Genomic DNA, 57,671 nt, shown 5'->3' on the forward strand with positions numbered 1-57,671 from the left:
CGTTGACGCATCCAAAACAAAAGATGTAGTAACAGAGCCAATGGATTACAACGGCAAAACAGCCTACGTAGTGGACAGAGCTGGTTCTTTCGTAGGAAAATGGTGCACAAAAGACAACAAGTGCATAAAACTTGTCCCTGAAGATATTCTCGGAGAGAGCAATAGAATCGGCGGAGTAATGACATCCGAAGTTGCCAAAAATACTCCTCCCAATACTTTATACAATATAAATGCTCTATACTTGAGTTCATGGGGTCCAGACCCATCAGATTACGCAGTATTCGATAAGAATCTTCCAAATACTTCAATCATGCGTAATCATCTTATTTCCGGCGATACAGGAACTGTTGAATTATATGCTGGCCGAGAATCGCTTCGTTGCGACGGACACGCTATTTATAATTTTGGTGATCCTTCTCTGTGTGTAAACGGTAAATATCTTGGTGCTGCTGACATGGCAGATAACAAAATTGATCGCGAAGCAGCCTTGGAAGATCCAGGTATAAACGTAGGTCTTTATTACGTAATGCAAGATTTTATGGTGGTTGTGCCTGTTGGTGCGAAGTTCGATAAGCTTGTAAATAGCGGATATTTCGCTGGAAAAGTTGAAAATAAGCCTGATTTGACACGACCATTTATTTTGCGCAGGAATCCTAAGCTATACAAAGAAACGCGCAAGAATTTGGCCCCTGGAGAAGTCAATTGGATTGATCCTTTTGTACCTACGGAGCGTAGTCGCGCAGTTCCGTTCGCGCCTGCCCCGGACGATTCAAACGCGTACTATCTTGTGGAAGAACCTTTCGACTGGAGTGCAATTCCTGGCGAATCACTGTGATTTGGCCGCGTTTGACCACATTTGCCGTGAATATTCACGGCGTTTGTTATCGCATTAAAAAATTGCGCAAGTAGCTGTAGTATAGAAAGCAAATTTCTCTGTAGATGAGATTGCTGCGCGTATGAGAGAAGGTTGCGATGTTTTGCATAAATTGCGGAAATAAGATTGACGAAAGTACCAAGTTTTGCGGTTTTTGCGGAGCTGTTGTTGAAAATGAAGCTCAGTCGGACTACCAGCAGTCTCAGCCGCAGCAGCCGCAATATGATTCGCAATACCAGCAGCAGCCGCAACAACCGTACTATAATCAACAGCAAACCCAATATCAGCCGCAATATAATCCGCAGACGCAATACCAGCAGCAGTCGCAATATAATTCGCAATACTTTCAACCAAATCCCGCAAAAGCAACAAGCCCAAGCAAAACCAATTTTCTCAAAAATCGCAAACTAATTATCATCAGCGCATGTGTTATAGCAGCGGTTGCAATTATTGCGGCGGCAGTCTTCTTCTTTACTTCTCCGCATTTTCGTAAAGCAGCGCCATCTGAACGCATAGTCGTACCTAAAGCAAAAACTTCACAATCTGCGCAAGATGTTGTACGCGAACTGCAAGAAAAAGGTGTTGAAACTCACTTAGTAAAAGATTTCGGAGGAAGTAAACCAGGTAATTTTGCTCGGTATCAAAACGTAAAACCTGGGCAAGTTATTCACGGAAATCACGTTGTAACGGTCGTTGAATCCAAAGGTCCTGGAATGCCGGAAAAGGGAGTGATTGGAAAAACTGTTGAAGAAGCAGCGCCTCTATTAAAATCAATGGGAGTTCCAGTAAAAGTTTACAAAGTAGCCTCACTTCATCCTGGAAAAATCGCCGCAACTAACCCAATGCCAGGCGAGCCTTTAGATGAAAATAAAGAAATCTTCATAGGTGTTGGAGAAGAAGATAAATATCCTGATAGCGGCAGGTCTGTTCCTGTTGAATTATTCGATAAAGATAAAGACGAAGCGTACAAAATGATGTCTGATGAAGGATTCAAAGTTAGACTTGTACCAAAATATTCATCCCGAAAACACTTAGGCAAAATTGTTGGGTCTAATCTTGGATTAGGGCAATCACATAGGGGAGATACCGACATAACGCTTTATTATGGCGCTGATGCTTCTGAAACTAAGAAAATGTTTACTAGCAAGCGTGGATATGGTGAAAGTAATCAAGCAACTGTAGTTTCTACATTAGTTCCATTTGTTGGAAAATGGTGCACTAAATCTGGAGATTGCTTAGAGTTTGAACCTACAAATTATGATACAGAAATAGGCGAGAATACTAGAGTGCTTCTTCGTGGCGCCCATGCTATGGATGATTTAGTAGATGATGAAAATAATAAAGATTATGCACACAGTTTCGCAATGTGGCAGTATACACAGCAATTATTGGGTGATGCAATTGATACTGATGATAGTGATGAAGATAAGAATTCTCTTCCTTTGCGCAATACATTGATTTTTGGTGATTCTGGCATGACTGAAATATTTCGCGATGGTGGAGATCCTTATTGTGGCAATAAGGTATACAATGTGCATTCGGGGTTGTGTGTTAACGGACAATTCCAAGATTACCAAGATTTAGATAGCAATTATCCAGATTATTCTAGCAATAACTTTATTGATGTGCCGGGAGTAAATAAGGGTATAACGTATAAGATGCGCGCGTATTTTGTGCTTGTTCCTGTTAATGCAAAGCTCGACGAACTAGAAGCAAGCGGATTCTTTAAGGGCGCAGGTAGCACGAAACCTGATATGAATCGTCCATTTATTTTGCGTAGAGATCCTAAATATTACAGTAAATCAGAGCGAACAGTTGCTTCAAAAGATGGTGATATGCGAGACAATCCTTTTGTTCCAACTTCTAAACATAAAGCAATACCTTTTGCTCCGGCTCCAGACGATTCAAACGCTTACTATTTAGTTGAGAAGCCGTTTGATTGGTCTTGGTTCTTTAAAGATAGGGAATTGTAAGCGCAAGTAAAAGAACGAATCTGTATAAAGTTTGCTGGTTAACGCAAGTGTTGCACGTAAGTTCTGTACGTAAGTGATTTACGCAAGTGACATATGCAACTTGTACGCAAGTGATACGTTTTTAGCGCTCTTTACAACGATTCGCTAGGATTTGCACTCCAGTAGAAATGCTCTTCCACAAGATAGTACGCGTGCGAATCGTCCGGGGCAGGTGCGAATGGAACCGCGCGTCATTGATAACACGGCAAATGTGGTCAGCTGAGACTGAAGCGACAACAAATGCTGGGAAAATAATACGGCAAATGTGGTTAGCTGAGACTGAAGCGACAACAAATGCCGGAAAATATACGGCAAATGTTTCCACATACCGCCAATACCACTCGCCGCCGGTTTGCGATAAGCTAGATACCATGGTTGGAATGATCGCAAAAGAAGATATTGAGCGCGTGCGCGCTGTGGCAGATTTGTATGATATTGTATCTGCAACGGTTACGCTTAAGCCTTCGGGAACTGGCACTTTTGTAGGTCTTTGCCCATTCCACGATGAAAAAACACCGAGTTTTAGCGTGCGTCCAAGTTTGGGCGTGTGGCACTGCTTCGGATGCGGTGCAGGCGGCGACGTTTTTAAGTATGTTGAGCAGAAAGAAAACATTGATTTTCGCGAAGCTGTTGAGTTTTTGGCAGATCATTACCACATTGAAATGCACTACCAGCAGGCAGAAAAAGGCGACTCTCAATCGCACGGTTCTAAGCGAGCCAGGCTTTTAGAAGCAAATGAAGAAGCTCAAAAGTTTTTCGCTTCAAATCTTAATACTGAGGAAGCTGCTGCCGCGCGCGAATTGCTTGCCGGACGAAACTTTACGCCTCAGCAAAGTGCGCGTTTTTCTTGTGGCTACGCTCCTAAAGGCTGGGATAATTTAGTCAGATACTTAGCTAATAAAGGTTTTACGCGTCAAGAGCTGCTTGACGCTGGCTTAGCTCGACTCGGTCAGCGAGGAATATACGACTACTTCCGCGGTCGCTTAACTTGGCCTATTCGCGACTCGACTGGTAGAACTCTTGGCTTTGGTGCAAGAAAGCTTTACGACGACGATTCTATTAGCGCGAAATATATTAACACTCCCGACACTGCACTGTATCGAAAAACGCAGGTTTTGTATGGAATTGACTTAGCTAAAGCAAATATTGTTAAAAAGCGTCAAGTTGTAATTGTTGAAGGCTACACGGATGTTATGGCATGCCATTTAGCTGGTGTTGATACTGCTGTTGCTACTTGCGGAACTGCTTTCGGCGTTGAGCATGCGAAGATTGTGCGTCGTCTTATTGCTGATGATTCTTTGGGTGCAATTCAGCTTGTGGGGCCTTTGAAGGTGGATGGTCAGTCTGTAAGTTCGCGCATCGTTTTTACTTTTGACGGTGATGCTGCCGGTCAGAAGGCTGCGCTTCACGCTTTTGGCTTAGACTCTGCATTTTTAACGCAAACTTTTGTTGCTGTAGCAGACAATAATCTTGATCCTTGCGATTTGCGTATTCAGCGCGGTGACGACGCAGTGCGCTCGCTGGTTTCGCACGCAAGTCCGCTTTATGACTTTGTTATTAATACTGTTATCAATCGTTTTGATACTTCGTTTACGACTGGTCAAATGGGTGCGGTGAAAGCCGTTGCACCTCTTATTGCGCAAATTCGCGACCGTTCGCTTCTTGACTTGTATGCTCGCAAAGCTGTGCGCGCAATTGGTGTTGATTTAGCTGTTATGCGTCGTGAAGTTGAGGCTTCTCGCCGCCGTTTGCAAGTTCGCGACGACGACGCTTACGCATCTAGGTATAACGCTACTCCTGCTGGATTGCCGCAGGCTGTTGCTGAGCGTGATGCAGATTCTAAAGCTTCTAGAATGGCGATTGTTCGAAATGCTGCGCAAAATCAGCGTTATTATCGCGTTGATGATGCTGTATTCATGTGCGAGCAGCAGTTTATGGCTTTGTTGCTGCAAGTTCCGCTTGCGTTTAATGAACAATTATTTGCGCAGCTTACGTTAAATAATTTTATTACACCAGTATTTCGAACGCTGTTCCAGGCGTTTGTTGCTGCGGGAGGATTGCCGACTGGCAACGTTACGCAAGGATTATGGTTGCATATGATGACTAAAGCAGCTGGTCCTTTGCTGGAGTCTGTTATTACTGAGCTTTCGGTAATGCCATTGCCGCTTCCTTCTACTGCAGATGCATTGGAAGATGCAGGCAATCAACAGAATCAGCAATCTTCAAACGGATCTCCTTCGGATGTTTTGCGAAAAGCTACTGTTGCAGAAAGCAAGTATGCGAACGAGCTGCTTATTCGACTTTTAGACGTTGGTTTCATGCGTAGAATCGGTGCAGCTCGAGCGCGTATGGCGAAACTCAAGGATGGCAAGGAAAAGCTTGAGCTTCTAGGAAAAATTACTTCAATGGAAGCTGCTCGCAAAAATTTGCAGTCGCAAATCGTGTAGTGTTTTGTTTGGCTAATCTCTCCAAACGCGAAACAATTTGCGCGTTTGGAGAGCTGTGTCAGTTACTAAAGTCAATATCGCCGAGCTTTTCAATAAGCTTCATATTTTCGCTGTAATCAACTGGGCAGGAAATCACGTCCACTCCGCTTTCTTGCTCCAAAGCTGCGCGAAGCATATTGTACAAATCTTCCGGCTTTTTAACAGCGTGACCGCGCGCGCCAAAGCTTTCAGCCAATTTTGGCACGTCCGGATTATGGAAATCAACGTATTCGTGCTCGCCTGCGTGAAGCTCCATCTTCCACTTGATTAAGCCGTACGCGTTATCTTCCCAAACAAGAACAACCATGCGGCTTCCAACGCGCACAGCTGTTTCAATTTCTTGCACGTTCATCATAAAGCTTCCGTCGCCCATCACAGCCAAAACTGGTTTCGTGTTAATTTTGCCGGAATTATCGCGAATAAACGAGGCTCCAACAGCGCCTGGAAGCGTCCAAGCCATAGTTGAAAGACTGTTGTCGATTATGCAAGTATTAGGGTGCATAGTTGGGTACAAGCGTGCCATCCACATTTTCAAAGCGCCCGTATCTACAAGCACCTTCGTGCCTTCAGGCACAGCGCGGCGAATATCGTAAACTACGCGCTGTGGTTTCATTGGCATGCTTTCGTCGTTTTCGCAAGAATGTAATTCTTCCGTAAGTAGTTGTCTAATACGAGGGTGACTTACGTCGAAAGTTACGTTGCGTGTTTTTAATACTTCTGTAAGAGTTTTAAGTGTCTGCCCAATATTTGCCATAATATTCAACGCAGTAGGGTAGTGCGCGTCGGTATCTTCCACAAAAGTATTGATGTGAATAATAGTTTTATCAATATTCGGGTTGATTTTCTTAGGATCAAACTGTTGAATTGAAAAACCTACGGCAATAATCAAATCAGCTGTGTCAAAAGCAAAGTTTTCGTAGTCGCGATGCATAAATCCAACGACTCCAAGCGCATTCGGATGATTATCTGGAAAAACGCCTTTTCCTTCAAAAGTAGTTGCAACCGGCACATTAAGCTGCTCGGCAAAAGCAAGAAGCTGCTCCTCAGCGTGCGAGCGCGCAACGCCGTTTCCGGCTAAAATAATAGGCTGTTTTGCTTTACTAATAATTTGAGCAGCTTCTTCAATAGTGTCCGGAGCTGGCATAATGTGAAGCGGATGTGGTAGCGGAAGCGGCTTCGCGTCGTTAGGCGCCGGCATTTCGCTAATATCTTCCGGAATAACAAGGCACGTTGCTCCAGGCCTGTTACGACCGGCAATTGAGAAAGCTTTTCGAACCATTTCCGGCGCAGACTCTGGAGCAAGCATCATAGAAGACCATTGCGTAATCGGCTGGAAGAGCGCAACCAAATCAATAATCTGATGAGATTCCTTATAAAGCCTAGAAACATTACCTTGTGCGCAAATCGCCACAAGCGGCGTAGTGCTTGCGTTTGCTTGAGCTACAGGAAGCGTAAGATTTAGTGCGCCAGGGCCTAAAGTTGCCAAGCATACGCCTGGTTTTCCAGTAATATGAGCGTATGTTGCTGCCATAAAACCAGCGCCCTGCTCGTGGCGAGTAAGCACAAAACGAATGCGACCGTCGCGCTCAATTGCTTCAAGAAGCGGAATATTTTCCTCACCTGGAATGCCGAAAACTACTTCAACGCCTTCGTTTACTAAGCATTCAACAATTAAATCTGCAGTGTTGCGCTGATGGTTTTCGCGAAGATGTTTTTGGCGTGCAAGCTTTTGTTCAATCTTCTTACTTTCGGTTTCTTTTATGTCTGCCATATTTCGCTTCTTATGTAGTAAACAATTATTTGTTTAGTGCCAACAAATTCTTTTCTAAATAATATACGTATTCCTGTCTTTTGCGACATTCTTTGCTGATGCGCGTGTCACAAAAAAGGGCGGAATTTTGTGTTAGCTATTTTAGGCTAAATCATGCTATTAATAGTTGTTAATTTATTGCTATTGCAACGATTTTGTCGGGAGTTTAACCTGTTTGTGGGATTGGGTTTCTAGTACAATGGAAGCATTGTGTTTATTGCTTTACGGAGGAATGATGAAGCGCTGGCTGTTAAATTTGGTCAAGTGTGAAACCATTCTTATTGTTGCGGCAATTTTGGCAATTATTTCATGTTTTTTCGTTCCTCCTGATTGGCAGTATCTTAGCTATATTCACGTAAACACAATTTCTCAGCTTGTTTGCCTAATGATGGTTGTGTGCGGATTTCAGCGCATTGGTGTATTTCGTGCGATTGGTGCGCGTCTTTTAAGGCATGTTAGGACTGAGCGTGGGCTTGTGATTGTGCTCATGTCGCTAACGTTTTTCTCTGCAATGTTTATTACGAACGATGTTGCTCTCGTAACTTTTGTGCCTTTTGCGCTTTCTGTGCTTGTTATGGCGAATGCTGAAAAACGTTCGATTCTTGTAATCACGCTTATGACTATTGGCGCGAATGTTGGCAGCATGCTTACGCCTATTGGCAATGCACATAACTTGTACTTAAAAGCGTTAACGCATATGTCTACTAAAGACTTTTTGAAGATTATGTCACCGTATACGGTTACGGCTGCGGTTCTTATGATTGCGTTTGCTTTTGTGTTCTTTAAGTCTCGTAAGGTTGATCAGTTTGCTGGCTTGCACGGTGATGATATTGAGCAGAGTGTACTTGCTCCTTCGCATGGTCGTCCGCAGCCGGATGAGATTCGCGTTATGGGCTACGGCATGAGCTTTACTCGTTGGCGCGTTATTGTTTACAGCCTGCTTTTTGTGGTTTGCTTGTGTGGTGTTAGTGGTTGGATTCCGGATTGGATTATGGTTGTGATTATGGTGGTGGCTTTCCTTCTTTGCGACCGTCATGTGTTCCGTGTTCTTGATTGGGCTTTGCCGCTTACCTTTATTATGTTCTTTATTTTTATTGGCAATATGCGAAGAGTTCCGGGCTTTAGTGATTTTGCACAAATGTGGGTTGGTACGCATCCTATGGAAGTTTCTATTGCTTCAAGCCAGTTTATTAGTAATGTTCCGACGACGATTTTGCTTTCTGGATTCTGTGATCAGTGGAAGATGCTGATTATTGGTACGAATCTTGGTGGAATGGGTACGCTTATTGCTTCTATGGCTTCGCTTATTTCTTACAAGGGAATTACACATCAGTATCCTGAGCATAGGGGACGTTATTTGCTTACGTACACGATTGTGAACGTTTTCTTCCTTGCTGTGTTAATGTCACTTGCATGGATTATTGAGTAGTGTTTTTGTAAGTTTTAGCAGTGACGTTTTGTAAATAGGATTTTTGCAAGTTTCATATGTGACTTTTATATGTGACTTTTATAGGCGACTTTTTAGGTGACTTTTATAGGCTATTTCTGTTATTTTCTGTTTTTAAGGCGCGTTGATAGTGCCGTTTTGGTATAATAGCCATTTGTTTGCCTCTGTAGCTCAAAGGATAGAGCAACGGCCTTCTAATCCGTTGGTTGCGCGTTCGAGTCGCGTCGGGGGCACTTTTACCAAGCCCGAAATTATTGGAATTTCGGGCTTTTTAAAAGTGCCGAGCTTGCTCAAGGTTGAAAGCACGGTGTGCTTTCAACGCAAGCGAGGTCTGTGCGCGTCTTTGTGACGCGTGCAGCGTGTTCTTGTTGGGTTTGTTTTTGTTTTTGGTTTCTGGTGTGGATATTGTTTAAGTGAAAATCGTCTTAGAAAAAATTTTAGATTAGATTGATTTTGATGTATCAGGAAGTGGGAAAGTATATAAGCGAGAAAAGTAAAGAAGCAGCTTATGGATCAAATTTTGTGGAAAATGTTGCTGATTTTTTCTCTGAAAATTATCCTGATTTAAAAGGATTTACCCGTAGGGGACTTTATAGAATGAAGCAATTCTATGAGATATATAAGGATGATGAAAAAGTGTCAACGTTGTTGACACAATTGAGCTGGTCTAATCATTTGAAAATAATATCCGGATCTAAAAGTAAAGAAGAAAGAGAATTCTACATTAACTTAGCGATTCATGAGAATCTAACTCACCGAGAGTTGGTAAGGCAGATTGACAGTGGCTATTATGAGCGTTATATGCTTTCAAATAGTAATAATTTGCCTGCCATACAAAGTGTAAAACAAGAGACGCATAATTTATTTATGGACAGTTATGTTTTAGAATTTCTTGATGCTCCAAAGATTGGGAATGAAAGAGAATTTCAGAAGTCAATTCTCGAGAATTTGAAGAACTTTATTTTAGAGATTGGGAAAGATTTTTCCTTTATAGGTAATGAGTATAGGGTACAGGTTGGCAATCATGATTACTATATAGATTTGCTGTTCTATCATAGGGGACTATCTTGTTTAGTTGCATTTGAATTAAAAATTGGAGAGTTTAAACCGGAATATATCGGGAAAATGAACCTCTATTTAGAAGCACTGGATAGAGAAGTAAAGAAACAAACTGAAAATCCAAGCGTAGGAGTAATTCTTTGTGCTTCAAAAGATGATGAGGTAGTAGAATTTGCATTAAGTAGAAGTCTTTCACCTACGATGGTATCGGAGTATACATTAAAACTGATAGATAAGAATTTGTTGCAACAAAAATTAAAAGAATATATAGATATTACGGAAGAAACAAACGAATAAAATTTAATAATTATAATGTGTAAAAGGTGATTAGAATAAAATCTAACCGCCTTTTTGTATTCTGAAACTGTTTGTTTTTTTTGTTTTTGGTTTCTGGTGTGGATGTGTGAGATAGGAATTACTTATCTCGCAGCACGAGTTTTGCGGATTCTTTTTTACCGTGTCGCGAGTTTTGGGGATTTCTCTCCTCGCACGTCCCGTCCTTCGGGCGCTCTGGTTGCTAAAAGAGTTTATTGTGTTCGCCTTTCTTAAAGAATGTAGCTTCTCAGTCCTCTTTTAGTGCTCGTAGAGAAATCCCCCAAACTCTGCGTATTAATCGTTAATAACCGTGCCTTATCGCAGAGATTTTTCGATTTTTCTTCTTCGCTTGGCGAATCAGCAGCCTGCGGCTCTACGCGCGACGATCTGCTTTCGCGCTGCGATTTATTAGTTGTCTGATTGATTTAAATTGCTAAAAGTATTGGTGTAACTTGAAAAATCTATGGGGGGGGGGGTATAGTATTTAAGGCTCAATACGGAGGGAAGGAGATGTGCCAATGAGTGATTTACATCGCGGTAGCCGTTTTCTTCGATTTTTGCGTTCGATTGGCGCTAAAACAGCGTGTGCTCGCCGTGCAATTGTGGCGTTTTTTGTTGCCGCTGCTACGATTCTTGCCACTTTTATGATTATGCCATCCGCCTCTATGGGCGCTAGTTCGCAAGGCGAGCCTAATCAGGTGCAAGCTCAGTCGCAAACTAATAGCGGAAATGCTGAGCCTAAGACTGCATCAAGTACTGGAGCTGGCGTAAAAGACGGTGCTAAAGAAGCTAATGTCGCTGAGACTAGAAATCCGCAAACTTCTTCAAGACCAGCCGGCTCGGATGCAGGCAGCGCACAAAACGTTGACTCAACGAAGCAGCAGCAAAACAATGCTGTAGAAGGTGCAAACAAGAGCCTTAAAGACACTGCCGCTGACAAAGATGCTGCTAAAGACGCTGAAAAATCCGCTAAAAAAGACGAATCTGCAAATAAATTGCTTCGCAAAAGGCGTGAACTGGATCGCGCTGCCACTGACAAAGTTGATCTTCCGCCAGAGTGCAAAGTACTTAACAAAAAATCTTTCAAATCATGCTACGAGATTAGCTACGATTTTGGTACTGCTGCTACTGTCGATAATGGTAAGACTATTTTAATAAAGCGTGGTAGCACTATAACTATTAATCCAAAATTCAAAATTAAACTTAAGGGTACTAATAGGAAAGACGCCACTATGCCGAGTGGCTTGTGGTTTAAATTAGAAAAGAGTGGTAGAAATCCTGTACCAAGTTGGGTGAATTTTGAAAAAACAGAAAATGGTAGAATTATTAAAGTTAAGGATACTGAAAATGAAACAGGCTTTGATGATGGTTCTATAACTTTGCGTCCAAATGGTAAATGGGATTACGGCAGTTATGAATTCAAAGTTTTTGCATATTACAAAAATAAAAAAGAAGAAATACACGCTAAAATAAGTGTAAAAGTTGATCTATCTGACGAGCAGAAGAGTAATTTAAACAATGATTTATCACTGAGCTTATACGATTTTGAAAATGCTCAGGATGGTACTGCGGTAACTGATAATAAAATTACTATAAAGCCAAAGTCTAATGCTTCAGCTACTGGTGGAAGTGCTGCTGGCAGTGCTGATAATAAAGACACTTACGATCCTATTAACAAGCTTTTTATTGGTTCTAAGTCAACTAAAAAGCCTGGTGTTATTTATCACCATATGATTTGCCATGAAAATGGTAGTAATGATGATGCCAGTTACACGGTAGACACTGTTAATGGTTTGAGCCTTAAAGATAAAAAGGATAGTCCTTCTACAAATAAGCAGACTCAGTTCAAGCATATGGAAAATCAGACTCGACCTAGTGAAAATGCAGATCCGTACACTGTATATGAAGAAAATGACGATACTGAGCGCTCGCAAAGCTGGATTAGTGGGACGCCAGAAAAGGCTGGAACTTTTGAGTGCAAAGTGTTTGCTATTAAGGATGTTCAATATAGTTATACAGGTAACATTAAAATTCATCCAAAAACAATAGACCATTTCAAGGATCAGATAAGTTATGCTGATAAAAAAAAGAATTTATTTGAGAATCCAGATAGTTTAATTTCATTTACCTATGTGAATGTTAAATATTTTGTTGGTGAAGATATCGACGTGGCTTATAAGTCAGTTACGATTGAAGTGAAGTCGAATAAAAAGAAGCTTGAGGTTAAAGATGGCGATCTTAAGCTGAATGTGTATCCGTTTAAGAGTGCTGATGCTGGGGCTAGCGGGTCTTCTAGCGGTGCGTCTTCTGCGTCTGCTGCGTTGGGTGATGGCGACACTGTGTCTGTTATGAAGGGAATGGAGCTTAAGCCGTTTATTGAAGCCACGTCTGAGGCGGATTCAACAAAACAAATTACGCTTAGAATGTTGTGTGCAAAGGGCGAGAAGCCGCAAGGAAGTAGTGCAGGCGCAAGCTCTGTAGTTGACGCAGGTAGTGCAGTCGGTGCAGGCACTACTGGAAGCGAAAGCAACGCAGGCGCTACAGATAAAAATGGTCTTGCGTACAGTAACTGGCAATCGCCAGAACAGCTTGGCTTTAATTTCCCAGAAGGTAATGCTCAAAGTACATGTAATTCAAAAGAAGGTGAGCAGTCTTGCTCGCTTGTTGGGTCTGCCACTAAGTTTGCGGCTACTGCCAACGCCAGCGCTACATTTAAGCCAACAGAAACGGGCGATTACCAGTGCTATGTGTACGCGCTGAAGCAAGATGCGCTTGATAAATTCAATGCCGAAGTAGCTAAAAGCGACGTAAAGCCAAATAAAATATCCACTGCCTTTGCTGGTCTAACAGCCAACAAAGACTATGCGCAGTTGGCTATTAACATTCACGTGTCAGAAGATTTTACTTTGCCGCACACGGGTGGGCAGAGTTGGAACTTGCAGCTGGGCGCTGTAGCCGCCGTAATGGTGAGCGTGCTTGCTGCAGGATTTGTGGCAAGTCAAACTGAAGCATGCAGAAAGCTGCTTTACGAAAGGCGGCGATGCTAATGTGAAAGCTGCCTATGTAATCAAGTTGTGCGCGCGTATTGATTTACGTGCGCGTAGTCAAAATAAAACATAATTAGATTAACTAAACCAATATATTGCAGAGAAATATTCCAGGTAGTCAAAAACAAAAACAAAAACAAAAACAAGTGCCGAATGGGTACGCCAACAAGGCTCAATCGGTACGCAAACACACAAAACACAAGCTACAAAACACAAAGTAGCTTATTTCAAACAGCTCTTAGGGGCGCGATTAAAGGAGAAATGATGAATAAACTAACCAAAAAGTGCGTTGCGGCGATTGCGTCGCTCGCGATGGCTGGCACGCTGTGCGTTGCTGGCGCCGTAACCATGGCCGGCGTTGCGTGGGCTGGTGGGCCTCCAATTCGCCAAGGCTCTGTTACAGCTAATGCTCCGTGGGATAAGAAGAATACTAAAACAACTGGTACTATTACAATCGTCAATTGCGATGCAAAGGTGGTTGCTGATTCCCAAGGCCAATCTAAGTGCGAGTCTGGTCACAAGCCACTTACAGGCGCTGAATTTAAGCTTACACCAATCAAGAAGATTGGCGATACTGAGCTTAATGCTGAAGCTTTCAAGAAGGAAGAAATTTGGGCCAAAATTGCTGGAACAATCGACGCTTTGAACCGCGGCAAAGAAGGCGAAGCAAAGATTAATCTTGATAAGAATTCAAACAATATAAAGACTCAAACCGTTGGTGCCAACGGCGAAGCAAAGTTCGAAAACGTTGCTCTCGGCTTCTACAAGGTTGAAGAAACCAAGATGCCTGCTGGCAACTACGGCGCAAACGACATGACTGTGTTCTATATGACTTTGCCGCAGATTGAGCGTACGAAAAATAAGGATGATGCCAACAAAGTCGATACAAACTACAACTACAATCCTGTTGTAAAGATTAAGAACAAGGATCTTTCTAGCGCAATAACAAAGGTTTTCAGCACCGAAACAGGTAGCAACGCCGTTTCGGTTAAGGATACTTTTGACTACAAGATTAGTGCGGAAGTGAATCATCCTGCTGGAACTTTGGATGCAAAGAGCATTCAGGATTATGCTGTATTCGATGACGCTCCAACCGAGGCGTTTGAAACTATTACGGCGGACACTGCTGTTAAGTCTGTGACTGTTGATGGTGTTAATGATGCTCTTACGAAGGACACGGATTACACCGTTGAAATAAAGAAGAACGATACTGCAGCGGCTATTACAACTGATGGAGACGACAATAATCTCGCAGCCCAACACACGCGTATCTTGGTTAAGTTCACTGAAGATGGCTTGGGCAAAATTGCCGATGCTTTGAACAAGGCAAAGACTGGAACTGAGCCTAAGGTTCATGTTACAGTTTCGCTCAAGTTAAGTGATTCCTATAAGAATGATACTGACAAGAAAGAGATTAAGAACAAGTCTGGCTTCTTTAAGTCTCATCCAGATAACGCCACTAAGGATCCAGACCCAATCGTGTCTGGCGATGATGGTAAAGGTACTTCTACCGTTAAGCTTGGCTACCTTCAGGTAAATAAGCACGATAAGAAGACTCCTGCCACCAAGCTTCAAGGAGCTGAGTTTAAGATTTTCAACTCCGAAGAAAAAGCAGATGCTTGCAAGGCTGCTTTGCTTAAGCGCGCTGCTGATAGTACTGATATTCCTACTGAGTGCTCTGATAATGCTTCCAAGCAGTTCACTGGAACCACAAACGATCAAGGTAAATTTGACACTGATCAAAAGGTTTTAGCTGGTCAAATGATTTACCTTGTTGAGGTTAAGGCTCCTACTGATTACGCTTTAGCTAATGAGGTTAGAGGTGTAACTGTTGAGGAAGGAAAAACAACAACAGTTGACTTCCCTAATACCAAGATTAGTGATCTCAACATTGAATCTTGGTTCAACCTTCCTGCAACTGGTGCTGCTGGCGTGATTCTGTTTGCGCTTGCTGGCATGGGCTTGATTGCGGCTAGCGTGTTCCTGTACATGCGCAATCGCAAGGAAGAAGAGCAGCAGCAGAACGCTTGATGCGCTTTCTAAAGTTGGTCTTGTAGTCTAATGGCAAAGTGTGAGTCTAGGGTTTACTTAACTAAATCCTAGACTCATATTTGTGTGGTGAGATTTGAGATTTTTCGCACTGAGCGAGGCGAACGTCAGAGCCGTAGGCTGCTGATTCGCCGAGTGAAGAAGAAAAATCGAAAAATCTCTGCGATTAGCACGGTTATTAACGAATTAGCATGCAGAGTTTGGGGGATTTCTTTACGAGCACTAAAAGAGGACTGAGAAGCTACATTCTTTAAGAAAGGCGAACACACTAAGTGCCTTTAACAGCCAGAGCGCCCGAAGGACGGGACGTGCGAGGAAAGAAATCCCCACAAACTCGCGCAACAGCAAACACGAGCGTAGCGCTGCGAGATAAGTAATTCCTATCTCTCACAGCACTTCAGAAAACACGCCAGCCAAACACCAGTCAAAACTCATAGACGATACTCAAAAATCAGTAAATCAAAGATAAGAAAAACACGAACCGAGGAAGCATGAAATTAAACAGCGCTGTTACGAAAGTATATGCTTTCTTCAAGCGACCCACAGCAAAACTAGCAGCAAAACCAGGAGCAGAGCCTACGCCAAAAAAGCCTAAGTCGCATCTTCGCCGCATTTTAGAACCAATCGCGCTGGCTGTCGCCGCAATTCTGTGCTTCACGTACCCAGTGGCTTCTACGCTGTGGAATAATAACGCGTCTAAGCAGCTTTCTGCCGCTTACGACAAGCTTAGCCGTGAGCAGCCTAAAGATGCGCGCGCAATTAACTTAGATAAGGCGCGCGAGTATAACGCGCATCGCAGCGCGATTTTTACGGCGGACCCTTATAATGGCACGGAAGATTTTAAGAAAACGCCTGAGTATAAGGATTATGAAAAGCAGTTAGATGAGCCGATGGGGATTATGGGAATCGTAAAAATCCCGAAGATTGGCGTTAAGCTGCCTATTTATCACGGCAGTTCGCAGGATGTTTTAGCGTATGGCGCGGGTCACCTGTATGGCACGGATTTGCCAGTTGGCGGCAAAAACAGGCATGCTGTTATTACGGCGCATACGGGTTTGCCGCATGCAACTATGTTTGACGACTTAATCTACCTTAAAAAAGGCGATTTCTTCTATTTTGATGTGCAAGGTAAAACCTTAAGATATAGGGTGTTTCGCATTAGCGTTGTTGACCCGAATGATATTAGGCTTATTCAGCGCGAGAAGGGGCGCGATTTGGCTACGCTGCTTACTTGCACGCCGTACGGTGTGAACTCGCAGAGGCTGCTGGTAACGGGGTATCGTGTGCTGCCGGATCCTGTTAAGCCGCCTGACGATCATTTGCAGTGGCCGCTTTGGATGACGCTGTTTGTTATTGCGCTTGTTGGGTGTGCTGTGATTTTAACTACTATGATTGTTGCAACAATTTCCGCGCGCAAAAATAAGAGGAATATTCGCGGAAGGCATTTGCCTAATGCGTCTAATGCGTCTAATGCGGAGCGTTTGTTAGCGCGCTACTTATCTTCATTGCGGCAGTTTTCGCATAAGCCGAATACTTCTAGCGTGTGATCAACAACAGTGTATCCGTGAGATTCAGCTATTTTATGAATCCATCCTTCGTCATCGGGTGGCTCAATATCAACTGTTTTTCCGCAGCGTTCGCACACTAAATGGTGATGGTGTGTGTTTTCGTCGCAAATGCGGAATAATTGCTGACCGTTAAAGCGCACAGTGTCTACTTCGCCGCTTTGAGTTAGCGCGTTAAGCTGACGGTAGACTGTAGCCAAGCCAATAATTTCGCCGTCTTTTGCCAAAAGTCTGTGCAAATCTTGTGCAGAAACAAAATTGCGAGATTCGCGCAAATAGGAGAGTACGATTTCTTTTTGTCGAGTGTGACGACGTACAGGTTCGCTAGTCATCTCGAATCCTTTCGTTGTTCATCACAGTATTCAAGTTCGTCATCCCAGCAGCCTGTTGAATCTAATGCTGCTGCGGCTTCAACTGGGTCGTCGCTTAGTACTGTAATATGACCCATTTTGCGGTTTTTTCTAACTTCCGCTTTGCCGTAGTCGTGCACGTGCCATTCTGGGTGCTCTAAAATAAGTGAGCGCACAGGAGCCACATGCTGTCCGAGCACATTTACCATAACAGCAGGGGAAAGTAGGCAAGGCTTCTTTAAAGGCCATCCAACAATTCCTCGAATATGAGCTTCGAACTGATCCATATCGCAAGCTTCAATCGTATAATGTCCGGAATTGTGTGGACGTGGAGCAAGCTCGTTTACTACTACTTGATTATCTTTAGTAATAAAAAGCTCAATTCCTAACGTTCCTGCGAGCTCAAATCCGCGAGCTAATCTTAAAGCTAATTCGTGCGCTGCATGCTCAACTTGTGGATCAACTACTGCCGGAGCCAAGGTCATGTGCAAAATACTATTGTGATGCACGTTTTTTACAAGCGGATACGTTACAAAGTCTTTGCCGTTTCCGGAAACAAGAATAGAAGCTTCAAAAGCAAAATCAACAAAACCTTCTAGAATTGAAGGTGGGAATTTGCCGCCGCGATCTGCGCGGTGGTGAATATTTGCAACGTCTTCTTCTGTGCGCAAAACATCCTGACCGTGACCGTCGTAGCCGCCTCGACGAGTTTTCAAAATCGCCGGCAAGCCTATTTCGTCAATAGCAGTATCTAAATCGTCAAGATTATTTACTTCGCGCCATTTGGCTGTTTTGATTCCGTGGCTATTAATAAACGTTTTTTCGCTTACTCTATCTTGCGTAACTCGCAACAAGTCTGTGCCTTGAGGAATAGCAGTAAGATGACGAACTTTATCGAGTGCATCCGCATTTACGTTTTCAAACTCGTATGTTAGTACGTCGCAACGTTCTGCAAGTTCGCGCAAGCCTTCTGGGTCGTCGTAATTAGCTTCAACCTGCAAATCTGCTACTTGGAACACTGGGCAGTCAAGAGTTGGGTCAAGAACGCCAATTCTAAAGCCCATGTGGCGAGCTGCAATAGCCATCATGCGCCCTAACTGGCCGCCGCCAATAATTCCAATAGTAGAGCCTGGCATTAAGCGTTCAACAGCGCCGTTAGTTACTTCAGATAAGGTTGGCATTGGATTCCTCAACTTTCGCTTTGAGTTCTTCGCGATATGTTGCGAGCTCTTCTGCAAGACGCTCGTCGGTTGTGCTTAGAATACTTACTGCAAGCAAACCTGCGTTTGTTGCTCCAGAATTTCCAACTGCAGTTGTTGCAACAGGAATACCTCCTGGCATTTGCACAATGGAAAGCAAAGAATCCCAGCCCGAAAGTGCGTGAGATTTTACTGGCACGCCTATAACAGGAAGTGTGGTTTGTGCTGCGATCATTCCAGGCAAGTGAGCTGCTCCACCTGCTCCGGCAATAATAATATGGAATCCTTCTTTACGAGCATTGTGCGCAAAGTCTGCCATAAGTTCTGGCGTACGATGTGCAGAAATAACTTTTTTCATGTAAGGAACTTGGAATTTATCTAGGATTTCACAAGCGTTACGCATAGTTTCCCAATCGCTTGAGGATCCCATGACGACAGCAACGGTTGGCTTTATTTCTAACACGATGAACCTCCCTGACGTGCAATTGCTACTTTACGCAACACTAGGGAGAACTCGCCGAAGTTTTATGCAAAACTTAACAAATTATTTGTTAAGTTCACGTGTTTTTGGCCGTAATGATTTAGCCATTTCCAAGATTTGTTTTGCACTAGCTTCAGGTAAGTAAGCGTGTGTTACAGCCAAAGATATTTGTGCAAGTTTTGCAGAATCCAAATAGCATACGTAAACTGAGCTAGCTTCCGGCTGGAACTTCTTTTTGAAGAAGTAAAGCGATTTGAATCCGTAAGCAGGTTCCAAAATATCGGACATCATTGCCAGAGCATGGTTAATAACATTTGAAGATTGTTGAGAATCTGCTATTGTTGCGTTTTCGCTTTCTGAGCTTTCGCTTTCTGAGCTTTCGCTTTCTGCATTTTTACTGTCTGCGTTTTCGCCTATTCCTGCCAAAGGTGCTGCAGATAAGCTCATAAATTCCACGGCAGATTCAGGATTTTCTAATCCCTCGTCGCGCAAGCGTTCTGCCATTCTTGCAATCAGCAATTCCATAATTCCGTTTGGACTATCTGTGCGATGTCGCATAAAATCAAGCGTCCAGCCAATAATTTTATGATTTCTATAAGTAGGCATCCAGCTTGTTACGCCCAGTACGCGTTCATTTTCGTCGATTGCGTACAGTATTTTTACGCGCTCGTCTTGAAGCTCATCCAAACCACCCAAAGTAAATTTCATTTCCGGAAGGGATTTAAGCTCAGCCCACTCTTCCGAAATTTCAACAATCTGCTGCTGAACGTCAAAAGAAGCTTGTTTATATGTTGTTAAAATATCGCTTATTCCATCTCGTTTTGCTTTATTGATAGCGGTACGAATATCTTGCCATTTTTTTCCGCGAGTCTGCCACTTACTTGGGTCTACAAGCATATCTGTTCCAACTTTAATAGACGTAAAACCAAGCTTTTCTAACTCTTGACGCACATTCTCATGAACTGCGTAAAATGCTGGAGACCACGAATTTTTTTCGCATAAGCTAATAAATCCACGAAGATCTTGCTTATATTCTTTGGAATCTCCAAACGGCCCGGTAAGAGTAAGTGCAATATCGTAGCTTAAGCGGTATGCGATTGCGGATTTTCCGCTTGGGGAGAACCAATAATGGTTATTTGGCCAAGTGGTCATGAAGCTCATAGTGTTTCCGCCAAGTTCCACAAGTGAGCTTGCTTTTTCTCTATCTTTTTCGTTGGTTGAAATTTTGCTTCTAAACCATGTAAAGCAAACTATAAAAAGAACAGCCCAAAATATTACGCCAACAGATTGCGCTAATATGGAAGATAGTGGTGTTTCCGTGCGAAGCATTGCGTTAGAACGGTTTCCAAAGCCCATAGGCATCCATCGTCCAGGTAAATCTCGCAAAAGATGATGAATATTTGCAATAGGCTTAAAGTTGTCTGCTATCATAAGGCCAAAAGTTACGTAGCCTACAGCTGTAATCCACAGCGTTACAATAATTGCGACTAATCCTACGCGAACTTGAAAACGGCTTGTAGTAATCGAAAAATGCTTAAGATTAATAGCAAGAAGAATAGTCATAAGCAGAGGCGGAAGAGCGGTAAGCATAAACGCAACAGCAACAGCATTATGCTGGTGTATTGAAATATGCTGATTTGTTGCAATAAGCGGCAAAATTGTGAAGTACATTCCAGCATAAAGCACAGTAATTGCGTTAATAACAATGGAAGTCCATGCTGCAAGCTTACGTCCGCGTAACATTCCCCACGCAACAATCAGCATAGTTACAATTGGCAGAAGAATACGAATCCACACTCCGCCAATAGTCGCGTGATGCAATCCAGAATGAAGCAAGCAACTATTTGCACTGTAATTGCTAATGCAGCGAGTAATCCACGGCTTTGAACCCATTTGCGGAGACATAAACAGTCCAAGAGTTGTAAGAATGCCGGCGTGTGAGCGCGAAGATAATGCTAATAATGGTCCAAGAGCAATAATTCCTTGAGCGTATGCAAAAAGCTTTCGAATCTCGTAATCTGTGCCTTCCCACCAGTTTACGTTATGCTTTATTCCCTTTGGTTTGCACACAATATTGCCAATAATATGGCCTGTAAAAGCAGCAATAATAGTGCAATAGTCGCCAGGGTTTCCACTATAAAGCATCATTGCAGAAGTAACAGCGTAGCCGATTACAAGCATTCGTCTATGCCACAAAATCGATTCGTTTGCCGAAGATGCCATAAAAGCGCCAATAAACAGCGTAAATGGAGACAATCTTATAGGGATTCTAGTAATCCAGTGCATGTTGCTAATAAGCATAGAAAGATTGCCAATAATCGTCAGTCCAACAACTATTCCAATTAGCGTACTAGATACAGCAATAGAAACAATACGAAGTCTGCTTATGCGAGTTTCTGCAACGCCTATGAGAATAATAACGAGGAAACAGTTGACTAAAAGTGAAGGCATGCTGTTTACGAAAACAAGCGAGTGGCAGATTTTTAGCAGCAGCTCCGACATGTTTGCGTGGCCGAAGAGGAAGCTAGATCCTTTTGAGGGATGGTGTCGCATAAAAAGTTGCGCAAGAGTTGCGTTTGTGCCGTAAGTGTATATGTGCATTAATGTTCTTGTAAACCAATGTGCGAAATTTATAACAATAAAAATGCATGTGATTGTAAGAGCAAAAACGCGCTGGCGAAGCCAGGAAATAAAGTCGTGCAGAAAAACTCTAATATGGCTAGATGTTTGATTGCTGCTACGGTCTAAGCTTTTTTGTTGACCATCTTCCTGGCTTCTGAGCTTATGCTTATTGAAAAAAGACAGTGCCATATTAGTCTCGATTCACTTTTTTATGAACAAGAATTTTTACATTCGGATACGTATTTAGATTTGGAACAGTTTTTGAAATGCCTGTTTGCTTGCAGAAAAGATCAAGAACTACTTTCAATCCTGCTTTTACTGTATGCCAATCGTGTCCAGAATTTTTAGCGAGCATTGTTAAAACGTTAATACCTGCGCTGTGTGCGCTTAAAGCAATAGTCGCCTGATTTGCTTGAGATTTAGGATCCCAATAGCCGGCAATAGCATAATAGTTTTGTTTTAGCGGAGCGTTTTTTCGCATTATTTTACTAGGAACGTGACGCTCGTATGCTGAAGTATTTCCGTTAAAGTAGCGTTTAATTGTTTCTTGACGGTTTTGATACGTTGGTTCTAGTTCGCCGCCGGCAGAATACATGCTTCTAAAAATATTCGGATGCGCTGGAACTAATTGAGTAGCGCAAGTTCCGCCTTGAGAAAAGCCTCCCATAAGCCACATGCTTGGGTCTTTGCTTACTGGAAGATTTTTGCGAATCCAGTTAGGCACGTCGCGAATTAAATACGTTTCTGCTTTGCCGTAAACTCCAGTATCTGCACAAAGTGAGTTATGTGTCGCTTCACCGTTTTGATCTGGGGCTACAACAATAGGAGCTAAGCCTTTATGAGATTTTGCGTAATCGTCTAAAGTTTCAGCAATGTCGCTGGCTGCAAAGAAGTGATTTGGGCTACCGGGCTGTCCTGCTAGCATAACCATAACTGGAAGCTTTGGTGGATGCTTTACAAGCGCTGCAGGAGGCAAATAAACGTTTGCTGTGCGAGCTTTGAACTTTGAGTATGTGTTAGGAATGTGTGCTGAGCGAAGAATACCTTTTTTAGGCATTTTTGGAAGCTTATTTTGTTTTGCTAAACTGTACCATTCTTCAATGCTTGCAGTAGCAGATTTTTCCTTATTAACCTCAAGCTTTGGGAAATTACCCATTCCAAAAATTGATCCAAGTGTTGTGTATTCACCGTAAACCATATCAACTCTTAAAGCTGTGCTAATAAGAGTTAAAACAATAGCAATAACAGCAACTAGTCGTTTCCAACCTTTAGTGAACACGAATGCTGTGCCAGCAAAGCCAACAAGAGCAAATCCTATTGCAACGCAAATAATAACAAGCCAACCAAGGCTTACTCCAAACACAAGGAATACGTCTGAAATTAGCCAAGCAATTAATCCGCCAACTATGAAAAATATGCTTGCAACACCTAGCTGTATAAGCAGGTTTATTATGCTAAATAAGTGTTTTGAGCGTTTTGATTTAGTGAAAATCAGCACGAATAAAGTTAAGCCGGTTAAACTAAATAAGCTTGTTGGTAACCAGCCTTGCAAAAGACTTATTTTTGCCAATTGCAGCATGCTTGAATCCTACACTTTCTTGCTTAACTACGTGCAAACAACTTTTAAAGTGAACGATACTCGCAATATTTCACCCAACTGAAATATAGTTTATGTATCTTAATTTTTTCTTAATATTTGCTTTAGTTTTTATAGTTTTTGCTGTTCTATTTTTATAGTTTTTACTGTTCTAATCGTAGTTGCCGAAACATATATTGTAATCCACCGGAAGTATGAAAAATATCAGCATGTCGAGCTACTTGTACTAATAAATATGCAAGTATGACGATAGCAATAACTACAATAATCAATTATTGTGCATGTATAAGGATTCGTTTAGCTAGGAACGATTGGAATTATTATGGATGAAATTGCGCTGGAGTCTTCAAAAAGCGAGAAGGAAGAGGGTGACTATAAGGGGGAAGACTCTAAAGAGCAGAGTAATTCCAAAAATTTCTTTTCATCTTTGCTAAAGATATTAAATAAGCATCAAATAGCTATTCCGCGCTGGCTTTATATAGTATTTTTCGTTCTAAATAGCGTTGGAATGATGGTTATTTTTCAGATGGGCGTGCAAACAGGCTCTCGCAGCCAGGTTTTGAATGGTCTGATTGAAAATATTACGCGAATGTTCAGCAACATTTGGGAAAATTTAAACTTCATATTTGTGCTTAATTTGCTTATTTTTGCGGTTATTTATGGATTAATTATTATTCTTACTAACCGTTTTTGGCTTACTTCAATGGTTTTGCTGTCTCTTTGCATAATTATTTCGATTATTGAGTACATGAAGATTTTTGTGCGAAATGAGGCAATTCTTCCTGCTGACCTGAATTTTTTGCAAAGCGATACCGGCAATATTTCAACATTTTTGCCGCCTAATGCTGCTCGCGTTACTTTATACGCAATAATTTGCGTGATTATTTTCGTTGTAGTTTTTATGACGATTCATTTATTAGATAAGAACCGTGGAAAAGTAGTTTGGTTTGAAGACAAGCGTTTGCGCTACGGTGTGCGAGCTGGAATTTTTGTGCTGATTTTCGCATCCTTCTCGTGGTATGTTGCTTCTGTTGGCACTGTTGGTTCTGTTGCTAATTCTTTTAACCAATTTATGGGCGACCGTCCTGCAATGTGGGATTCTGCTTACGATGCGCAACTTAACGGACCAATAGTTGCTTTTACTAGGCAGGTTAATCCAAAAATCATGTCGAAGCCTGCAAACTATAGCGAAGAAACCATGAAACAAGTGGTAGCTCGCTACGAGAAAGCAGCTAACAAACTTAACGCTTCTCGTAAGAATAAAATAAATAACAGCACTCTTATTGTTATTCTTTCCGAATCTTTTGCAAATCCTTCACGCGTTCCTGGAATTTCTTTTAATAAGGCGATTATTCCTTTTATTGACAGTGTGAAAAAGAATACGGATAGCGGTCTTATGCTTTCTTCTGGCTACGGCGGAGGAACAGCAAATCTTGAATACATGACTATGACCGGTTTAAGCATGGTTAATTTTGATCCTTCGCTTACAAGCCCGTATCAGCAGCTAGTTCCTAAAAAGTCGTGGACTCCAACAATAAACCGTTATTGGAACGATGGTAAAAGCTCTTTTGCTTTCCACCCGTTTGAGCCTTCCATGTATTTGCGCGCTAAGAATTATAAGAAGTTCGGTTTTACTAAGTTCTATTCTTTGCGCAAGCCGGATGTTATTAAGTATCAGAAGCGTATTGATTTAGCGCCGTACGTGTCGGATGATTCCGCGTATTCCAGCGTTTTAGAATCTATTTCGCGCAAGTCTTCTCCTGATTTTATTCAGCTTGTTACAATGCAAAATCATATGCCTTATAACGATTGGTATAAGAATAATGATTTTAAGGTGTCTTCTACTGATTCAAGCAAGCCTTTGGGTGAGGAAGAGGCTTCTATTATTCAAACATACGCTAAAGGCGCAAATTATACGGATAAAGCAACTTCTAAGTTCCTTAATAATCTGAACAAACTCAATAAGCCTGTAACCGTATTGTTCTATGGTGATCATCTTCCTGGAGCATACTCTACAGCTAGTGCGGATAAGAATAATTCTCTTATTTTGCATTTAACAGATTACTTTATTTGGTCAAATAAGGCTGCTAAAGAAAATCTTAAATCTTCTAAGAAGATTAACGCAAAAACAGAAGCTTATTCTTCTCCAAACTTCTTTATTTCCCAGGTTGCGCGTCATATGAACGCTAAGGTTTCGCCGTATGTTGCTTTCCTTACAAAGCTTCATAAGCATATTAGTGCAATGGAGCCGCCTGTTGTTAACACAATTCAAGGCTGGGATAGAATCCCTGAGGGTCAACCAATTTACCTTGATCACGACGGCAGACCAATGGTTTACTCAGCAATGGATGAGCAAACTAAGCAGCTTTTGGACGACTATAAGCTTATACAGTACGATGTTACAGCCGGAAAGAACTACACTCGCAACACTAACTTCTTTACTATGCCGTAGATAAGGCACGGTTATTAGCGAATTAGCATGCAGAGTTTGGGGGATTTCTCTACGAGCACTAAAAGAGGACTGAGAAGCTACATTCTTTAAAGATAGGCGAACACAATAAGCGCCTTTAACAGCCAGAGCGCCCGAAGGACGGGACGTGCGAGGAGAGAAATCCCCCAAAACTCGCGCCACACTAAACAAAAAGTTTATAGCTTATGTGGTTATTTAAGCGCTTTTGAAGCTATGTCGTGCCTAAAGAACATGTGTGGAAGATTAAGATTGTCCAATATTGCGTAGACCTTCTTTTGCGCATCTTCTACGTCTTCTCCGTGCACTTGTACAAGCGCTACGCGTCCGGAAGAAGTCGCGAGATTGCCGGTTTCTTCCTGGCTTTTAACTCCTGCATAATACACGTGCTGACCTTGATTTTCATCAACAGGAATGTGCGGAAGTGGAGTTCCAGTAACTAAAGTTCCAGGGTAGCCTTCGCTTGCAATTATTACGCCGAGCGTAACACCGCTATTCTTCCAAGTAAAAGTTGGTGTTTTATGCTGCAAAATATTCCATATAGCTGCACCAAAATCTGAAGTAAGGCGAGGAAGCACAACTTCTGTTTCTGGGTCTCCAAATCGAGCGTTAAACTCAATAACTTTAGGACCCGAAGCTGTATCAATCAAACCTGCGTAAAGTATGCCTGTAAAAGGCGTTCCTTCTTTAGCTAAGCCTTCAACAGTTGGTCGCACAATCTCGTCAATAGCGCGCTTAACAGTTTCGCTACTGATTTGTGGCACAGGGCTATAAGCTCCCATTCCGCCAGTGTTTGGTCCTTTATCGCCATCGTAGGCGCGCTTATGATCTTGTGAAATTGGCATAACCCAAAAATCAGTGCCGCTTACAAAGCTCATAAGCGAAAACTCTTGTCCTTGCAAAAATTCTTCAATAACAACTTTTGCTCCGGCTTGACCAAAACGGTGATCAACGAAAATATCTTCCAAAGCTTCAATTGCGGTTTGCTCGTCCATTGCAACAGTTACGCCTTTTCCTGCTGCTAAACCGTCGGCTTTAATAACAATTGGAGCACCATGCTCAAGCACGTATGCGCGTGCTGGTTCTAAAGCGTCAAAAGTTTGGTAGGCTGCTGTTGGAACGTTGTGGCGATGCATAAGCTTTTTTGCAAAATCCTTAGAGCCTTCGATTTGAGCCGCCGCCTTGTTTGGGCCAAAAGCGGGAATGTTATTGGCTTCAAAATCGTCCACGATTCCGTTCATAAGCGGCACTTCTGGGCCAATAAACGCAAAGTCGTAGTTGTGCTCTTTAACGAAGTTAATAAGAGCTTCGTGATCCGACTGACTAATGTTTACGGTTTTAATTCCATCTGCTGCAATACCCGGGTTTCCAGGCGCAACCGTTACTTCTTCAACGCTTTTGCCTTTAAGAAGTGCGTGTGCAATAGCGTGTTCTCTAGCGCCGGAACCAACAACTAAAACTTTCATTTTCTGTCCTTTATAGTTTTATTGCAACTCAACTGCAGCGTTTTCGCGCTCAATCATTTTGCCAATAACATAAGCTGTTTCGTTATTTTCGCTTAGTGTGCTAAGTGCTTCTTCGGCCTTGTTTTTATCAACCGCCAAAATCATGCCGATTCCCATGTTAAAAACATTGAACATTTCTGCATGATTAACGTTTCCAGCTTTTTCAATAACGTCAAAAATAGGCGGAACATTCCAGCTTGACGTATCGATTTTTGCAGCCAAACCGTCAGCGTACATGCGTGGAATATTCTCAATAAATCCGCCGCCTGTAATGTGAGCCACTCCCTTAATAAGATGCTTTGCAAAAAGCGGTTTCAAAGCTTTTACATAAATTCGCGTAGGTTCGAGCAGAACTTCGCCAATAGTTTTTCCATCTAGCTCTTCAAGTTTGGTGTTTACGTCGTAGCCTGCTTCTTCAAACAAAGCTTTACGCACAAGCGAGAAACCGTTCGAGTGAACTCCAGAAGAAGGCAAGCCTATTAGAACGTCGCCAGTGGTGATTGTGGATCCGTCAACAATATTTGAGCGTTCTGCAACGCCAACTGCAAAACCTGCAAGATCGTACTCGTCCTCTGCATACATTCCAGGCATTTCAGCAGTTTCGCCGCCAATTAAGCCTGCTTCTGATTGCACGCAACCGTCTGCAACTCCTGCAACAACCTGCTCAAGTAGTGCAGGATTATTTTTTCCGCAAGCAATGTAGTCAAGGAAGAACAGTGGTTCTGCGCCTTGTGCTGCAATATCGTTTACGCACATAGCAACGCAATCAATGCCGATTGTATCGTGCTTATTCATCATTTTGGCAACCATAAGCTTGGTTCCAACGCCATCCGTGCCAGAAATCAGCACTGGCTCTTTGTAGCCGAGTGATGCTAAATCAAATAAGCCGCCGAATCCGCCGATGCCGCCCATAACGCCTGGACGCTTCGTGCGATTCACATGTGATTTAATACGACGTACTACTTCGTATCCTGCTTCTACGCTTACGCCAGCTTCATCATATGCGTGCGGCATGTTGATTCCTTTCCTAAATTGTTATACGTATTTTCTTAAATATTTGTTAATAAATTGCCGTAAATAAGTAAAATATTAAGTTATATAAGGTTTTCGTGTGAATATTTACTGTGTTTCCTTACTTCCTGCAGATGCTCGCGTTCTTCAGTAGTAAGTGAAGCCAAGAATTCTTCTCCGTAATCGTCAAGTGCAGTAGGGTAGTCGCCATTAAAGTATGCAACACACAATCCGCCATAAGGAGCAGGCTTATTTAACCCAATTGAGTCAACTAAACCGTCCAAAGACAGGAACGCTAAGGAATCGGCGTTAATATACTCGCGAATCTCCTCAACTGAATGTTTTGCTGCAATAAGTTCTTTAGTTGTTTGAATATCAATACCGTAGAAGCAAGGATATTTAAGAGGTGGGGAAGAAATACGCATATGCACTTCTTTAGCGCCAGCTTCTCGAAGCAATTGCACAATGCGCTTAGAAGTTGTGCCGCGCACGATTGAATCGTCAATAACAATAACGCGTTTTCCTTCAACAACACTGCGCACAGCAGAAAGTTTCATGCGCACACCCTGCTCACGCAATTCTTGAGTTGGCTGAATAAAAGTGCGAGCTACATACTGGTTTTTTATTAATCCCATTTCGTTAGGAAGGCCACTTGCTTCTGCGTATCCTGCGGCTGCAGAAAGAGAAGAGTTAGGAACTCCAATAACCATGTCTGCTTCAACAGGGGATTCTTGAGCTAAACGAGATCCCATGCGCTTTCTTGCAGCATGCACGTTAATTCCGTAAATATTAGAATCTGGGCGAGCAAAGTAAATAAACTCCATTGAGCACACTGCTTGTTGCACATGATCCGTGTAGCGCTCAATCGTGTAGCCTTCGTCGTTAATAACGATTATTTCTCCAGGCTCAATATCTCGAATAAATTCGGCGCGAACAATATCAAAAGCGCAAGTTTCAGAAGAAAGAACGTAGGCGCCGTTTTGCATGCGACCAAGAGCAAGCGGGCGGAAGCCGTTTGGATCCGTAGCGCCAATTAAAGAATCTTCTGTAAGAAGCAGGTAAGCAAATCCGCCGTGAACAGTTAGTAACGCTTCTTTAAGACGTTCCATAAAAGTTGGTTTATTAGAGCGTCTAATTAAGTGCATTAGTATTTCAGTGTCGGAATTTGAGTGGATAATAGCGCCATTGTCTTCTAAAGAATTGCGTAAGCTTGTGCAATTCGTCAAATTTCCGTTATGAGCTAAAGCTGCATCTCCATCGTGGAAGCGGAATAAGAAAGGTTGAATGTTATCAACACTTCCAGATCCTGCAGTAGCGTAACGCACATGGCCAATAGCACGATTTCCTGTTAAACGTTCCATAACCTGCTCGTTGCTAAAAACTTGCGTAAGTAGGCCTAGTCCGCGATGTCCGTGAAGAGTGCCGTTATCGTTAGATACTATTCCAGCTCCCTCTTGGCCGCGATGCTGAAGCGCATGCAAGCCAAAATAAGTGAGCCTGGAAGCATCTTTGTGACCCCAAACACCAAACACTCCGCACTCTTCGTGAATGTCCTCAAGCTCTGCAGACATCTTTAACCCCCTTGTAATCGCTTACTTTAATTCGCGAAACTATACTCATTGTTGCACATGCTTCTAATAAGCTAATGTTACGTTTCATGCCGCTCATGCTCACGCCGTGAAGTACTGGACTCCGGCATCAAACAGTGGCTGTTCGTGGAAATCAGGAATGTTCACGTACAAGCCTTCGCCTGCTCTCTCGCAATGACCCATCTTTCCAAAAACTCGACCATCTGGGCTGGTAATTCCTTCAACGGACATAATCGATCCGTTTGGATTCACATTCAAACTCATGCTTGGAACGCCATTACTATCAACGTATTGCGTAGCTACTTGGCCGTTGTTAATAAGCTTTTCCATAACTTCTGGCGTTGCAATAAAACGACCTTCGCCATGAGAAATAGCAACAGTGTGAATATCGCCAACTTCAGTATTTTTAAGCCATGGAGACATGTTTGAAGCGACTCTAGTACGCACAATTCGGCTTTGATGCCTGCCAATCGTGTTATAAGTAAGCGTTGGGCAGTTAGAATCGATAGGAACAATATCGCCAAAAGGCACTAAACCAAGCTTAATAAGTGCTTGGAAACCGTTGCAAATGCCCAGCATAAGTCCGTCTCGATTCTTAAGCAGATCGCGCACAGCGTCAGTCACTTCCGGATTTCTAAAGAAGGATGCAATAAACTTTGCTGAACCGTCCGGCTCGTCGCCGCCGGAGAAGCCGCCAGGAATCATAACAATCTGGCTCTTATTAATCTCCTCAACAAGTTTCTTTGCAGACTCTGCAATATCTTTAGCGCTCAAGTTGTTAATAATAAGCGTATGAGCGTCGGCACCTGCACGCTCGAAAGCAGCTTGAGTATCGTACTCGCAATTATTTCCAGGGAAGACTGGAATAATAACGCGCGGGTGAGAAAGCGGCTTTGGCTTTCCTGTGTGCGCGTGGTTTGTAGTAGAAGCATTATTTTCGTTACTAATAGTTTCTACAATCTCACCAGGCTTTTTATATGGGAAGATTGAGGAAAGTTCGCTTTCCCAAATCTTTTGCAAATCGCTTAAATCAACTTCTTCGCCATTTGCGGAAATAATTGCGTAATTCTCAGTCGTTTCGCCAATAATCTCAACGTCAACCAAGCTTGTGTTATCTGAAGATGGAACCTCAGCGTTTTCTTTAAGCTCAACGTAGAAGCTTCCGTATGCTGGCTTAAATAAATCATCGTTGCTTAAATTATTGAATAATTTAAGACCGATATGATTTCCAAGCGTCATCTTGAATAAGATTTCCGCGCTCGCACCGTAGCCAGGAGTGGCAACAGCAAGAGCTTGCTTGTTCTTCGTAATATTTTCGATTAATTCAAGAGTTTTAAGGAAACTTTCCTTTTCTGGAGTAATTCCGTCGGATTTATATTGTGGAGCAATTCGCAAAACCTTATGATTTACGCCCTTAAATTCTGGCGAAACAGTTAAACGCGCATCTCCAGTAGAAACAGCAAAGGAAATTAAAGTTGGTGGAACATCCAAATTCTCAAAACTGCCGCTCATAGAATCTTTGCCGCCAATAGCGCCAACACCAAAATCAAGCTGAGCGCTTAAAGCGCCAAGAACTGCTGCAGCTGGCTTTCCCCAACGTTCTGGAACATCGTGAGGCTTGCCAAAATACTCTTGCAAACTCAAGTAAGCACGTTCGCGCGTGAAACCGCTTGCTGCTAGCTTTGCCAAAGACTCAACAACCGCAACATAAGCTCCAGTAAACTGATTATTTTCCATCAAATACGGATTAAAGCCCCAAGCCATTGCGGAAGCAGTGTTTGTTTCGCCAAATACTGGGAATTTAGCAACCATAGCCTGAGCTGGAGTAAGCTGACGACGTCCACCAAAAGGCATAAGCACAGTTGCTGCACCAATTGTAGAATCGAAGCGTTCTGCCAAACCCTTGTTTGAAGCAATATTAATGTTTGAAACAAGTAAGCGCATACGTTCAGTGAGAGTCAAATTAGACTGATTCTGCCATGGGTTATCGTAAGATTTTCCACTTTCAATATGAAGAACCTGCTGTTTTGGAGCACCGTTAGAAGCCAAGAATGAGCGGCTTAAGTCTACAATGGTTTTTCCGCGCCAAGTCATGCGCATTCGAGCTTCTTCGGTAACAGTCGCAATGATTTCTGCTTCCAAATTTTCTTCACGAGCATACTTCAAAAATGCATCAGCATCATTGGCAGCAACATCAACAGCCATGCGCTCCTGGGATTCAGAAATAGCAAGCTCAGTGCCGTCGAGACCCTCGTACTTTTTAGAAACCTTGTCGAGATTAATAGTTAAACCGTCGGCAATTTCGCCAGTTGCCACAGAAACGCCGCCAGCGCCAAAATCGTTGCAACGCTTAATAAGTTGGCAAGCATCCTTGCGGCGGAATAACCTTTGCAATTTGCGTTCAATAGGAGCGTTACCTTTTTGAACTTCTGCACCGCATTCTTCAATGCTTTCAACATCCTGCGCTTTTGAAGCGCCAGTTGCACCGCCAATGCCGTCGCGTCCAGTTCGTCCGCCAAGAAGAATAATCACGTCTCCTGGAGCAGGAGTTTCCCTGCGCACATGGTCGGCTGGGGTAGCGGCAACAACAGCGCCAACTTCCATACGCTTAGCAACATACCCAGGGTGGTATAACTCATGCACTTCGCCTGTAGCTAAACCAATCTGATTTCCGTAAGAAGAGTAGCCGGCTGCAGCAGAAGTTACAATCTTTCGCTGCGGCAGCTTACCGTTTAAAGTTTCACTAATAGGCGTGCGCGGATCTGCAGCACCGGTTACGCGCATAGCTTGGTAAACGTAGGATCTGCCAGAAAGAGGATCTCGAATGCATCCGCCAATGCAAGTTGCAGCTCCACCGAAAGGCTCAATTTCTGTAGGATGATTATGCGTTTCGTTCTTAAACAGGAACAGCCAATCCTCATCGTGGCCGTTTACATCAACCTTAACTTTTACCGTGCAAGCGTTGATTTCTTCCGACTCATCCAAATTTTTAAGCTCGCCAGTATGCTTCAAATATTTAGCACCAATAGTTGCCATATCCATTAAGCAAACAGGCTTATTTTCGCGATTTAACTCTTTTCGCAAATCAAGATAACGATTAAACGCTTCTTGAACTGTACTATCGTCAATCGTAATATTTGTAAGCTCCGTGCCAAAAGTTGTGTGACGGCAGTGGTCGGACCAGTACGTATCAATAACGCGAATTTCTGTAATAGTAGGATTGTGATTTTCTTCCCTGAAGTATTGCTGGCAGAACTTTGCGTCAGCCAAATCCATCGCTAAGCCGCGATCCTCAATAAACTTCTGTAATCCAGATTCGTCTAAATCGTTAAAAGTATTAATTACTTCAACGTCCGCAGGAACTACTGTTTCTCGCTGCAAACTCTTTACTTCGTCAAGACTTGCCTCTCTAGCCTCAACAGGGTTAATAACGTAATGCTTAATAGCATCCATGGCTTCTTCGTCAAGATTGCCTTTTAGCGCAATTACTTTAGCAGTACGCACAGTTGGGCGCTCACCTTGACTAATAAGCTGAATGCACTCGCTTGCGGATTGCGCGCGCTGGTCGAACTGACCAGGCAAAAATTCAACAGCAAACACGTGCTCGCTTGTTTCAATAGGCAAATAGTCGTAGGTGTTATCAACCGGCGGCTCGCTTAATACAGTTCGCACAGCAGTATTGAACAAATCTTCGTCAATACCTTCTAAATCGTATCTGTTGATAATTCGTGCGGAAGTAATCGCGCTTATGCCAAGAATTTCCTTAAGCTCATGTAAAAGTTGTTGAGCTTGAACGTCAAAACCATTGCGTTTTTCCACATATACGCGAAATACCACGAGAAACCTACCTTGTTGAAAGTGCGGTATGAGCAGTGTTTGTTATGGGCTTTTAAGTTATAAATTGTTAGTTAAGTTATGTGTTAAGTTGTGGCTTAAATTATTGGTTAAATTATTGGTTAAATTATGTAAGAATGCGTGTGGCTCGCACCCCTAAGGGCACGAGCCACAACAAAACTTTATTGATTCACACAATCATCCGGTTTACGCACGCAAACGTTTAAACCTTCGCTTTTTGCTAAGTTTTCCAGCCTGCTGTGAATTTCTTCATAAGCCGGAATTATGTCTCCCAAATCGCGTCGGAATAAGTCTTTATCCAAATGACTTACGCCGTTCGTGCCAGAATTTCCGCCGGCATTGCGTTTATCCCAAAGTCTGCAAGTATCAGGCGTAATTTCATCAGCAAGAAGAATATTACCTTGCGCGTCCACGCCTTCTTCAATCTTGAAGTCAACAAGCTGAACATCAATCTTGGAGAAAATATCAAGCAAAGCATTGTTTACAGCGTGAGCTTGACGAGTGATTTCCGTCATCTCTTCATCTGTAGCTAATCCAAGAGCCACAACGCCTTCAGGGTTAATAAATGGATCGCCAAGTTCGTCGGACTTCACACAGAACTCCAACAATGGCTTCTTTAATGGGGTTCCTTCTTTAACGTTATAACGTTTTGCGAAAGAACCAGCAGCAGTATTGCGCATAATAATTTCCAGCGGGAACATGCGCATACGCTTTACGAGTTGTTCAGTATCGGAAATACGTCCGAGGAAGTGGCTTTTTACGCCGCGCGCCTCAAGTAAATGGAATAGTAAAGAAGTAATCCGGTTGTTTAAACTGCCTTTACCGGCGATCTGAGCTTTCTTCAGACCGTTACCAGCGGTTGCCTGGTTCATATATTCAACCCAGAGCACATTGGTGTCATCGGTAGCGTACAGTTTTTTGGCTTTGCCTTCATACAACTTGTCAAGTTTTTCCATGATATGCCCTCTCTTACGTGCATTCATAGTTGTAGGCGCAAACCAACAGTATTTGTAGGTTTACCTGACCTTGGCCAGCACGATTAGCGTAACAATTGTTACCTACAAAATTTCCGGCAAATATTGCCGAGGTGCAATATAAATTATTGTTTAATACCTTTATTTTCAAAGTATTTCAGCATTTGAACTATCCGTATGCAATGCTCTTATGATGCGTGTCGCATTTTTTCTTGCATCCTCTTGACTAAATCCTATAGCAAGAGCCACAGCCATACGTCTGTGGCCGTGAACTGAAGGCTTAGCAAAAATACGCAAGCCGCTTCTATAATTTTCGTCCGCTTGTAGAGCATTGGAAATATTAGTAAATCCAACTTCTCCTTCGCCCTCAACAACAATCGCATGACTTGCAGCAACCTCGTTATCTTTTAACGAAAGCGAAGTGTAGTTTGCTGTAACAGGAACGCCTAAAATAGCGAGCACGTGAAGCGCAAACTCGCTGTAATGTTGTGAAATCATAGTTACCATGCCAGTATCGTGCGGGCGAGGAGAAAGCTCGTTAAAAAGCAACGAACCATCTTTTAACACAAATAGTTCAACACCATACACGCCCCAACCTGTTTCGTTAGAATCGTGAGCAATATTAGTTAAACCTTCTACGGCACGCTTTGCTATATTCTTCGCATTAGTGCGAATCAATTCAGGAATATTCGCAGGCTGCCAAGATTCCCTATAATCGCCATCCTGCTGACGCTGAGCGATCGGCTCGCAAGTAGTAATTCCTGCGCAAGAGCTTATTGTAAGAACTGTAAGCTCGTAGTCAAGAGGAGCTAAAGCTTCAACAATAACGCGAGAACACTCGTTTTCGTGGCCGGCTGCCGCGCGTCTTCCATGCTGAGCTTCATTCCAAGCAGCTTTAAGCGCTTCTGGGCTTTTAACTATAGACTGTCCGTGACCGGAAGAACTCATAACAGGCTTAACAACGCAAGGGTAGCCGACGTGCTGAGCGCCATCATCTAACTCCTCATAAGAAGACGCAAAACGGTACGGCGTAGTAGGCAAGCCTAAATCTTCGTGAGCAATCCTACGCAAGCGCTCGCGGTCCATTGCGATTGCTGCTATATCTGCGCTAGGAACAACCTGAATATTATTGTGAGCAGCACATTTCAAAACTTTAGTTGCGATTGCTTCAACTTCCGGAATAATAATATTCGGATGCACTTCATCAATAAGATTTTGAAGAGAAGCGGCATCAGACATATCTAGCACTCTGTATTCGTGAGCTATTTGCATTGCAGGAGCGTTTTTATAGCTGTCGGCTGCTAAAACGCGTACGCCTAATCGCATAAGCTCAATCGCAATTTCCTTGCCAAGTTCGCCTGAACCGAGAAGAAGTGCGGTCATGTTATTGCTGTTTTCAGTTACGCCGAATATGCGCTGATTTTGCTCAGAAAAACTCATACATCTATTGTTGCATTTGCTATTGTCGAATAATTTACGTTTTGGCTGCGACGCGCCGAAGTGTGTTGCTCTGGCGGAAATCTAGAAAATCGTGTATAGTATTCATCTGTTGTGTGATTCGATTCGTTTATTCGTTTATTCGTTTATTCGTTTATTCGTTTCGTTCGTTTCACGCGCATGGTGGCTATAGCTCAGTCGGTAGAGCATCTGATTGTGGTTCAGAAGGTCGCGCGTTCAAGCCGCGTTAGCCACCCCACTTAAACGGCTGGTATTGACCAGCCTTTTTTGTTATGTAACTGCTCCAACTTAAACGAACGCAGCCTATGGAGTAGACTGGTATGGTTACACATACATGTTGTTGATGATGACATTGCGTATTGCGTATTACATAGCGCATAGTACATAGCACATAGTGCAGGAGGAGTATTGTATGGCTGGTAAGGCAGCGCCTAAGGAACCATGGTGGGAGACAATGCTTCTGTTTGTGCCAAGACTTTTAGGCAAAGCAGTTCGCTCACTTTTTGGGGTAGGTGAATACGATGAAGCTTACCGCAGGGACGGCTTATGCTTTGTTATGCTAATTCTTGCCGTATTATTCTGCGCTTCTGAATGGTTCCATGTAAGCGGTTTTATTGGCGTTGGGTTGCATATTTTAGCTTCGGGCGCTCTTGGCGTTATGAGCGTCGTGCTCCCTGTGTGGCTAAGTGTTATTGCTTTTCGCTTAATGCGAAATAGTGGAGCAAAATCTGGGAATCATCGAGTTGTTTTTGGTTTTATTATTCTTCTGTGCTCAATATGCTCGATTCTCGATATTTCTCTTACATCTAAAAGTCACGCTTTTGATTTTGAATCAGTTAGAAAAGCGGGCGGATTGCTAGGTTTTGCTTTAGGCTCTCCACTATCTTGGGGTTTTTCTCGCATATTTGCTCTCATAATTTTCGTAATCATCTCTATTTTTGCAGTTTTAATGATTGCTCGTCTTCATGTAAGCGATATTGCAAACTGTGTTGTGTCAATCTTCTCAAAGAAAAACAAGAAAAATTCGCAGGATGAGGATTCTTCAGACGAGTCAAATGAATTAGACGAGTCGGATGAATCAGACGATGTGAATGAATCAATTAAATCAGGTAAAACTAAGGATTCGTATGAAGATGAGCCTTTGGAATTTGCCGAAGGTGTGCCAACGCACGACGGAAAATCTTCTAAAAAAGAAAGCGCTAATTTAGGTGCAGCTTACTTGCTGAAATTGTGGAAATCTCTATTTAATCGAAAAAATAAAGAAAAAGACAATACTTTGCTCGACGAATATGCTGGAGATGACGCATTTTCGCATGCTGCAGCCGTTAATGCAGAAACAAGTGAAAATCTTGATCGTGTTAAACCTCAACCTAAACCTCAACGCGTTAGAACAGTAAGCAATGTTGAAGGCTACAGCGAGAATTATATTCCTGTAAATACTAAAGATTCTTCGCAATCAAATAATGATAAATCAAGCAATAATCCTAGAAGTGCTTCTTCTTCGCCAATACTAACTTCTGCAGAAACCTTGCCTAAAGCTCCTATGAGCGGTTCTGTTGATTCTGCTAAAGATCCATGGTCTAGTATTCCGGCGGAGCAAATGGATCAATATAGAAAAGATCAAGAAAATGAAGATAATTTAGCTGACGAAAGCGCTAAAAATAATCTAAACTCTTCGGAAGATTCTGCTTTGCAACCGTACATGCTTCCTGATTTGAACATTCTTGCTCATGGAAAACCTCATGCTGCTAGAACTCAAGCAAATGACAATGTTATTCGTGCTCTAACTTCCACTTTTGAACAGTTTGACGTCGATGCTCGGGTAGTCGGTTTTCTTAGAGGCCCTTCTGTTACGCAGTACGAGGTTGAGCTTGGACCTGGTGTAAAAGTTGAAAAAGTTACGAATTTGCAAAAAAATATTGCATACGCTGTAGCTAGTACGGATGTGCGTATTTTGTCTCCAATTCCAGGAAAGTCTGCTATTGGTATTGAAATTCCAAACGTAGACCGCGAGATTGTGCATTTGGGAGATGTTTTGCGCTCGCAAAAAGCCATGAATGACCCTAATCCTATGCTTACAGGCGTTGGAAAAGATGTTGAGGGTCATTTCGTAACAGCTGCTCTCGATAAAATGCCGCATCTGCTTGTTGCTGGTGCCACTGGTTCTGGTAAGTCTAGTTTTATTAACTCAATGCTTACTTCGATTATTATGAGGGCCACTCCTGAGCAAGTTCGAATGATTATGGTTGATCCTAAGCGCGTGGAGCTTTCTGCGTACGCTGGCATTCCGCATTTGCTTACGCCGATTATTACGGATCCTAAGAAGGCAGCTCAAGCTCTTGAGTGGGTTGTTAAAGAGATGGATGCTCGCTACGATGATTTGCAATTCTTTGGTTTCCGTCATGTTAAAGATTTCAACAAGGCTGTTCGTGAAGGCAAAGTTCATGCTCCGGCTGGATCTGAGCGAAAAGTTGCCCCATACCCGTATTTGCTTGTGGTTGTGGACGAGATGGCTGATTTGATGATGGTTGCTAAGAACGATGTGGAAAGTTCTATTCAGCGCATTACTCAGCTTGCTCGAGCTGCAGGCGTGCATTTGGTTCTTGCTACTCAGCGTCCGTCTGTTGACGTTGTAACAGGCTTAATTAAGGCGAATATTCCTTCCCGCTTGGCTTTTGCTACTTCGTCTGCTACTGATTCAAGGGTTATTCTCGATACTGTTGGTGCAGAAACTTTGATTGGTCAAGGAGATGCTTTGTTCCTTCCAATGGGTGCTGCAAAACCTCAGCGTGTACAGGGATCGTGGGTGAGTGAATCTGAGATTCGCAAGGCTGTGGAGTATGTTCGCACGCAGCGTAAGCCAAAGTATCGTGAAGATATTGAGCAAATGGCTCAAAAAGCGGATGCTCAAGCTCAAAGCAAGCTTAAAACTAGCGATATTGGCGACGATATGGACGAGTTGCTCCAGGCTGCTGAGCTTGTTGTTAGCTCGCAGTTCGGTTCTACTTCAATGCTTCAGCGTAAGTTGCGTGTTGGTTTTGCAAAGGCAGGTCGACTTATGGATTTGCTGGAATCTCGCGGAGTCGTGGGGCCTTCTGAGGGCTCTAAAGCTCGCGAAGTTTTGGTTCAGCCGGAAGATTTGCCAAAAGTTTTGGCTTTTATTCGTGGCGAGTCTGACTCGTTATAAAGTAGTGTTATTGTGTTGCACAACTGTGTTGGGTGGCGCGCTAGAAGTTTTTAGTTTGCGATAAGATAAAGGTATGCGTATGAAGAAGAATGCTAAGTCTTCGTTTTTTGAAGGCTGGAATTGTGCTCCAAATATCGTAACTTATGTGCGTATTGCGTTGGCAATTGTTTTTATTGTTTTATATTTGCTTGCAGGCGAGTGGGGTCATAACTCCGTACCGATGCGTTGGGCGGCGTTTGCTGTGTTCCTTATTGCGGCGGTTACAGATAAGCTTGATGGTTGGTTAGCTCGTAAATATAATCAAGTTACTAAATTAGGCAAGTTGCTTGATCCAATTGCAGACAAAGTGTTAATTTTGGCAGCTCTTGTGATTGCTTCTATTTTTGAAGAAGTTATTTGGTGGATTACAATCCTGTTCTTAATCCGTGAAATCAGCATAACAATTGTTCGTTTCTGCGTTATTGGTCGAAATGGTAGGGTTATTGCCGCTTCTTCTGCAGGAAAGTACAAGACTTTAACTCAGGTTATTGGTCTTGCAATGATTATTGCTCCTATGGCTGTTATTTTTAATACTCAAGTTACGCCTCCATGGTGGCTTACGCTTTACTATTCTGTAGCTTTTGCTTTGCTCGGTATTTCTTTGGGCTTTGCTTTTTACTCTGCAGTGCTGTACGTGTACAGTGCTTTCTTTGAGAAGGATTCTGTTGATGATTCTCAAGCAGATAAGCAAGTTAATGAAGCTCCATTGACACCGTTGCAATGAATAATTCTTCTCCTGTGTCTCTCAAAAACCTAGCTGAGCGCATATTATCTAATAGCGTTCAGCTAGGTTTTCATATTGCTGCTGCTGAATCTTTAACAGGTGGTTTACTTGCGGACGCTTTTGTTTGCGTTCCTGGAGCTTCTCGCGTATTTTGCGGTTCTGCTGTTACTTACGATATTCACGCTAAAGCTAAAATTTTAGGCGTCGACGCTCATCTTTTACAGACCGAAGGTGCGGTTTTTAAGGATGTTGCTATGCAGATGGCAGTGGGGGCGTCTCGCATATACCGTGGTGCTGGTTGGGAGTATGACGATGATTCTTCGGCAGATTCTAGATTCCCAATAATTGGTCTTTCAACAACCGGAGTTGCAGGCCCTGGTCCGGAAGGCAGTAAGCCTGCTGGATTGGTTTATGTTGGTGTTTTGCTTCCTGAATCTTTTAATTTGCGTGATTTGATTTTGCAAAAATCTAGTGATCTTCTTTGTTTGGATTGTGTTAGCAATATGTGGGATTACACTTCTAAAAAAGATGTTGTTCTTGTTTTTGAACTTAATTTAGAAGGTAGTCGTGAGCAAGTGCGTAAATCTACGGTACATAATTTGCTTAAAATCTTAGATTATTTACTGTCTGTATTCGAGTAATATTTGAACTTTTGGCTGATTTACAAGCAAGACACGCAGTATCGAACAAATGTTCGTATTTGTAGTATACTTGAGATTGTTGAGATGATTGCAGCGCACTCAAGCGTCATGGTGAATATTTAGCTTTAGCTTTTATCCACATTGCTCAAAAGCGCTTGCAGTAGCATCATGTGTCGAACTAATGTCGTTCGATACATAACGGCATGCGAAAGGAGTAGCAAACATGGCGCAAACAGCAAAAGGTAAAAGCACTGTTGATCGTCTTATTGATGCAGATAAGGCAGATCCTCGTCGTCAAGCCGCGCTGGAAACTGCATTAGCTAATGTTGAAAGACAATACGGAAAAGGTTCTGCAATGCGCTTGGGCGACAGGCCTATGCAAGATGTAGAAGTGATTCCTACAGGTTCAATCGCTTTGGATACTGCTTTGGGTATTGGTGGTGTTCCGCGTGGACGTATTGTTGAAGTTTACGGTCCAGAATCGTCTGGTAAAACAACTCTTGCATTGCATATTGTTGCTAATGCTCAAAAAAACGGTGGTGTAGCAGCGTTTATTGATGCAGAACACGCTTTGGATCCTGTGTACGCCAGAAAACTCGGTGTCGACACTGATGCACTTATTGTTTCTCAGCCTGACAACGGCGAGCAGGCGTTGGAAATTGCGGATATGCTTATTCGTTCTGGTGCTTTGGATGTGATTGTTGTTGATTCTGTGGCAGCTTTAGTTCCTAAGGCTGAAATTGATGGAGATATGGGAGATAGTCACGTTGGTTTGCAGGCTCGCTTAATGAGTCAGGCTCTTCGTAAAATGACTGGTGCTCTTTCTCAAGCTGGAACTACCGCTATTTTTATTAATCAGCTTCGTGAAAAAATTGGCGTATTCTTCGGTAATCCTGAAACAACTACTGGTGGTAAGGCTTTGAAATTCTACGCGTCTGTGCGTATGGATATTCGTAGGGTTTCCACTATTAAAGAGGGCGAAGAAGCTATTGGTAATCGCACTAAAGTTAAGATTGTTAAAAATAAGATGGCTCCGCCATTTAAAACTGCTGAGTTTGATGTTTTGTACGGTGAAGGTATTTCCACAGAAGGTTCTGTTATTGACATGGGCTTGCAGGCTGATGTTATTAAGAAATCTGGTTCGTGGTTTACTTACGAAGGTGAGCAACTCGGTCAGGGTCGCGAAAACGTTCGTAAATTCCTAAAAGATAATCCAGCTATTACTGAAGAAATTAGCGAAAAGATTAAGGCAGCATTAGGTTTAATGCATCCAGATGATCAATTTGCTGAGGATCCAGAATTGGATCGTGCAGATGAAGCTTCGGATGCTAAAAGTTCTACTGCAAAATCTTCAGCAAAAAAGTAATAGAAGATTAGCGTATAAAGCGAATTGATATGGTGATTAGTGTATCGAGTTTTCTTCGCAATCATCCAGTAACGCTTACTAGCGAATATGATGAAAGTAATGACGTCACTCTTAATACTCGTAAGCGCACATCGCGTAAATCATCACGTTTAAGCGCAAAAACTAATACAAACAACATGCCGTATGTAAAAGGCGCTAACAAGTGTGATTTAAACGATAAGAATTTCGCAAGTGACAAGCTTTGCGCTAGTGATAAGACTTGTGAAGGTGATGAAGATGATTGTAGGGAAGCAGCTTTAAGACTTTTAGATTATGCTCCTCGCTCTGTAATAGATATGCGTCAGCGTCTTAAAGAAAAAGGATACTGTGAAGTTGTTGTTGATTCGGTTATTAATCGTTTAATTGAATTGCATCTTCTTGATGACAATCAATACGCTCAAATGGTAATTCGCTCTTGCGTAGCGCGGCTTCTTGGTGCTAGAGCTACACGCATGGAATTGCATCGTAAGAATGTCAATCCTGACGCTATTTCGAAATGCGTGGAGTTAGCTCAAAATTCGGGAGTATTTACTGAAGCAGCTTGGGAGCTTGGACGAAAAACTGCTCAACGTACGAAAAATCTTGAGCCTTTAGTTAGAAGACGCAGATTTTTTGCAGCTGCCGCTAGAAAAGGGCATGATTTAAGCGTTATTAACGAAGTATATGCCGCTTTGTTTATGAGTGATAACGAGTAATAAAAGAGGCTGGTTTCTAATAAGCCAGCCTCTTTTTGTTGTTTTTACTATTTACTGTTTTACTTTTCCTTTACATAAATCACGTTCATTTAGAGAAGTTATTCGCCTGCGTTTGAACATAGCTAGGCATTTGTGAAATATCAATAACATCAGTAAAACGTGGCGTCTTATTTTCAAGTTCTCTAAGCATGCTTGGAGCTTTCGTTTCTGTTGCTTCACTAAGAGCATCCATGCATTGGAAATCATCCATATCTTTCACATTCTTAAGACCTAAAGCTTCAGCCACTACGCGCGGGAACTTATAAGGGCTTGCAGTGCTTAAAAGCACTCGAGGCACGTTTTCGTCATGTGGAATATGCTGCATAACAAAGTATCCGCAAGCAGTATGCGGGTCAATAACATACTTGTACTTGTTCCAGCAGTCAGAAATAGCTTTGCGAATCTGATCCTCATTTGCCCAGCCGCAGCCAAAAATAGATCGTATTTTTGCAAGCACGTTTTCTGGAATCTCAAAAGCGCCCCACTGAGCTAAATCATTCATAAGCATTTGTATTAAACGCGTGTCTTTATCGCACATGTAGTAAAGCATTCGTTCCAAATTAGAAGAAACTAAAATATCCATTGAAGGAGCAACAGTGTGATGGAATGGGCGTTGACGGTTATAAGTTCCGCTTACCAAAAAATCGAATAAAACATTATTGCTATTGCTTGCAACAATAAGATGTTTTACAGGAAGACCAAGCATTTTTGCGTAATATCCAGCAAGAATATCGCCAAAATTACCGGTTGGTACGCAAAACTCAACTTCGTCGCCAAGAGCTATTGCTTTACGCTCAACAAGCTGCTTATAAGCCGCAAAATAGTATACGACTTGTGGCACGAGTCGTCCAACATTTATTGAATTAGCAGAAGACAATTCAGTGTTCGAAGATTCTTCAATATTTTTATTAAGCTCACTATTCGTGAAAATCTGTTTTACGCCAGTTTGAGCATCGTCAAAATTGCCTCGGACTGCGCAAACTTGCACGTTTTTACCAGCTTGAGTTGTCATTTGTAATTCTTGAACGCGGCTAACTTTTCCTTCTGGGTAAAAAGTAACCATAGAAGTGCCTGGAACATCGGCAAAACCAGCCAAAGCTGCTTTTCCAGTATCTCCAGAAGTTGCGGTCAAAATCATAACATTCTGATTGTTGTTTGATTCAGATTTTTCGGTTTTGTTTTGGCTGCGGCTCATAAGCTGTGGAAGCATTTGTAAAGCCACGTCCTTAAAAGCGCAAGTAGGACCGTGGAAAAGTTCCATAACAAAATCGCGAGTATTTCCAAGCTGACGAATTGGAGTAATGTCAGAGTTAGACCATTGGTCTGCGTATGCAAGCTTTACGCAATCAGAAAGCTCTTCTTGAGAGTAATCAGGAAGCAAGATTTGCAAAATATCTTGAACTATTTCCTGGTAGGATTTGCCTTGCAATTTAGAAATATCATAACGCTCGCTACCAAGGCTATCAGCTACAAATAATCCGCCGTCTTCGGCAATACCTTGACGAATTGCCTGCTTAGAAGTGTAAGTTGGAGTAGTTGCGCGCGTGCTATGAAAAATAGCTGTATCTTCTGACATAATGTCTCCGTAACCGAATAATCATATGGAATATTTGTGCAAATTATGCATCGTCTTATAAAAATATGCTACCCGAAGCGCTGGGCGAACGGGCGTGTGCTAATCTCATAATTATGACAACTCTTGATTCTAAACAGGAAAATGAAGCCAATAATCTACAGGTGGGAGCGTTGAGCGTTGACAATTTAGTTAATGGGCGCGCGGATTTAGCAAGGTTTGCTTGGCGAGATTTTTCTAAAACGGATACTAGAACAAAAAATGAGCTTCTTGAAAAAATGGCAGACGCTTTGGATTTAGCAGCTTTAGATATTGCTGCCGCTAATGAAAAAGATCTTAAAGAAGCCGAAGCTAAAGGAATGGATGCTGGAAAGCTCGACAGGCTTAAATTTAACGAAGAGCGTGTGAAAAATTCTGCTCAAAGCGTAAGGAAAATTGCGCAATTGCAAGATCCTGTAGGAGAAGTTGTTCGCGGATACACTCTTCCTAATGGTATTAAACTTTCGCAAGTTCGTGTGCCAATTGGTGTTATGGGAATGATTTATGAGGCTCGCCCAAACGTCACTATTGATGTTGCAGCTTTGTGCTTAAAGTCTGGTAATGCAGCAATTTTGCGAGGAGGAAGTGCTGCTCAAAATACGAATCAAAAAAGCATTGAGATTATTGGAAGTGTGTTAAAAAAGGCCGGTTTTAGTGCAGATTTAATTCAGTCGGTTGACGATTTAGGCAGGTCGGGAGCAACGGCAATGATGCACGCGCACGGTCATATTGATGTTCTAGTGCCGCGCGGTAGTGCGAATCTTATTGCTACGGTTGTTCAAGAGTCTACAGTGCCGGTTATTGAAACTGGTGCTGGAAACGTGCATATTTATGTAGATAAAAGCGCTGATATTAAAAAAGCTATACCGATTGTTATTAACGCAAAAACTCAGCGCGTAGGCGTGTGTAATGCGGCAGAAAAATTATTGGTAAATCGCAATATTGCGCAGGAATTTTTACCGCAAGTTGGCGCTGCTTTAGCTGAGCATAATGTTATTTTGCATGTTGACGATAAATCTTACGAAATTTTGCAATCTGCTAATATTGCAGGTTTACAGCTTGAGCATGCAACTTGTGAAGATTGGAAACGCGAGTATTTGTCGCTTAATATGGGCGTAAAAATTGTGGACGATGCTTTTGATGCTGCAAATCATATAGCGAAGTATTCTACTGGGCATACGGAAACAATTATTGCTGAAGATTACGAAACGATTCAAAGTTTTATTGCGAATGTTGATTCTGCAGTGGTGATGGTGAATGCTTCAACTCGCTTTACGGATGGCGGAGAGTTTGGTTTTGGTGCTGAACTTGGAATATCGACGCAAAAATTGCATGCAAGAGGCCCTATGGGATTGCGTGAGATGACAACAACCAAGTGGATTGGCTACGGCAGCGGTCAGATACGCGAGTAGTTCTGGCTTTAATAGTTACGTGGCGGTAAGGTAAGAGTATGCCTAATGATATGCCTAAGAATGATGTGAATATGACTCCGGCTGAAGCGCTTAATATTGCGGCTGAGCGTTTGTCGATTGTGCGCTATGTGTTTTTGGTGCAAATTGAGGATGGTATTGCCTCCGCGCAACAGCGTTCCTCGCTTGAATACGCGGATGCTGTGCTTATGGGTTGGCCGGATGCTGACGCAAATGACGTAACGCTTCCTGAAGATGATGCGTTTTCTAGCGTTCTTGAGCAAATGGGTCGAATGGAAAAGAATATTCATGAATTTAGTTCTTTAGAGCGCAATAATGATGTTGATTCAATGACATCGATGCTTGTTAAAATCACTGAATCTGTGGCGAAAATTCGCGGCACGTATCAGCCTGATTTTCCTCTTCCAACTTTTGCTGAAATTCAGCGTGTTGTTAAGGACGAGTGGGATGAGGAGATGGGAAATATTAACCCAGATAGTGCGAATGATGCTTCTGGGGTAGTTAGTGAAACTGAGGCTGAAGATAAGGAATCTGAAGCGAATGAGTCCTGAAAATCACACAGATGCGCAGCGGCGAATGTCTGACCTGTTTCAAGGTTCGTTTACCGGAAAAGAAGCGGCTCCTCCTGCGGTAGCAACTTCTATGCGAAAGCGCACTTCTGCACGCGGTAACGTTCATGAGCGTCAGCGTATTGGCATTATGGGTGGAACTTTTGATCCTATTCATAACGGCCACTTGGTTGCGGCTTCTGAAGTTGCGTGGGTTTATGATTTGGACGAGGTTATTTTCGTGCCAACTGGTAGGCCTGTTTTTAAGCTTGATAAAAAAGTTACGAATGCTGAGGACCGTTATTTAATGACGGTTATTGCAACGGCTTCTAATCCTAAGTTTACTGTTTCTAGGGTTGATATTGACCGTCCAGGAGTTACTTACACTATTGATACTTTGCAAGATATTCACGCGCAGCATCCGGATGCGGAGCTTTTCTTCATTACTGGAGCGGACGCTGTGGCGGAAATTATGCAGTGGAAGAATGCGCGCGAAATGTGGAATTTGGCGCGATTTGTGGCAGTAACTCGCCCAGGGTATTCTAGGCCGGAAAAGTTGGAGTCTAATTTGCCTTTTATTACTAGGCAGCTGAATGTGAACAGTGCTGGAAATGTTGCAAATTATGACGATATTGTTCACTGCGATTCTGAACATTTGCCGGTTGATATTTTGGAGATTCCAGCATTATCGATTTCTTCTACGGATGTTCGCCGTCGCGCTGAGCATGGTGAACCAGTATGGTATTTAGTTCCGGATGGAGTTGTGCAGTACATTGTTAAGCACGGCTTGTATAGGTCGTGACTATTTACTTTTTCGGCTTGTCGCCGCAAGTCTGCGCAAAAAGTTAGTATTGAATATGTTCATTTCGCGAACTAAAGCGAACTAACGTTTGGAGATATGGTGAGCATCGTCCTTGAAGGAAAGCCAGATAAAAACCTTGTTCTCGTTACTGGTCGCGCCCATCCGAAACTTGCTCGTGATGTAGCAGACCAGCTTGGCATTGATGTATTGGAAACAACGGCATACGATTTTGCTAATGGTGAAATGTATGTTCGTTACACGCAGTCGGTGCGCGGTACGGATGTGTTCGTATTGCAGAGTCACAGCGATCCTGTTAACAAGTCCATTATGGAACAGTTGATTATGATCGACGCTTTGAAGCGCGCTTCTGCTCGTTCGATTACTGCAGTTTGCCCACTTCTTGGCTATTCTCGTCAGGATAAGAAGCATCGCGGTCGTGAGCCTATTTCTTGCCGTTTGATGTTTGATTTGCTTAAGACTGCTGGCGCTGACCGCATTATGAGCGTTGATTTGCACGCGGCTCAGTCTCAAGGATTCTTCGACGGTCCGGTTGACCACTTGATTGCTATGCCTGTTTTGGTTGATTATGTGCGTGATCGTTTCCGTGATGATCTTGCAAACGTAACTGTTGTGTCTCCAGATGCTGGCCGTATTCGCGTGGCTGAACAGTGGGCGCAGCGCTTAGGCGGCGGTCCTTTGGCTTTTGTGCATAAGACTCGCGATATTACATGCCCGAATAAGGCTGTTGCAAACCGCGTTGTTGGTGACGTTGCTGGTCGCGATTGCGTTATGGTTGACGACTTGATTGATACTGCTGGCACTATTGCTGGCGCTTGCAACGTGTTGAAGGAAGCTGGAGCTAAGTCTGTTACAGTTGTTGCAACTCACGGCGTGCTTTCTGGCCCTGCGGTTGAACGTTTGAAGGCTTGCGGCGCTCGCGAAGTTGTGTTGACGGATACTGTGCCTATTCCGGAAGAAAAGCGTTGGGATGGTTTGACTGTTCTTTCTATTGCTCCTCTTCTTGCAAGCGCAATTAAAGCAGTATTTGAAGATGGTTCGGTTGCGAAGCTTTTCGACACTTATCCGGAGCATCACGGTCAAGGCTTCCTATTTGCGTAAACGCTGATTTTACTTTGATTGGTTAGTTGTGCGGGGTGGAAATTGCTTGGTCGAGCAATATAAAAGCGGAGCGATAGTAATATCTTTTTGATAAATAAATATTTTTGAAAGAAAGTAAGTAAAAAACTAAACTTAACTATGCAACCGCTAAGTCCAAATAAGGTATAAGAGTGTAGCGCTGCGAGACAAGTAATTTGCCACCCACGCACACCTCACCAATGAAATCAGCACACGCACATTAAACTGTCTAATAATGTGCGCCACGCCAAATTTGACGAAGTCAATTCGTGTGGCATAATAGTGACTTGGCGGTTTTTCCGCCGTTCCCTCATGGTGTAATGGCAGCACACGGGTCTTTGGAACCCTTTGTCTTGGTTCGAATCCAGGTGAGGGAGCTTATACAGGCGCTACTTGTTTTGCAAGTAGCGTTTTTGTTTTGGATAAGCGTTAAGACGTAATAGAATTAAATCAGTAAGAATATTATTTATACAACATAAGGAGCATGCGTGGAAAAGCATGATGTAGCTGCGGCAATAATTTTGGCAGCAGGTGATGGGACGCGTATGCGTTCAGCAACTCCGAAAGTACTGCATCCGTTTGCTGGAAAAACTTTCTTAAATCGTGTTATGAATGCTGTGGCTGGCGTAAATCCAAATAAGCTGGCTGTAGTTGTGCATGCTCAGGCTGAGCGTGTAACCGCTGCCGCTGTTAGCTATAACGAAAATGTGCATATTGTGAATCAGGACGAAACTCCTGGAACTGGCCGCGCAGTTCAGTGCGCTATTAAAGATCTTAACGAAATCGCTAAAAAAGAAACTGGCGAAACGCTAAAAGGTGCTGTGTTAATTGCAGCAAGCGATATGCCTCTTTTGGACACTCAAACTCTTCAATCTTTAGTAGATTTTCACAATAATCATGGTAATGTTGCAACTGTTCTTACAGCAGTATTAGACGATGCTACTGGCTACGGCCGTATTGTTCGCGAAGCAAACGGCGATGTTTTGCGAATCGTAGAGCATAAAGATGCAAATGCTGGAGAGCTTGCAATTAAAGAAGTAAACACTTCCGTATACGTATTTGATGCCGATGTGCTAAGTGATGCAATCGCAAACTTAAATTCTCAAAATGCTCAAGGCGAGTTTTATTTAACGGACGCTTTGGAGCATGCTAGAAAGTTTGGTCATGTGGGAGCAATGTCTGCTCCAGATCCGCTTAGCGTAGAAGGCGTAAATACGCGAGTGCAATTGGCTGCGCTCGCAAAAGCTTATAATAGGCGCGTGTGCGAGCATTGGATGCTTGAAGGCGTAACTATTCTTGATCCGGATACTACTTGGATTGAAGATGACGTAACTCTTGCTCAAGATGTAACTGTTCTTCCTGGCTGCTTCCTTCAGGGTCATACTACTGTTTTAAGCGGCGCTGTTGTTGGCCCTTATACGACTCTTATTGATGCGCAAGTTGACGAGGATGCTGTAGTTGAGCGTTCGCGCGTGCAAGAATCGCATATTTGCAGGGCTGCTAACATTGGTCCGTGGACGTATTTGCGCGCAGGAAATGTGCTTGGTGAAGAAAGTAAGGCCGGCGCTTTTGTGGAAATGAAGAAGGCGCATATTGGTAACGGCACTAAGGTTCCGCATTTAAGCTATATTGGCGATGCAAACTTGGGCGAGCGTACGAATATTGGTGGTGGCACGATTACTGCAAACTATGATGGCGTGCATAAGAATCATACGAGTATTGGTTCTGGTGTTCACGTTGGTGCAGGTAATCTTTTTGTGGCTCCAGTAAATGTGTCTGATGGCGTAACTACGGGTGCTGGCTCTGTTGTGCGTCACGATGTTCCAGCTGATTCTATGGTGTATTCGGAAAATACTCAGCACGTAATTGAAGGCTGGAAGCCTAGCTGGGAGCGTTAAATTATTTATAAAAGGCTTTAGAAGGCGGTAGATTATGGTTGATTTTGTTGAAAACGTTGCGAGTAACGTAAATAATTCCATTAATAGTGCGCATGAAGGAATTGCTCGTTCTGTTATGCTTATTCGCCACGGTCAAACTCCGTATAATGCACAGTTCCGTTTGCAAGGCATGATTGATATTGCTTTGGATGAGTCTGGAATGGATCAGGTGACTCGCTCTGGAAAAGCTTTGCGCGTGCTTTTTGGTGCTTCTGATTTAGAAGATCCAAAGGACCCGAACAGCACTGAACACGTGCGCATTACGCCAGAAGAAGCGGACGCGAGTTTTGTGGCGATTGTTTCTCCACTTATTCGCGCTCAACAGACTGCTCATGCTTTTGCAGATAAGATTGGGCTTCATGTGCATGTTGAAAATGGTGTGCGCGAGCGTTTCTTTGGCGAGTGGGAAGGTTTGAATCGTCAGCAGATTAGCGAGCAGTGGCCGGAAGATTTCAAAGCTTGGGTTGAAGGTAAAAGCGGAGAGCTTCGTCATGGTGCTGAAGCTAAGCAGGAAGTAGGAGAGCGCGCTGCTGCTGCAGTAGAAGATTGGGCTCGCAAAACTGGCGCAGACCGTGATTTGCTAGTATTTTCGCATGGTTCCTGTCTTTCGCAAACTGTTCATAAGCTGCTTGGATTAGATAAAGTAGATCCTTCTTACAAGACGATTGGCGGCATGGGAAACGGTTGTTGGGCGCGCTTAATTCCAAGTCTTAACGCTGATGGTTCGATTCATTGGCGTTTGGATGCTTATGATCAAGGTCCTGCAGCTGACCCTACAAGCCAGCGTCTTATTCGCATTTGGGGTGCTGCGTAATCTCTCCTTTACCGCTTAATTACCGAAAGCTACCGTTTAGCGATTTTGTAAAGACAGACTATTTACAGTGCCGTATAGTCAAAATTACAAAACAAAAAGCTAACAAACGCTAACAGTAGTGTACGGAAAGGAGGCTTGATGAAAGTAACTATTGCTATCGTTCCGCCTGAGGAAGAGCAGTCAGTTCAGTTGTCAATTCACAATATTGACGATGAGCTTAAGCACATTATCGCTCAGTTACAAAGCATTGACTCCAATGATGCAAATGTAAGAAGTGCTGAAAATAATACTGAAATTAATACTTCAGATAAGTTGAGCAACAATAATCCATTCATATACGGTTATATTAACGATTCGATTATTGTTATGCATGAGCCAGATGTGATTATGATTTGCGTTGAAAATTCGCGCGTAATCATTCACGGTGATAAAGGCGAGTGCGTGTCTTACAAGCGCCTAATGGATTTTGACAATCCGCAATTCGCGTCGTTTGTGCGCATATCTAAATCCGCAATCGTGAACTTGAATCGCATTGTTCGAGTTGATCCAGGATTTGGTGGAAGTATGAGCGTAAAAATGGACGATGGAAGCGTTGAGTGGATTAGTCGCAGATGCTTAGGTGGGTTCAAAAAGCGCTTAGGGATGTAGTTATAGTAATAACGAATGTAGCTAGAATGTAGTCAAATATAAAACTATCAAAAATTTTAATACTGATTTTTTTTTTAATACTAGATTTTAATACTTAAAAGGAAGCGATTATTATGGAAAAGCAAGTTGCAACATTAGGTAAAACAATGGTAAAAAACATTGTTAAAGGCATTGGCATAGGGTGCACTATTTTTACAGTAATGTCTTTTATATCAAGTCTGTTAGCGCATAGTGAGGTTGGAAATAGAATTGCATCTTATGCTGTAGCATCGTTTGTTATAGGCATAGGATATGGAGTGTTCGCTATTTTTTGGTCGAATGAACGCATGTCAAATCTTGCAAAGTTCGTTTTTGCGCTAGTTCCGCCAATTGCTATTCAGTTTATTGTATCGGTGATTGTTGGATGGATTTCGTTCAAAGATGAGCCAGCGGTGATTTGCGGATGGATTGCGTTCACTGTTATTTTACCGATTCCTATTGCTGCAATAATTTATTACTTCGAGAAGAAGAAAGCGAAAGAAATGAATGTTAGGTTGCAAGCATTGCGTAAAGAAAATAAGTAAATTAGCAACAACTAAATAATTAAATAAAGAATTGAGTGGTGTTCATCTTCGCCTTTGAGGACGAACGCCACTCGATATTGTATTCCGCTTGCTTGAAACGTACTAATTCGGCGTTTTGCTCAAGCTACGAATTAATCTTTTGCGATTGTTTTGCCGGCAGTGGCTCCAGAAGTCAAGTCCTGAATCTCAGTGATTTCCATAACTGGAACTGCAGCTGGCTTCTTCGTACCTTTTTCTTCGGCCACACGAACCTGTTCTTCGTAAATCGCGTCATCAGTGTGAAGAGTTACTGTTCCGCGGAAGCGATAGCCTTTCTTTTCTGCCAAATTAGCAAAAGCAACTACTAGCTGGCTGCCGTCTTGCAAGTTCTTATAATGCTGACCTGCAGTGCGCTCGTGGTAGGCAAGGTGGTTGTCGTCAAGCACGAACATAGACATTTTTGGTCCTAAATCAAGTTCGCCATCTTTGCTTACTGTTGCAATCCAAGCCAAATTATTAGCAATAAATTCTTTCATATCTGCGTTAAGAGTTGCCATAATATTTCCTTTCGTTATTAGTAAAATTGCGCGCGTCTGTGGTGTGCAATTAAACAAGTCATTACTTTTACATTACGCTGTTTTAGAAGAGTATACGAGTGTGTGCTGCAAAAAATTACGCAGTTGTGATATAAATCACCGAATTTTATAAAAATTACTTATGTGAAAGATATAAAGCAAAATAGTTAAGTATATCGGTTTTATGAAGCGCGTATCGGAAATTTTCCTGAGGAACGCCGAAAAGTTGTACTTTTCCCGATTTTATGGCTAATCTGTGTATTTTATAAACTAAATTCACTAAATAAAAGAAAATTTTAAGGAAGCGACTTTAAGGAAGTAACTTTTATGAAGCGGCTTTAAGGAAGCGACTTTTATTAGTGGATTAACTTTTATAGTTGAAGGGGAGGCATTATGAAAGCTAATGGTGAAGCAGCTAAATCAATAGTTGATAAATCTGGCATGCCTAAAGGGAACAGTGTTCATATTTCTCAACTAATGTTGTTAGTTTGCGCTGCTATTTGGGGTGGCAGCTACGTTTCTTCAAAGTATGCTCTCGAAGTTTTTCCGGTTCAATGGCTTATGGGAGTGCGCATGATTGGTGCGTGCGCGATTATGTTTGTAATTTTTTTCGGCACTCTTCGTAAAACTTTTACAAAAAAATTGATTATTCCTTCGCTAATAACTGGTGTTACATACTATGCGACTTTAGTTTTGCAAACTGAAGGATTGCAAACAATTGATCCGGGTCGTAGTGCTTTTCTTACTGCAGCCTACTGCGTTATTACACCATTTTCAGCTTGGCTAATTGTTAAGAAAAAGCCTACAATACTAGGCTTGATTGCTGCTGTAGTTTGTGTTGCTGGCGTTGGTTTTGTGGCTTTAAAGCCAGGAATGTTTGCTCTTACGCTTTCTTATGGCGATATTCTGACTCTTGTATGCGCTGCAGTTTTTGCTTTTAATCTTACGTTCCTTGCGTATTATTCAAGAAAATACAATCCTGTAACCTTAACTTTTGGCCAATTTGTTGTTTCAGGAGTTCTGTTCTTAGCTGGAGCGCTAATTTATGAGCCTTTGCCTAATTTCAACGGTGCGGATCATCTTTCTATTTTTGCAAACATGTTCTACTTAACTGTTGTGGTAACTGTTGTGGCACAAATTATGCAAAACTATAGTTTGGTTAATCTTTCTACAGCAAACGCATCGGTTATTATGTGCACTGAAAGCTTATTTACTCTGCTATTTTCTACGCTGCTTTACCATGAGCATGTGTCAAATATGGCATTTGTGGGATTTGCCTTAATATTTGCAGCCATTATTATTGCAAGTTTGGGCGAACATTATAGCAGCAAAGAAAGAACTAAGTAGATTCATAAAAATAGCTATCCAACTCATGTCTTGAGTGATACCATCGTTGTGAATGGTAATTTGTAATTTGTAGTAAGTTTATACATATTGCATTTATGTTTCGCAATACATTGTTAGGTAGTTAAGGTAAACACGTGAAGAATTTCTTCAAAGGCATATCATTTACGCAGGTTTTAGCGGGTTCGCTGGCGGCAGTGACCTCGTTTTTGCTTGCTTCTAAAATTGGTATTGCCGGTTCGGTTATTGGTGTGGCTATTGGTTCGATTGTGTCGGCTGTGGCTTCTCAGCTGTATCAGAATGTTATTCACGCTTCTTCTCGAAAGTTAGCTGAAGCAAATCCTAAGAATCTTAATAATTCTGATTCTGCTGGTTATGCTAATGATTCGAAGCAATATAAAGATAATGTTCAAACTCTTAACATGCATCCTGTCTACAATGTTGAAGTAAGAAATGCTGGATATAAAGTCGCGGGAGATGATGCTCGTATGGCGTATTCTAGGCAAAATAGTGAAGTTAATTCTGGGCGAACTATAAGCTCTGAAGCTAAAGATCCAGAATTAGAAAATACGCGACTTTTAGAGCTTTCTGCTTTACGAGAGCAGCGCGAAGAAGATATGGAATTGTCGGAAGGCGAGTTGAGTCAGCCTGTGCCGTTATCTAAAGCTATTCGCGATTCTAATTATGCTAACGAAAGTAATTTAAATCGACCTAAGAATAGTTATGCTGCAACTATTGCTATAGCTGTAATAAGCGCTTTAGTTGCTGTTGTTGTTACTGCAGGAATTGTTTTGCTTTTTACGCAAGGCAAGGGAACGGACAATATTCAGCCTCAGCAGATTCAGCAGAAGCCTAAAAATCAGGTAAATCCTCAACAAAATAGCAATAATGGCGTTGAGCATAAGAAGCCGTCTGATAGTGATTCAGAAAATCAGGATTCAGAAAAAGAGGATGAAAACAACGGTTTACATTCCCGCGATGACTCAGATTCTAATTTAGGAAATTCTACTGACGGTGAGCCTGGTGGTGATAATTCTTCAACAAGTGGCGGATCGCATTCTGGAGAATCAACTTCGGGAAGTAACTCAAGCGGGGAGTCCTCCTCGTCGTCAACTGCTCCTGGTGGTGCTTCAGGTAGCTCTTCTAACGGTGGTTCAGGATCTTCTTCAGGGGGAGCTTCAGGCGGAGCGTCTACTTCTGGAAATGCAGAAAATTCCGGTAGTTCAAACGGTAATTAAGTAGCGATATTTTTAGTAATATTTAAGCTGATTCGACACGCCGCATTTGGATAGAGCGCTAATTTGTTGTATTCTATCAAAGGTTCGCTTGAACAGCATAACTAAAAATGGGGCTATGGCGCAGCTGGTAGCGCATCTCCATGGCATGGAGGGGGTCGGGGGTTCGAATCCCCCTAGCTCCACGATTTATCTCGGCAGGTTACATAATTTGCCGAGATTTTTTTTTATTCTTTTTTCGCCACGCCGCAATTCTGTATGTTTGTCGCTAAGTAGTACTAATAATGAACACCATCGACCAGAGGTTGCGCTCAACAAGAGTAGTAAGTATGAGCTCGGAAAAGCGTTGATTACTTACAAAAGGGGAGAGCGCCGAAGTTTACTGCTGATTTCCAAAGGTAGTATGCTGGGACTTGGTTTAATAAACCAAGTACTGTCGCAGCGATTTCGGCATTCGCTGCGGAGCGCTATCGACACGCACGCTGTTGCTTGTTTTGCCTCTGAGACGACATAAAAGGAGGAAAAATGAGTAATAGTTCATTACCATCTACTGCTGAACAAACTTCTCAGCAGAATCACGATGTTCATCGTGCTTTGAAAACACGTCATATTTCCATGATTGCTTTAGGCGGCAGCATTGGTACCGGTTTATTTGTTGCTAGTGGTGCAACAATTCACATGGCTGGTCCTGGCGGCGCTTTGCTTGCGTACGGCGCAATCGGCATTATGGTTTACTTCCTTATGACTTCTCTTGGCGAAATGGCAACGTTTATGCCAATTAGTGGCTCGTTTGCTTCGTACTCCGGACGCTTTGTTGATCCTGCTTTAGGTTTCGCAATGGGCTGGAACTATTGGTTTAACTGGGCTATTACGGTGGCTGTAGACGTTAGTACTGCAGCAATTGTTTTGCAATACTGGTTCCCGAAAGTGCCAATATGGATTTTCTCGCTTTCGGTTCTTATGCTTATTTTGCTGATTAACGTTCTTACAGTTAAGTGCTTCGGCGAAACAGAATACTGGCTTTCTATTGTGAAAGTTGTTGCGGTTATTGTGTTCCTCGTTGTTGGCATGCTTACAATTGTTGGCATTATTGGCGGCAAAGCTCCATTCTTGCAAAACTTTACGCATAAGGATGCTCCGTTTGCCGGTGGTGTTCCTGCAGTGTTGTGTGCGTTTGCTATTGCCGGCTTCTCGTTCCAAGGAACTGAGCTTATTGGTATTACTGCAGGCGAGTCTGCAACTCCAGAAAAGAGTATTCCAAAGGCTGTAAAGCAAGTGTTCTGGCGTATTCTTCTTTTCTACATTCTTGCGATTTTCGTTATTGCATGCATTATTCCTTACACCGATAAGAATTTGCTTGGATCCGAAGTAACTGATATTGCTATAAGCCCATTCACACTCGTGTTCCAGCGTGTCGGTTTTGCAGCCGCTGCAGCAGTTATGAATGCCGTTATTTTGACTTCTGTTATTTCTGCAGCAAATTCTGGAATGTACGCTTCTACTAGAATGCTTTATGCTCTTGCAAAAGACGGTAATGCTCCGAAAGTTTTCGGCAAAGTAAGCTTCCGTGGTATTCCAGTTCCAGCTTTGATTGCAACATTTGTGGTGGCTTTGTTCACGTTCTTCATGAGTATTTTTGGCTCGCAAATATACATGTTCTTGGTTGCTGCAAGTGGTTTAACAGGCTTTATTGCTTGGGCGGGTATTGCTTTAGCGCATTACCGCTTTAGAAAAGCGTATGTGGCTCAAGGACATTCTTTGGACGATTTAGTGTACCGAGCAAAGTGGTATCCTTTTGGTCCGATTGTTGCGTTCCTTTTGTGCGTTTTGGTTATTGTTGGCCAGGATTTGCACTCATTTGCAACTCTTAACTGGCAGGCTATTGGCATTACGTACATGTCTGTGCCACTGTTCTTGATTTTGTACGTTGGATACAAGATTAAGAATCATACTAAGGTTATTCCGCTTGAAGAAGTTGATTTAGCCGGTATTAAAGCTGCTAATCAAGTAAAAGCTTAAGAAAGTATTTAATTTATAAAGGCACAAATAAAGCTCCCAACGGATTCGTTGGGAGCTTTTATATTGAGTCAGATAACAGCGCAATATGTTTTATTGTCTTCTTTTTCTTTTTGCTACTATATCCGGTTTTTTAGAAGGATTTTGTCTACTTTTGTATCACTGTTTGAATCTTTTTGACCATCATTTTCTTTAGTATTTCAGTTGCTGCCGCTTCCGGTGCTTCCACTTCCGCTTCCGCTGCCATTTCCGGTGCTGCCGCTTCCGGTGCTTCCGCTTCCGCTACCGCTACCGCTGCCGGTGCTTCCGCTACCGTTTCCGGTGCTGCCGCTTCCGGTGCTTCCGCTACCGCTACCGCTGCCGGTGCTTCCGCTACCGCTACCGCTGCCGGTGCCGGTGTTGCCGTTTCCGGTGCTGCCGCCGTTTTCGTCTCCGTTGCCGCTGTTGTTTTTGTTTTTGTCTTTGTCTTTGTCCTTGTTCTTGTCCTTGTCTTTGTCTTTGTCTTTGTCTTTGTCTTTGTCTTTGTCCT

The 57,671-nt window shown here is 42.6% G+C and carries 39 protein-coding genes, 4 tRNA genes, 1 pseudogene and 1 riboswitch (1 of these 45 running past the window's edge); of the genes and pseudogenes, 29 read left to right on the plus strand and 15 right to left on the minus strand.

All coding sequences use genetic code 11. The features are described 5' to 3' along the window. The 3 genes and pseudogenes from CGSMWGV1500E_RS06440 to dnaG form a co-directional block, all read left to right on the plus strand. Nucleotides 1–835: pseudogene (locus CGSMWGV1500E_RS06440) on the plus strand (serine/threonine protein kinase); the annotation flags it as partial. Between the two features lie 137 nt (nucleotides 836–972). Then, nucleotides 973–2,847, plus strand: a complete 1,875-nt coding sequence (locus CGSMWGV1500E_RS04825; protein WP_004126921.1) for a PASTA domain-containing protein — start codon at nucleotides 973–975, stop codon at nucleotides 2,845–2,847. A gap of 410 nt (nucleotides 2,848–3,257) precedes the next feature. Further along, nucleotides 3,258–5,333, plus strand: a complete 2,076-nt coding sequence (dnaG, locus tag CGSMWGV1500E_RS04820; RefSeq protein ID WP_032843406.1) for a DNA primase — start codon at nucleotides 3,258–3,260, stop codon at nucleotides 5,331–5,333. A 58-nt stretch (nucleotides 5,334–5,391) separates the two neighbouring features. Here dnaG and CGSMWGV1500E_RS04815 read toward each other — a convergent pair whose 3' ends face one another. Beyond that, nucleotides 5,392–7,143, minus strand: a complete 1,752-nt coding sequence (locus CGSMWGV1500E_RS04815) for an acetolactate synthase large subunit (protein WP_004126937.1) — start codon at nucleotides 7,141–7,143, stop codon at nucleotides 5,392–5,394. A gap of 274 nt (nucleotides 7,144–7,417) precedes the next feature. Here CGSMWGV1500E_RS04815 and CGSMWGV1500E_RS04810 point away from each other — a divergent pair, with 274 nt between their 5' ends. From CGSMWGV1500E_RS04810 to CGSMWGV1500E_RS04785, 6 genes are all read left to right on the plus strand, one after another. Continuing rightward, nucleotides 7,418–8,611 (plus strand): SLC13 family permease, encoded by a 1,194-nt coding sequence (locus CGSMWGV1500E_RS04810; RefSeq protein ID WP_004126938.1) that lies wholly within the window; start codon nucleotides 7,418–7,420, stop codon nucleotides 8,609–8,611. Between the two features lie 178 nt (nucleotides 8,612–8,789). Beyond that, nucleotides 8,790–8,862: transfer RNA gene (locus CGSMWGV1500E_RS04805), tRNA-Arg, on the plus strand. 223 nt (nucleotides 8,863–9,085) lie between these two features. Then, nucleotides 9,086–9,985 (plus strand): PDDEXK nuclease domain-containing protein, encoded by a 900-nt coding sequence (locus tag CGSMWGV1500E_RS04800; RefSeq protein ID WP_004126939.1) that lies wholly within the window; start codon nucleotides 9,086–9,088, stop codon nucleotides 9,983–9,985. A 536-nt stretch (nucleotides 9,986–10,521) separates the two neighbouring features. Beyond that, nucleotides 10,522–13,050, plus strand: a complete 2,529-nt coding sequence (locus CGSMWGV1500E_RS04795; protein WP_004126940.1) for a hypothetical protein — start codon at nucleotides 10,522–10,524, stop codon at nucleotides 13,048–13,050. 264 nt (nucleotides 13,051–13,314) lie between these two features. Next, nucleotides 13,315–15,081, plus strand: coding sequence for a SpaH/EbpB family LPXTG-anchored major pilin (locus CGSMWGV1500E_RS04790; RefSeq protein ID WP_004126947.1), 1,767 nt, complete (start codon nucleotides 13,315–13,317; stop codon nucleotides 15,079–15,081). A gap of 509 nt (nucleotides 15,082–15,590) precedes the next feature. Further along, nucleotides 15,591–16,646: a class C sortase gene (locus CGSMWGV1500E_RS04785; RefSeq protein WP_004126952.1), complete on the plus strand. Its 1,056-nt coding sequence runs from the start codon at nucleotides 15,591–15,593 to the stop codon at nucleotides 16,644–16,646. Here the strand turns inward: CGSMWGV1500E_RS04785 and CGSMWGV1500E_RS04780 are convergent. The 5 genes from CGSMWGV1500E_RS04780 to CGSMWGV1500E_RS04760 all read right to left on the minus strand — a co-directional run bounded on the left by CGSMWGV1500E_RS04780 (nucleotide 16,592) and on the right by CGSMWGV1500E_RS04760 (nucleotide 22,895). Beyond that, nucleotides 16,592–16,996, minus strand: coding sequence for a Fur family transcriptional regulator (locus CGSMWGV1500E_RS04780; RefSeq protein ID WP_004126956.1), 405 nt, complete (start codon nucleotides 16,994–16,996; stop codon nucleotides 16,592–16,594). The genes CGSMWGV1500E_RS04785 and CGSMWGV1500E_RS04780 overlap by 55 nt on opposite strands. Next, on the minus strand, nucleotides 16,993–18,195 hold the full coding sequence (gene purK / locus CGSMWGV1500E_RS04775) for a 5-(carboxyamino)imidazole ribonucleotide synthase (RefSeq protein ID WP_004126958.1): 1,203 nt from the start codon (nucleotides 18,193–18,195) through the stop codon (nucleotides 16,993–16,995). Before purK ends, CGSMWGV1500E_RS04780 begins: the two co-directional genes overlap by 4 nt. Continuing rightward, nucleotides 18,179–18,643, minus strand: a complete 465-nt coding sequence (gene purE / locus CGSMWGV1500E_RS04770) for a 5-(carboxyamino)imidazole ribonucleotide mutase (protein ID WP_419185102.1) — start codon at nucleotides 18,641–18,643, stop codon at nucleotides 18,179–18,181. Before purE ends, purK begins: the two co-directional genes overlap by 17 nt. A 114-nt stretch (nucleotides 18,644–18,757) precedes the next feature. Beyond that, a complete protein-coding gene (locus CGSMWGV1500E_RS04765) occupies nucleotides 18,758–21,505 on the minus strand; it encodes a bifunctional lysylphosphatidylglycerol flippase/synthetase MprF (RefSeq protein ID WP_004126963.1) in 2,748 nt (915 codons plus the stop codon). Between the two features lies 1 nt (nucleotide 21,506). After that, nucleotides 21,507–22,895 (minus strand): alpha/beta hydrolase-fold protein, encoded by a 1,389-nt coding sequence (locus CGSMWGV1500E_RS04760; protein ID WP_032843396.1) that lies wholly within the window; start codon nucleotides 22,893–22,895, stop codon nucleotides 21,507–21,509. A 340-nt stretch (nucleotides 22,896–23,235) separates the two neighbouring features. Between CGSMWGV1500E_RS04760 and CGSMWGV1500E_RS04755 the strand changes: the two genes are divergently transcribed. Beyond that, a complete protein-coding gene (locus CGSMWGV1500E_RS04755; RefSeq protein WP_004126972.1) occupies nucleotides 23,236–25,365 on the plus strand; it encodes an LTA synthase family protein in 2,130 nt (709 codons plus the stop codon). A gap of 209 nt (nucleotides 25,366–25,574) precedes the next feature. Here CGSMWGV1500E_RS04755 and purD read toward each other — a convergent pair whose 3' ends face one another. From purD to purT, 6 genes are all read right to left on the minus strand, one after another. Then, the gene (gene purD / locus CGSMWGV1500E_RS04750) at nucleotides 25,575–26,846 is read right to left on the minus strand and encodes a phosphoribosylamine--glycine ligase (protein WP_004126975.1); all 1,272 of its coding nucleotides are present in this window, start codon (nucleotides 26,844–26,846) and stop codon (nucleotides 25,575–25,577) included. Between the two features lie 18 nt (nucleotides 26,847–26,864). After that, nucleotides 26,865–27,899, minus strand: coding sequence for a phosphoribosylformylglycinamidine cyclo-ligase (gene purM, locus CGSMWGV1500E_RS04745; protein ID WP_004126978.1), 1,035 nt, complete (start codon nucleotides 27,897–27,899; stop codon nucleotides 26,865–26,867). An 80-nt stretch (nucleotides 27,900–27,979) separates the two neighbouring features. Further along, nucleotides 27,980–29,467: an amidophosphoribosyltransferase gene (gene purF / locus CGSMWGV1500E_RS04740; RefSeq protein ID WP_004126980.1), complete on the minus strand. Its 1,488-nt coding sequence runs from the start codon at nucleotides 29,465–29,467 to the stop codon at nucleotides 27,980–27,982. Between the two features lie 99 nt (nucleotides 29,468–29,566). Next, nucleotides 29,567–33,322 carry a phosphoribosylformylglycinamidine synthase gene (locus CGSMWGV1500E_RS04735; RefSeq protein WP_004126983.1) on the minus strand — a complete coding sequence of 1,252 codons (3,756 nt, stop codon included), beginning with the start codon at nucleotides 33,320–33,322 and terminating at the stop codon, nucleotides 29,567–29,569. A gap of 179 nt (nucleotides 33,323–33,501) precedes the next feature. Continuing rightward, complete coding sequence (gene purC, locus CGSMWGV1500E_RS04730; RefSeq protein ID WP_004126986.1) at nucleotides 33,502–34,296, minus strand: phosphoribosylaminoimidazolesuccinocarboxamide synthase; 795 nt, start codon at nucleotides 34,294–34,296, stop codon at nucleotides 33,502–33,504. A gap of 165 nt (nucleotides 34,297–34,461) precedes the next feature. After that, nucleotides 34,462–35,754 (minus strand): formate-dependent phosphoribosylglycinamide formyltransferase, encoded by a 1,293-nt coding sequence (gene purT / locus CGSMWGV1500E_RS04725; RefSeq protein WP_004126989.1) that lies wholly within the window; start codon nucleotides 35,752–35,754, stop codon nucleotides 34,462–34,464. A 180-nt stretch (nucleotides 35,755–35,934) separates the two neighbouring features. Between purT and CGSMWGV1500E_RS04720 the strand changes: the two genes are divergently transcribed. The 6 genes from CGSMWGV1500E_RS04720 (at nucleotide 35,935) to CGSMWGV1500E_RS04695 (ending at nucleotide 42,463) form a co-directional block, all read left to right on the plus strand. Next, a tRNA-His gene (locus CGSMWGV1500E_RS04720) sits at nucleotides 35,935–36,010 on the plus strand. 174 nt (nucleotides 36,011–36,184) lie between these two features. Beyond that, nucleotides 36,185–38,959 carry a DNA translocase FtsK gene (locus CGSMWGV1500E_RS04715; RefSeq protein WP_004126993.1) on the plus strand — a complete coding sequence of 925 codons (2,775 nt, stop codon included), beginning with the start codon at nucleotides 36,185–36,187 and terminating at the stop codon, nucleotides 38,957–38,959. A 79-nt stretch (nucleotides 38,960–39,038) separates the two neighbouring features. Continuing rightward, on the plus strand, nucleotides 39,039–39,722 hold the full coding sequence (pgsA, locus tag CGSMWGV1500E_RS04710; protein WP_004126996.1) for a CDP-diacylglycerol--glycerol-3-phosphate 3-phosphatidyltransferase: 684 nt from the start codon (nucleotides 39,039–39,041) through the stop codon (nucleotides 39,720–39,722). Further along, nucleotides 39,719–40,363, plus strand: a complete 645-nt coding sequence (locus tag CGSMWGV1500E_RS04705; RefSeq protein WP_004126999.1) for a CinA family protein — start codon at nucleotides 39,719–39,721, stop codon at nucleotides 40,361–40,363. The genes pgsA and CGSMWGV1500E_RS04705 overlap by 4 nt, the downstream gene beginning before the upstream one ends. Before the next feature lie 223 nt (nucleotides 40,364–40,586). Further along, a complete protein-coding gene (recA, locus tag CGSMWGV1500E_RS04700) occupies nucleotides 40,587–41,729 on the plus strand; it encodes a recombinase RecA (protein WP_004127001.1) in 1,143 nt (380 codons plus the stop codon). 29 nt (nucleotides 41,730–41,758) lie between these two features. After that, nucleotides 41,759–42,463 (plus strand): regulatory protein RecX, encoded by a 705-nt coding sequence (locus CGSMWGV1500E_RS04695; protein WP_004127004.1) that lies wholly within the window; start codon nucleotides 41,759–41,761, stop codon nucleotides 42,461–42,463. An 85-nt stretch (nucleotides 42,464–42,548) separates the two neighbouring features. Here CGSMWGV1500E_RS04695 and thrC read toward each other — a convergent pair whose 3' ends face one another. Further along, nucleotides 42,549–44,078, minus strand: coding sequence for a threonine synthase (thrC, locus tag CGSMWGV1500E_RS04690; protein ID WP_004127008.1), 1,530 nt, complete (start codon nucleotides 44,076–44,078; stop codon nucleotides 42,549–42,551). 113 nt (nucleotides 44,079–44,191) lie between these two features. On the opposite strand from thrC, the gene CGSMWGV1500E_RS04685 reads away from it, so the two are divergent. From CGSMWGV1500E_RS04685 to CGSMWGV1500E_RS04645, 9 genes are all read left to right on the plus strand, one after another. Further along, nucleotides 44,192–45,526, plus strand: coding sequence for a glutamate-5-semialdehyde dehydrogenase (locus CGSMWGV1500E_RS04685; RefSeq protein WP_004127011.1), 1,335 nt, complete (start codon nucleotides 44,192–44,194; stop codon nucleotides 45,524–45,526). Between the two features lie 38 nt (nucleotides 45,527–45,564). Beyond that, nucleotides 45,565–46,095 carry a hypothetical protein gene (locus CGSMWGV1500E_RS04680; protein WP_004127014.1) on the plus strand — a complete coding sequence of 177 codons (531 nt, stop codon included), beginning with the start codon at nucleotides 45,565–45,567 and terminating at the stop codon, nucleotides 46,093–46,095. After that, nucleotides 46,085–46,894, plus strand: a complete 810-nt coding sequence (nadD, locus tag CGSMWGV1500E_RS04675; protein WP_004127032.1) for a nicotinate-nucleotide adenylyltransferase — start codon at nucleotides 46,085–46,087, stop codon at nucleotides 46,892–46,894. The genes CGSMWGV1500E_RS04680 and nadD overlap by 11 nt, the downstream gene beginning before the upstream one ends. Nucleotides 46,895–46,990: 96 nt before the next feature. Continuing rightward, the gene (locus CGSMWGV1500E_RS04670) at nucleotides 46,991–48,013 is read left to right on the plus strand and encodes a ribose-phosphate diphosphokinase (protein WP_032843399.1); all 1,023 of its coding nucleotides are present in this window, start codon (nucleotides 46,991–46,993) and stop codon (nucleotides 48,011–48,013) included. A gap of 324 nt (nucleotides 48,014–48,337) precedes the next feature. Further along, nucleotides 48,338–48,408 (plus strand) — tRNA-Gln (locus CGSMWGV1500E_RS04665). Between the two features lie 111 nt (nucleotides 48,409–48,519). Next, on the plus strand, nucleotides 48,520–49,929 hold the full coding sequence (glmU, locus tag CGSMWGV1500E_RS04660; RefSeq protein WP_004127038.1) for a bifunctional UDP-N-acetylglucosamine diphosphorylase/glucosamine-1-phosphate N-acetyltransferase GlmU: 1,410 nt from the start codon (nucleotides 48,520–48,522) through the stop codon (nucleotides 49,927–49,929). 34 nt (nucleotides 49,930–49,963) lie between these two features. Beyond that, nucleotides 49,964–50,782 (plus strand): histidine phosphatase family protein, encoded by an 819-nt coding sequence (locus tag CGSMWGV1500E_RS04655; protein WP_004127041.1) that lies wholly within the window; start codon nucleotides 49,964–49,966, stop codon nucleotides 50,780–50,782. Between the two features lie 138 nt (nucleotides 50,783–50,920). After that, nucleotides 50,921–51,430 (plus strand): LytTR family DNA-binding domain-containing protein, encoded by a 510-nt coding sequence (locus tag CGSMWGV1500E_RS04650; RefSeq protein WP_004106477.1) that lies wholly within the window; start codon nucleotides 50,921–50,923, stop codon nucleotides 51,428–51,430. A 113-nt stretch (nucleotides 51,431–51,543) separates the two neighbouring features. After that, on the plus strand, nucleotides 51,544–51,993 hold the full coding sequence (locus tag CGSMWGV1500E_RS04645) for a DUF3021 family protein (protein WP_004127043.1): 450 nt from the start codon (nucleotides 51,544–51,546) through the stop codon (nucleotides 51,991–51,993). 131 nt (nucleotides 51,994–52,124) lie between these two features. On the opposite strand, the gene CGSMWGV1500E_RS04640 is transcribed toward CGSMWGV1500E_RS04645, so the two are convergent. Beyond that, entirely contained in the window at nucleotides 52,125–52,529 is a 405-nt protein-coding gene (locus tag CGSMWGV1500E_RS04640; protein ID WP_004127046.1) for a pyridoxamine 5'-phosphate oxidase family protein, read from the minus strand. A 459-nt stretch (nucleotides 52,530–52,988) separates the two neighbouring features. On the opposite strand from CGSMWGV1500E_RS04640, the gene CGSMWGV1500E_RS04635 reads away from it, so the two are divergent. The 4 genes from CGSMWGV1500E_RS04635 to CGSMWGV1500E_RS04620 all read left to right on the plus strand — a co-directional run bounded on the left by CGSMWGV1500E_RS04635 (nucleotide 52,989) and on the right by CGSMWGV1500E_RS04620 (nucleotide 57,145). Beyond that, entirely contained in the window at nucleotides 52,989–53,894 is a 906-nt protein-coding gene (locus CGSMWGV1500E_RS04635) for a DMT family transporter (protein ID WP_196218458.1), read from the plus strand. A gap of 134 nt (nucleotides 53,895–54,028) precedes the next feature. Beyond that, on the plus strand, nucleotides 54,029–55,129 hold the full coding sequence (locus CGSMWGV1500E_RS04630) for a hypothetical protein (RefSeq protein ID WP_004127050.1): 1,101 nt from the start codon (nucleotides 54,029–54,031) through the stop codon (nucleotides 55,127–55,129). Between the two features lie 109 nt (nucleotides 55,130–55,238). Beyond that, nucleotides 55,239–55,311 (plus strand) — tRNA-Ala (locus CGSMWGV1500E_RS04625). 105 nt (nucleotides 55,312–55,416) lie between these two features. Beyond that, nucleotides 55,417–55,604: riboswitch (Lysine riboswitch) on the plus strand. Nucleotides 55,605–55,651: 47 nt separating this feature from the next. Continuing rightward, complete coding sequence (locus CGSMWGV1500E_RS04620) at nucleotides 55,652–57,145, plus strand: amino acid permease (RefSeq protein WP_004127052.1); 1,494 nt, start codon at nucleotides 55,652–55,654, stop codon at nucleotides 57,143–57,145. Between the two features lie 197 nt (nucleotides 57,146–57,342). Here the strand turns inward: CGSMWGV1500E_RS04620 and CGSMWGV1500E_RS0106025 are convergent, their stop codons facing one another. Next, a protein-coding gene (locus tag CGSMWGV1500E_RS0106025; RefSeq protein WP_004127054.1) for a hypothetical protein crosses the window boundary here: on the minus strand, nucleotides 57,343–57,671 show its final stretch. Its footprint extends 631 nt past the window's final position; the window shows 329 of its 960 coding nt (coding positions 632–960); its start codon lies beyond the right edge, outside the window; the stop codon is at nucleotides 57,343–57,345.

Source organism: Gardnerella vaginalis 1500E, assembly GCF_000263595.1.
GTDB lineage: Bacteria > Actinomycetota > Actinomycetes > Actinomycetales > Bifidobacteriaceae > Bifidobacterium > Bifidobacterium vaginale_E.

Excerpts from the sequence above, each read along its gene's own strand:
- CGSMWGV1500E_RS04825 (WP_004126921.1), top strand. The coding sequence starts at position 973 with ATGTTTTGCATAAATTGCGGAAATAAGATTGACGAAAGTACCAAGTTT.
- dnaG (WP_032843406.1), top strand. The coding sequence starts at position 3,258 with ATGGTTGGAATGATCGCAAAAGAAGATATTGAGCGCGTGCGCGCTGTG.
- CGSMWGV1500E_RS04815 (WP_004126937.1), bottom strand. The coding sequence starts at position 7,143 with ATGGCAGACATAAAAGAAACCGAAAGTAAGAAGATTGAACAAAAGCTT.
- CGSMWGV1500E_RS04810 (WP_004126938.1), top strand. The coding sequence starts at position 7,418 with ATGAAGCGCTGGCTGTTAAATTTGGTCAAGTGTGAAACCATTCTTATT.
- CGSMWGV1500E_RS04800 (WP_004126939.1), top strand. The coding sequence starts at position 9,086 with ATGTATCAGGAAGTGGGAAAGTATATAAGCGAGAAAAGTAAAGAAGCA.
- CGSMWGV1500E_RS04795 (WP_004126940.1), top strand. The coding sequence starts at position 10,522 with ATGAGTGATTTACATCGCGGTAGCCGTTTTCTTCGATTTTTGCGTTCG.
- CGSMWGV1500E_RS04790 (WP_004126947.1), top strand. The coding sequence starts at position 13,315 with ATGAATAAACTAACCAAAAAGTGCGTTGCGGCGATTGCGTCGCTCGCG.
- CGSMWGV1500E_RS04785 (WP_004126952.1), top strand. The coding sequence starts at position 15,591 with ATGAAATTAAACAGCGCTGTTACGAAAGTATATGCTTTCTTCAAGCGA.
- CGSMWGV1500E_RS04780 (WP_004126956.1), bottom strand. The coding sequence starts at position 16,996 with ATGACTAGCGAACCTGTACGTCGTCACACTCGACAAAAAGAAATCGTA.
- purK (WP_004126958.1), bottom strand. The coding sequence starts at position 18,195 with ATGCCAACCTTATCTGAAGTAACTAACGGCGCTGTTGAACGCTTAATG.
- purE (WP_419185102.1), bottom strand. The coding sequence starts at position 18,643 with ATGGGATCCTCAAGCGATTGGGAAACTATGCGTAACGCTTGTGAAATC.
- CGSMWGV1500E_RS04765 (WP_004126963.1), bottom strand. The coding sequence starts at position 21,505 with ATGGCACTGTCTTTTTTCAATAAGCATAAGCTCAGAAGCCAGGAAGAT.
- CGSMWGV1500E_RS04760 (WP_032843396.1), bottom strand. The coding sequence starts at position 22,895 with ATGCTGCAATTGGCAAAAATAAGTCTTTTGCAAGGCTGGTTACCAACA.
- CGSMWGV1500E_RS04755 (WP_004126972.1), top strand. The coding sequence starts at position 23,236 with ATGGATGAAATTGCGCTGGAGTCTTCAAAAAGCGAGAAGGAAGAGGGT.
- purD (WP_004126975.1), bottom strand. The coding sequence starts at position 26,846 with ATGAAAGTTTTAGTTGTTGGTTCCGGCGCTAGAGAACACGCTATTGCA.
- purM (WP_004126978.1), bottom strand. The coding sequence starts at position 27,899 with ATGCCGCACGCATATGATGAAGCTGGCGTAAGCGTAGAAGCAGGATAC.
- purF (WP_004126980.1), bottom strand. The coding sequence starts at position 29,467 with ATGTCTGCAGAGCTTGAGGACATTCACGAAGAGTGCGGAGTGTTTGGT.
- purC (WP_004126986.1), bottom strand. The coding sequence starts at position 34,296 with ATGGAAAAACTTGACAAGTTGTATGAAGGCAAAGCCAAAAAACTGTAC.
- purT (WP_004126989.1), bottom strand. The coding sequence starts at position 35,754 with ATGAGTTTTTCTGAGCAAAATCAGCGCATATTCGGCGTAACTGAAAAC.
- CGSMWGV1500E_RS04715 (WP_004126993.1), top strand. The coding sequence starts at position 36,185 with ATGGCTGGTAAGGCAGCGCCTAAGGAACCATGGTGGGAGACAATGCTT.
- pgsA (WP_004126996.1), top strand. The coding sequence starts at position 39,039 with ATGAAGAAGAATGCTAAGTCTTCGTTTTTTGAAGGCTGGAATTGTGCT.
- CGSMWGV1500E_RS04705 (WP_004126999.1), top strand. The coding sequence starts at position 39,719 with ATGAATAATTCTTCTCCTGTGTCTCTCAAAAACCTAGCTGAGCGCATA.
- recA (WP_004127001.1), top strand. The coding sequence starts at position 40,587 with ATGGCGCAAACAGCAAAAGGTAAAAGCACTGTTGATCGTCTTATTGAT.
- CGSMWGV1500E_RS04695 (WP_004127004.1), top strand. The coding sequence starts at position 41,759 with ATGGTGATTAGTGTATCGAGTTTTCTTCGCAATCATCCAGTAACGCTT.
- thrC (WP_004127008.1), bottom strand. The coding sequence starts at position 44,078 with ATGTCAGAAGATACAGCTATTTTTCATAGCACGCGCGCAACTACTCCA.
- CGSMWGV1500E_RS04685 (WP_004127011.1), top strand. The coding sequence starts at position 44,192 with ATGACAACTCTTGATTCTAAACAGGAAAATGAAGCCAATAATCTACAG.
- CGSMWGV1500E_RS04680 (WP_004127014.1), top strand. The coding sequence starts at position 45,565 with ATGCCTAATGATATGCCTAAGAATGATGTGAATATGACTCCGGCTGAA.
- nadD (WP_004127032.1), top strand. The coding sequence starts at position 46,085 with ATGAGTCCTGAAAATCACACAGATGCGCAGCGGCGAATGTCTGACCTG.
- CGSMWGV1500E_RS04670 (WP_032843399.1), top strand. The coding sequence starts at position 46,991 with ATGGTGAGCATCGTCCTTGAAGGAAAGCCAGATAAAAACCTTGTTCTC.
- CGSMWGV1500E_RS04655 (WP_004127041.1), top strand. The coding sequence starts at position 49,964 with ATGGTTGATTTTGTTGAAAACGTTGCGAGTAACGTAAATAATTCCATT.
- CGSMWGV1500E_RS04650 (WP_004106477.1), top strand. The coding sequence starts at position 50,921 with ATGAAAGTAACTATTGCTATCGTTCCGCCTGAGGAAGAGCAGTCAGTT.
- CGSMWGV1500E_RS04645 (WP_004127043.1), top strand. The coding sequence starts at position 51,544 with ATGGAAAAGCAAGTTGCAACATTAGGTAAAACAATGGTAAAAAACATT.
- CGSMWGV1500E_RS04640 (WP_004127046.1), bottom strand. The coding sequence starts at position 52,529 with ATGGCAACTCTTAACGCAGATATGAAAGAATTTATTGCTAATAATTTG.
- CGSMWGV1500E_RS04635 (WP_196218458.1), top strand. The coding sequence starts at position 52,989 with ATGCCTAAAGGGAACAGTGTTCATATTTCTCAACTAATGTTGTTAGTT.
- CGSMWGV1500E_RS04620 (WP_004127052.1), top strand. The coding sequence starts at position 55,652 with ATGAGTAATAGTTCATTACCATCTACTGCTGAACAAACTTCTCAGCAG.